Annotated in this window: 68 protein-coding genes; 10 read left to right on the top strand and 58 right to left on the bottom strand. The window is 34.2% G+C overall.

From position 1 onward, the window contains the following. Nucleotides 1–508: 508 nt before the first annotated feature. From ACSULM_RS09775 to ACSULM_RS09750, 6 genes are all read right to left on the bottom strand, one after another. Nucleotides 509–1,573, bottom strand: a complete 1,065-nt coding sequence (locus ACSULM_RS09775) for a P-loop NTPase (protein WP_436862425.1) — start codon at nt 1,571–1,573, stop codon at nt 509–511. Nucleotides 1,574–1,780: 207 nt separating this feature from the next. After that, complete coding sequence (locus ACSULM_RS09770; RefSeq protein WP_436854840.1) at nt 1,781–2,239, bottom strand: SepA family multidrug efflux transporter; 459 nt, start codon at nt 2,237–2,239, stop codon at nt 1,781–1,783. Between the two features lie 163 nt (nt 2,240–2,402). Continuing rightward, the gene (sdrM, locus tag ACSULM_RS09765) at nt 2,403–3,743 is read right to left on the bottom strand and encodes a multidrug efflux MFS transporter SdrM (protein ID WP_436862424.1); all 1,341 of its coding nucleotides are present in this window, start codon (nt 3,741–3,743) and stop codon (nt 2,403–2,405) included. A gap of 175 nt (nt 3,744–3,918) precedes the next feature. Then, on the bottom strand, nt 3,919–4,599 hold the full coding sequence (trhA, locus tag ACSULM_RS09760) for a PAQR family membrane homeostasis protein TrhA (protein WP_436862423.1): 681 nt from the start codon (nt 4,597–4,599) through the stop codon (nt 3,919–3,921). 15 nt (nt 4,600–4,614) lie between these two features. Then, on the bottom strand, nt 4,615–5,802 hold the full coding sequence (locus tag ACSULM_RS09755; RefSeq protein ID WP_436862422.1) for a UTP--glucose-1-phosphate uridylyltransferase: 1,188 nt from the start codon (nt 5,800–5,802) through the stop codon (nt 4,615–4,617). Between the two features lie 84 nt (nt 5,803–5,886). Continuing rightward, nucleotides 5,887–6,423 carry a metal-dependent hydrolase gene (locus tag ACSULM_RS09750; protein ID WP_436862421.1) on the bottom strand — a complete coding sequence of 179 codons (537 nt, stop codon included), beginning with the start codon at nt 6,421–6,423 and terminating at the stop codon, nt 5,887–5,889. 178 nt (nt 6,424–6,601) lie between these two features. Here ACSULM_RS09750 and ACSULM_RS09745 point away from each other — a divergent pair, with 178 nt between their 5' ends. Together ACSULM_RS09745 and ACSULM_RS09740 are read left to right on the top strand one after the other, a co-directional pair. Next, nucleotides 6,602–6,862: a SunI/YnzG family protein gene (locus ACSULM_RS09745; RefSeq protein ID WP_436862420.1), complete on the top strand. Its 261-nt coding sequence runs from the start codon at nt 6,602–6,604 to the stop codon at nt 6,860–6,862. Nucleotides 6,863–7,045: 183 nt separating this feature from the next. After that, nucleotides 7,046–7,363 carry a heme oxygenase gene (locus ACSULM_RS09740; protein WP_436862419.1) on the top strand — a complete coding sequence of 106 codons (318 nt, stop codon included), beginning with the start codon at nt 7,046–7,048 and terminating at the stop codon, nt 7,361–7,363. A gap of 150 nt (nt 7,364–7,513) precedes the next feature. Here ACSULM_RS09740 and ACSULM_RS09735 read toward each other — a convergent pair whose 3' ends face one another. From ACSULM_RS09735 to ACSULM_RS09705, 7 genes are all read right to left on the bottom strand, one after another. After that, nucleotides 7,514–8,887, bottom strand: a complete 1,374-nt coding sequence (locus ACSULM_RS09735) for a YjiH family protein (protein WP_436862418.1) — start codon at nt 8,885–8,887, stop codon at nt 7,514–7,516. Between the two features lie 227 nt (nt 8,888–9,114). Next, entirely contained in the window at nt 9,115–10,059 is a 945-nt protein-coding gene (locus ACSULM_RS09730) for a FecCD family ABC transporter permease (RefSeq protein ID WP_436862426.1), read from the bottom strand. 14 nt (nt 10,060–10,073) lie between these two features. Next, nucleotides 10,074–11,108, bottom strand: a complete 1,035-nt coding sequence (locus tag ACSULM_RS09725; protein ID WP_436862417.1) for a FecCD family ABC transporter permease — start codon at nt 11,106–11,108, stop codon at nt 10,074–10,076. 12 nt (nt 11,109–11,120) lie between these two features. After that, on the bottom strand, nt 11,121–12,131 hold the full coding sequence (locus tag ACSULM_RS09720) for an ABC transporter substrate-binding protein (RefSeq protein ID WP_436862416.1): 1,011 nt from the start codon (nt 12,129–12,131) through the stop codon (nt 11,121–11,123). A gap of 93 nt (nt 12,132–12,224) precedes the next feature. After that, nucleotides 12,225–13,286: an alanine/ornithine racemase family PLP-dependent enzyme gene (locus tag ACSULM_RS09715; RefSeq protein ID WP_436862415.1), complete on the bottom strand. Its 1,062-nt coding sequence runs from the start codon at nt 13,284–13,286 to the stop codon at nt 12,225–12,227. A gap of 3 nt (nt 13,287–13,289) precedes the next feature. Continuing rightward, entirely contained in the window at nt 13,290–15,047 is a 1,758-nt protein-coding gene (locus tag ACSULM_RS09710) for an IucA/IucC family protein (RefSeq protein WP_436862414.1), read from the bottom strand. Beyond that, nucleotides 15,044–16,219, bottom strand: a complete 1,176-nt coding sequence (locus tag ACSULM_RS09705; RefSeq protein WP_436862413.1) for an MFS transporter — start codon at nt 16,217–16,219, stop codon at nt 15,044–15,046. Before ACSULM_RS09705 ends, ACSULM_RS09710 begins: the two co-directional genes overlap by 4 nt. A gap of 102 nt (nt 16,220–16,321) precedes the next feature. Between ACSULM_RS09705 and ACSULM_RS09700 the strand changes: the two genes are divergently transcribed. Continuing rightward, entirely contained in the window at nt 16,322–18,280 is a 1,959-nt protein-coding gene (locus ACSULM_RS09700; protein WP_436862412.1) for an IucA/IucC family protein, read from the top strand. Nucleotides 18,281–18,474: 194 nt separating this feature from the next. On the opposite strand, the gene ACSULM_RS09695 is transcribed toward ACSULM_RS09700, so the two are convergent. The 6 genes from ACSULM_RS09695 to ACSULM_RS09670 form a co-directional block, all read right to left on the bottom strand. After that, nucleotides 18,475–18,975: an Asp23/Gls24 family envelope stress response protein gene (locus tag ACSULM_RS09695; protein WP_436862411.1), complete on the bottom strand. Its 501-nt coding sequence runs from the start codon at nt 18,973–18,975 to the stop codon at nt 18,475–18,477. 72 nt (nt 18,976–19,047) lie between these two features. After that, on the bottom strand, nt 19,048–19,287 hold the full coding sequence (locus tag ACSULM_RS09690; protein WP_436854810.1) for a DUF2273 domain-containing protein: 240 nt from the start codon (nt 19,285–19,287) through the stop codon (nt 19,048–19,050). Between the two features lie 12 nt (nt 19,288–19,299). Then, complete coding sequence (amaP, locus tag ACSULM_RS09685) at nt 19,300–19,836, bottom strand: alkaline shock response membrane anchor protein AmaP (protein WP_436862410.1); 537 nt, start codon at nt 19,834–19,836, stop codon at nt 19,300–19,302. 131 nt (nt 19,837–19,967) lie between these two features. Then, nucleotides 19,968–21,551: a BCCT family transporter gene (locus tag ACSULM_RS09680; RefSeq protein WP_436862409.1), complete on the bottom strand. Its 1,584-nt coding sequence runs from the start codon at nt 21,549–21,551 to the stop codon at nt 19,968–19,970. Between the two features lie 194 nt (nt 21,552–21,745). Next, a complete protein-coding gene (locus ACSULM_RS09675) occupies nt 21,746–22,753 on the bottom strand; it encodes a zinc-binding alcohol dehydrogenase family protein (RefSeq protein WP_436862408.1) in 1,008 nt (335 codons plus the stop codon). A gap of 21 nt (nt 22,754–22,774) precedes the next feature. Beyond that, nucleotides 22,775–23,782 carry an NADP-dependent oxidoreductase gene (locus ACSULM_RS09670; protein ID WP_436862407.1) on the bottom strand — a complete coding sequence of 336 codons (1,008 nt, stop codon included), beginning with the start codon at nt 23,780–23,782 and terminating at the stop codon, nt 22,775–22,777. 145 nt (nt 23,783–23,927) lie between these two features. Between ACSULM_RS09670 and ACSULM_RS09665 the strand changes: the two genes are divergently transcribed. After that, nucleotides 23,928–24,920 carry an LLM class flavin-dependent oxidoreductase gene (locus tag ACSULM_RS09665; RefSeq protein ID WP_436862405.1) on the top strand — a complete coding sequence of 331 codons (993 nt, stop codon included), beginning with the start codon at nt 23,928–23,930 and terminating at the stop codon, nt 24,918–24,920. Between the two features lie 70 nt (nt 24,921–24,990). On the opposite strand, the gene ACSULM_RS09660 is transcribed toward ACSULM_RS09665, so the two are convergent. From ACSULM_RS09660 to rpsJ, 36 genes are all read right to left on the bottom strand, one after another. Next, a complete protein-coding gene (locus tag ACSULM_RS09660) occupies nt 24,991–25,857 on the bottom strand; it encodes an alpha/beta hydrolase (protein WP_436862404.1) in 867 nt (288 codons plus the stop codon). Between the two features lie 202 nt (nt 25,858–26,059). Then, a complete protein-coding gene (gene rpsI, locus ACSULM_RS09655) occupies nt 26,060–26,452 on the bottom strand; it encodes a 30S ribosomal protein S9 (protein ID WP_069995266.1) in 393 nt (130 codons plus the stop codon). A gap of 19 nt (nt 26,453–26,471) precedes the next feature. Further along, nucleotides 26,472–26,909 (bottom strand): 50S ribosomal protein L13, encoded by a 438-nt coding sequence (rplM, locus tag ACSULM_RS09650; protein WP_069995265.1) that lies wholly within the window; start codon nt 26,907–26,909, stop codon nt 26,472–26,474. 205 nt (nt 26,910–27,114) lie between these two features. Next, nucleotides 27,115–27,918, bottom strand: a complete 804-nt coding sequence (gene truA, locus ACSULM_RS09645; RefSeq protein ID WP_436862403.1) for a tRNA pseudouridine(38-40) synthase TruA — start codon at nt 27,916–27,918, stop codon at nt 27,115–27,117. Nucleotides 27,919–27,923: 5 nt separating this feature from the next. Continuing rightward, nucleotides 27,924–28,730 (bottom strand): energy-coupling factor transporter transmembrane component T family protein, encoded by an 807-nt coding sequence (locus tag ACSULM_RS09640; protein ID WP_436862401.1) that lies wholly within the window; start codon nt 28,728–28,730, stop codon nt 27,924–27,926. Then, nucleotides 28,720–29,583: an energy-coupling factor transporter ATPase gene (locus ACSULM_RS09635; RefSeq protein ID WP_436862400.1), complete on the bottom strand. Its 864-nt coding sequence runs from the start codon at nt 29,581–29,583 to the stop codon at nt 28,720–28,722. The genes ACSULM_RS09640 and ACSULM_RS09635 overlap by 11 nt, the downstream gene beginning before the upstream one ends. Beyond that, nucleotides 29,580–30,389 carry an energy-coupling factor transporter ATPase gene (locus ACSULM_RS09630; protein ID WP_436862399.1) on the bottom strand — a complete coding sequence of 270 codons (810 nt, stop codon included), beginning with the start codon at nt 30,387–30,389 and terminating at the stop codon, nt 29,580–29,582. Before ACSULM_RS09630 ends, ACSULM_RS09635 begins: the two co-directional genes overlap by 4 nt. 704 nt (nt 30,390–31,093) lie before the next feature. Beyond that, entirely contained in the window at nt 31,094–31,462 is a 369-nt protein-coding gene (gene rplQ / locus ACSULM_RS09625) for a 50S ribosomal protein L17 (protein ID WP_069995260.1), read from the bottom strand. 18 nt (nt 31,463–31,480) lie between these two features. Then, complete coding sequence (locus ACSULM_RS09620; protein ID WP_436862397.1) at nt 31,481–32,425, bottom strand: DNA-directed RNA polymerase subunit alpha; 945 nt, start codon at nt 32,423–32,425, stop codon at nt 31,481–31,483. Between the two features lie 76 nt (nt 32,426–32,501). Next, nucleotides 32,502–32,891: a 30S ribosomal protein S11 gene (gene rpsK, locus ACSULM_RS09615; protein ID WP_436862395.1), complete on the bottom strand. Its 390-nt coding sequence runs from the start codon at nt 32,889–32,891 to the stop codon at nt 32,502–32,504. A gap of 23 nt (nt 32,892–32,914) precedes the next feature. After that, nucleotides 32,915–33,280: a 30S ribosomal protein S13 gene (gene rpsM, locus ACSULM_RS09610; protein ID WP_069995258.1), complete on the bottom strand. Its 366-nt coding sequence runs from the start codon at nt 33,278–33,280 to the stop codon at nt 32,915–32,917. A gap of 21 nt (nt 33,281–33,301) precedes the next feature. Continuing rightward, nucleotides 33,302–33,415: a 50S ribosomal protein L36 gene (gene rpmJ / locus ACSULM_RS09605; RefSeq protein ID WP_002482634.1), complete on the bottom strand. Its 114-nt coding sequence runs from the start codon at nt 33,413–33,415 to the stop codon at nt 33,302–33,304. Nucleotides 33,416–33,446: 31 nt separating this feature from the next. Continuing rightward, nucleotides 33,447–33,665, bottom strand: coding sequence for a translation initiation factor IF-1 (gene infA, locus ACSULM_RS09600; protein WP_001118443.1), 219 nt, complete (start codon nt 33,663–33,665; stop codon nt 33,447–33,449). Between the two features lie 171 nt (nt 33,666–33,836). Next, a complete protein-coding gene (locus tag ACSULM_RS09595; protein ID WP_436862393.1) occupies nt 33,837–34,487 on the bottom strand; it encodes an adenylate kinase in 651 nt (216 codons plus the stop codon). A 17-nt stretch (nt 34,488–34,504) separates the two neighbouring features. Then, complete coding sequence (gene secY, locus ACSULM_RS09590; RefSeq protein ID WP_436862391.1) at nt 34,505–35,797, bottom strand: preprotein translocase subunit SecY; 1,293 nt, start codon at nt 35,795–35,797, stop codon at nt 34,505–34,507. Beyond that, the gene (rplO, locus tag ACSULM_RS09585; protein WP_436854789.1) at nt 35,797–36,237 is read right to left on the bottom strand and encodes a 50S ribosomal protein L15; all 441 of its coding nucleotides are present in this window, start codon (nt 36,235–36,237) and stop codon (nt 35,797–35,799) included. The genes secY and rplO overlap by 1 nt, the downstream gene beginning before the upstream one ends. A gap of 18 nt (nt 36,238–36,255) precedes the next feature. Then, nucleotides 36,256–36,435, bottom strand: coding sequence for a 50S ribosomal protein L30 (gene rpmD / locus ACSULM_RS09580; RefSeq protein WP_002482630.1), 180 nt, complete (start codon nt 36,433–36,435; stop codon nt 36,256–36,258). 19 nt (nt 36,436–36,454) lie between these two features. Next, nucleotides 36,455–36,952: a 30S ribosomal protein S5 gene (gene rpsE / locus ACSULM_RS09575; RefSeq protein WP_011302602.1), complete on the bottom strand. Its 498-nt coding sequence runs from the start codon at nt 36,950–36,952 to the stop codon at nt 36,455–36,457. A 20-nt stretch (nt 36,953–36,972) separates the two neighbouring features. Then, the gene (rplR, locus tag ACSULM_RS09570; protein WP_436854788.1) at nt 36,973–37,335 is read right to left on the bottom strand and encodes a 50S ribosomal protein L18; all 363 of its coding nucleotides are present in this window, start codon (nt 37,333–37,335) and stop codon (nt 36,973–36,975) included. Nucleotides 37,336–37,366: 31 nt separating this feature from the next. Then, a complete protein-coding gene (gene rplF, locus ACSULM_RS09565; protein WP_069995253.1) occupies nt 37,367–37,903 on the bottom strand; it encodes a 50S ribosomal protein L6 in 537 nt (178 codons plus the stop codon). Between the two features lie 27 nt (nt 37,904–37,930). Beyond that, the gene (rpsH, locus tag ACSULM_RS09560) at nt 37,931–38,329 is read right to left on the bottom strand and encodes a 30S ribosomal protein S8 (protein WP_002482626.1); all 399 of its coding nucleotides are present in this window, start codon (nt 38,327–38,329) and stop codon (nt 37,931–37,933) included. Nucleotides 38,330–38,360: 31 nt separating this feature from the next. Continuing rightward, on the bottom strand, nt 38,361–38,546 hold the full coding sequence (locus tag ACSULM_RS09555) for a type Z 30S ribosomal protein S14 (RefSeq protein ID WP_002482625.1): 186 nt from the start codon (nt 38,544–38,546) through the stop codon (nt 38,361–38,363). A 21-nt stretch (nt 38,547–38,567) separates the two neighbouring features. Continuing rightward, nucleotides 38,568–39,107 (bottom strand): 50S ribosomal protein L5, encoded by a 540-nt coding sequence (rplE, locus tag ACSULM_RS09550; RefSeq protein WP_069995252.1) that lies wholly within the window; start codon nt 39,105–39,107, stop codon nt 38,568–38,570. A gap of 25 nt (nt 39,108–39,132) precedes the next feature. Continuing rightward, on the bottom strand, nt 39,133–39,450 hold the full coding sequence (gene rplX / locus ACSULM_RS09545; protein WP_436854787.1) for a 50S ribosomal protein L24: 318 nt from the start codon (nt 39,448–39,450) through the stop codon (nt 39,133–39,135). A gap of 41 nt (nt 39,451–39,491) precedes the next feature. After that, nucleotides 39,492–39,860 carry a 50S ribosomal protein L14 gene (gene rplN, locus ACSULM_RS09540; protein WP_002482622.1) on the bottom strand — a complete coding sequence of 123 codons (369 nt, stop codon included), beginning with the start codon at nt 39,858–39,860 and terminating at the stop codon, nt 39,492–39,494. Nucleotides 39,861–39,891: 31 nt separating this feature from the next. Beyond that, on the bottom strand, nt 39,892–40,155 hold the full coding sequence (rpsQ, locus tag ACSULM_RS09535; RefSeq protein ID WP_002482621.1) for a 30S ribosomal protein S17: 264 nt from the start codon (nt 40,153–40,155) through the stop codon (nt 39,892–39,894). 26 nt (nt 40,156–40,181) lie between these two features. Next, entirely contained in the window at nt 40,182–40,391 is a 210-nt protein-coding gene (rpmC, locus tag ACSULM_RS09530) for a 50S ribosomal protein L29 (RefSeq protein ID WP_002482620.1), read from the bottom strand. After that, the gene (gene rplP, locus ACSULM_RS09525) at nt 40,381–40,815 is read right to left on the bottom strand and encodes a 50S ribosomal protein L16 (RefSeq protein ID WP_069995251.1); all 435 of its coding nucleotides are present in this window, start codon (nt 40,813–40,815) and stop codon (nt 40,381–40,383) included. The genes rpmC and rplP overlap by 11 nt, the downstream gene beginning before the upstream one ends. A 2-nt stretch (nt 40,816–40,817) precedes the next feature. After that, nucleotides 40,818–41,471 (bottom strand): 30S ribosomal protein S3, encoded by a 654-nt coding sequence (rpsC, locus tag ACSULM_RS09520; RefSeq protein WP_069995250.1) that lies wholly within the window; start codon nt 41,469–41,471, stop codon nt 40,818–40,820. 24 nt (nt 41,472–41,495) lie between these two features. Next, complete coding sequence (rplV, locus tag ACSULM_RS09515) at nt 41,496–41,849, bottom strand: 50S ribosomal protein L22 (protein ID WP_002482617.1); 354 nt, start codon at nt 41,847–41,849, stop codon at nt 41,496–41,498. A gap of 28 nt (nt 41,850–41,877) precedes the next feature. Then, on the bottom strand, nt 41,878–42,156 hold the full coding sequence (gene rpsS / locus ACSULM_RS09510; RefSeq protein WP_069995249.1) for a 30S ribosomal protein S19: 279 nt from the start codon (nt 42,154–42,156) through the stop codon (nt 41,878–41,880). Between the two features lie 64 nt (nt 42,157–42,220). Then, nucleotides 42,221–43,054: a 50S ribosomal protein L2 gene (rplB, locus tag ACSULM_RS09505; RefSeq protein WP_069995248.1), complete on the bottom strand. Its 834-nt coding sequence runs from the start codon at nt 43,052–43,054 to the stop codon at nt 42,221–42,223. Nucleotides 43,055–43,085: 31 nt separating this feature from the next. Beyond that, on the bottom strand, nt 43,086–43,361 hold the full coding sequence (gene rplW / locus ACSULM_RS09500; protein WP_002506966.1) for a 50S ribosomal protein L23: 276 nt from the start codon (nt 43,359–43,361) through the stop codon (nt 43,086–43,088). Further along, on the bottom strand, nt 43,361–43,984 hold the full coding sequence (gene rplD / locus ACSULM_RS09495; RefSeq protein ID WP_436854783.1) for a 50S ribosomal protein L4: 624 nt from the start codon (nt 43,982–43,984) through the stop codon (nt 43,361–43,363). Before rplD ends, rplW begins: the two co-directional genes overlap by 1 nt. A 26-nt stretch (nt 43,985–44,010) precedes the next feature. Further along, the gene (gene rplC, locus ACSULM_RS09490) at nt 44,011–44,670 is read right to left on the bottom strand and encodes a 50S ribosomal protein L3 (protein WP_436862389.1); all 660 of its coding nucleotides are present in this window, start codon (nt 44,668–44,670) and stop codon (nt 44,011–44,013) included. Nucleotides 44,671–44,697: 27 nt separating this feature from the next. Continuing rightward, entirely contained in the window at nt 44,698–45,006 is a 309-nt protein-coding gene (gene rpsJ / locus ACSULM_RS09485; protein ID WP_436862387.1) for a 30S ribosomal protein S10, read from the bottom strand. Between the two features lie 359 nt (nt 45,007–45,365). On the opposite strand from rpsJ, the gene ACSULM_RS09480 reads away from it, so the two are divergent. Then, nucleotides 45,366–45,752: a hypothetical protein gene (locus ACSULM_RS09480; protein ID WP_436862385.1), complete on the top strand. Its 387-nt coding sequence runs from the start codon at nt 45,366–45,368 to the stop codon at nt 45,750–45,752. Between the two features lie 192 nt (nt 45,753–45,944). On the opposite strand, the gene ACSULM_RS09475 is transcribed toward ACSULM_RS09480, so the two are convergent. Together ACSULM_RS09475 and ACSULM_RS09470 are read right to left on the bottom strand one after the other, a co-directional pair. Continuing rightward, nucleotides 45,945–47,279: an NCS2 family permease gene (locus ACSULM_RS09475; protein WP_436862383.1), complete on the bottom strand. Its 1,335-nt coding sequence runs from the start codon at nt 47,277–47,279 to the stop codon at nt 45,945–45,947. A 109-nt stretch (nt 47,280–47,388) separates the two neighbouring features. Further along, nucleotides 47,389–49,527 carry a DNA topoisomerase III gene (locus ACSULM_RS09470; protein WP_436862382.1) on the bottom strand — a complete coding sequence of 713 codons (2,139 nt, stop codon included), beginning with the start codon at nt 49,525–49,527 and terminating at the stop codon, nt 47,389–47,391. Nucleotides 49,528–49,651: 124 nt separating this feature from the next. Here ACSULM_RS09470 and ACSULM_RS09465 point away from each other — a divergent pair, with 124 nt between their 5' ends. From ACSULM_RS09465 to ACSULM_RS09455, 3 genes are all read left to right on the top strand, one after another. Next, a complete protein-coding gene (locus ACSULM_RS09465; protein ID WP_436862380.1) occupies nt 49,652–50,521 on the top strand; it encodes a GNAT family N-acetyltransferase in 870 nt (289 codons plus the stop codon). 178 nt (nt 50,522–50,699) lie between these two features. Further along, a complete protein-coding gene (locus ACSULM_RS09460; protein ID WP_436862378.1) occupies nt 50,700–51,557 on the top strand; it encodes a RhaT/GlcU family sugar-proton symporter in 858 nt (285 codons plus the stop codon). 133 nt (nt 51,558–51,690) lie between these two features. Further along, a complete protein-coding gene (locus tag ACSULM_RS09455) occupies nt 51,691–52,482 on the top strand; it encodes a glucose 1-dehydrogenase (protein ID WP_436862377.1) in 792 nt (263 codons plus the stop codon). Between the two features lie 106 nt (nt 52,483–52,588). On the opposite strand, the gene ACSULM_RS09450 is transcribed toward ACSULM_RS09455, so the two are convergent. Further along, the gene (locus tag ACSULM_RS09450) at nt 52,589–53,500 is read right to left on the bottom strand and encodes an AEC family transporter (RefSeq protein WP_436862375.1); all 912 of its coding nucleotides are present in this window, start codon (nt 53,498–53,500) and stop codon (nt 52,589–52,591) included. A 148-nt stretch (nt 53,501–53,648) separates the two neighbouring features. Here ACSULM_RS09450 and ACSULM_RS09445 point away from each other — a divergent pair, with 148 nt between their 5' ends. Both ACSULM_RS09445 and mspA read left to right on the top strand, forming a co-directional pair. Beyond that, a complete protein-coding gene (locus ACSULM_RS09445; protein ID WP_436862374.1) occupies nt 53,649–53,825 on the top strand; it encodes an SE1832 family protein in 177 nt (58 codons plus the stop codon). Nucleotides 53,826–53,889: 64 nt separating this feature from the next. Further along, a complete protein-coding gene (gene mspA / locus ACSULM_RS09440) occupies nt 53,890–54,207 on the top strand; it encodes a membrane stabilizing protein MspA (RefSeq protein WP_436862372.1) in 318 nt (105 codons plus the stop codon). Nucleotides 54,208–54,370: the final 163 nt, after the last annotated feature.

Raw genomic sequence — 54,370 nt, 5'->3', positions numbered from 1 at the left:
TCAAACTCTCCATAAATGAATTATGATGTTTGATTAGCTCATAAAATACTAATTTGTGTTATCTCTAACACTTGTTTTGAACCAACAATTTTAATGTTGCGTTCGGAATTAACGTTGACATATTGCAATTCAGTTTTCAATGTTCATTTTTTCAGTTGCTTTAATATATTATCATTTTGTTAATAACTTGTCAACAAAAACTTAATATATTTAACTAGCAATTAATACTACCTTAATAATATTAAATTATTATTTATATTATTTCAAGTATATTTTTTACACTTTTCAAAATTTCTTTTGACTTGTGATATCGCCGTTTTTGACGACTTTTATATATTATCAATTATATAAATGAATGTCAATATTTAATTACTATTTTTATTTCCCTTTGCAACAAACACAATTTCAAATGTTTGCCACAAGAAATTATTCTACCATCATTCTAGAAAATTGCAATAAAAAAGTGGATAGAAATTAAATTAATTTCTATCCACTAAATTCAAAAATCCTATTTCGTCGTTTTCGTAATGATTTGTTGTGCCATATTCTGATATATTTCTCCTAATCGATCATCTGCTTGATAAATTGAAGGTGCAAAATCTTTTGGATTCCATGATGGTTGTTCAAGTGGTAATTTACCTAATAAATCAGTTTGGAGTTCCTCGGCAAGCTTTTCGCCTCCACCTGTGCCAAATACATATTCTTTATTTCCAGTTTCTTTACTTTGGAAATAAGACATATTTTCTATAACACCTAAGATCGTGTGTTCCGTATGTTTAGCCATTGCACCAGCACGTGCTGCGACAAATGCTGCTGTCGGATGCGGTGTCGTAACTATTATCTCTTTACTTGAAGGTAACATGGTATGAACATCTAGCGCAATGTCACCTGTACCTGGTGGTAAGTCTAAGATTAAATAGTCTAAATCTCCCCATCTCACTTCTACAAAGAAATTCGTTAACATTTTTCCTAGCATAGGGCCTCTCCATATAACTGGTGCATTTTCTTCTACAAAGAATGCCATTGAGATGACTTTAACGCCATGTCGCTCTACTGGTATAATTTCCTTACCTTGTACACCCGGTTTTTCATCTATACCCATCATATCTGGAACACTAAATCCATAAATATCTGCGTCGACGAGTCCAACTTTCTTTCCTTCTCTTGCTAGTGAAACAGCAAGGTTAACTGCTACTGTAGATTTACCTACGCCGCCCTTACCAGAGGCAATTGCAATAAACTCAACTGGATTATCTTTAGATAACAAACCTTCAATTGTTTGGTTCTCATTATTGCTTACACCACGATATTGTTCCACTACTTCACTAGGTAACTCTTCGAATCGAATACCAACAGTGTTTGCCCCATTTTCTTTAAGTACTTCTACTATAGCCATTTGTAAATCTAATTGTGGTTGACCACCTAATTGAGCCATAGCAACTTTGACACTAACATGCTCTTTCTCTTCTTTAATTGAAACTTCAACGATTCCATCCGTTTCTTTTAATGGTACATCTATAATTGGATCTTTTAATTCTCCAACTAGCGCTTTTACTTGCTCTTTCGTTAACACAAAGCGTCCCCCTCTTATTTAAATATCAATTACATTCTAACAAACAAAACTAAAGTTTGCTTTAAATACTTTGTCTCTAGTATAAATATAATTCACATAATAAAAAAGCAGTTAGCTCAATTCATTCTTCTAGTAGAATAAATGATTAACTGCTTTAATTGAAACACAATAATATACATCCTCTATCTATATGTTAAAACTCGATTATTATCTGTTTTTCTGATTTAAATTCTTACTGTCTGGATAAAAGATTTCTTTGCATATAAATAGCAATCCAATAATCAATACGATGACCCAAAAATCAATATTTATATATGCATAATGAACATGTACGATGAAATAAAATAGCAACGTAGTTACTGTAAATGTTATAAGTTGGTACGTTAATCCTTTAAAGTACGGATTTTCAGGTAATTTCTTTCTAAAATAATCCATAAGATTTTCAATTATAAATAAGTTGAAATATCCCAACACAATGTAACTACCATAATAGATAAGATTGTCATAGAAACTTTTGTTGTATCCAAAATAAGCTAGATGAAAATAAATTAATATTCTACTTAAGCCATACAAACCAAATCCCAAAAAAGTTAAAAATATTGCGCCAGAAATAATAAATACTGAAAGTACAATAAGCGTTGTTAATAAATATCTTAAATATTTCATTGCTTACTGTCCTCCCTCTCTTTAGTAATCTATCACTTCACTACTCACAAAAATATTTCTTATTAGTCGATTTTTATTTTACCATTATAACAACTTACTACCAACTACAGACAATTAATAAGTAAAATTTACATAATAGCAATTAAAACTTCACAATATTTAATTAATGCGAATGTTTCATTTTACTTCTATTCACCGAAAACCATAAAACCACTAAGATTAATAGTATGAACAAACTAGTTATAATAACATTATGAATATGCAATGTTGTAAATACGAAATTCATAGCATAAATATATCCCATTATTGTTGCGCCAATAGAATTTCCAAGACTTTTTGTTAAGGTATATAATGACATCATACGTTTCATATTTTTTGGTGAAGTTTCTTCTTGTGTAATCACACTATCTTTTGTATAAACAGTACCAAAGCTCACTCCCGCAAGTAATAAACTAAATGCGATAAAAAGTGGAGAGTGTGTACCTATTAGTACTAAACTTCCGCACAGCATTAATGATGCAAAAGAACTTATGTATAGTACTTTTTGTGAAAGTTTGGCTTCTATTTTATCTAATGAAAAGTTAAGCATAAGCCATGCAATTGATATAGGAAATATCACAAAACCACTTTGTAACGGCGATAAACCGATGTTTTCTTGTAAATATATAGGCATGTATAAATTATAACCCATTAATATGATTGCATATGCAAAGTCAGTAAAGAATATCAGAACAATCGTTTTATTAAATTCTTCTACAGGTATAAATGGTGTCCTCTGTTTTTGTTCATATTTAAATAACATAATACCTAAAACAATGACTACTATGATTGCAATTACATTAAAGTACAAATGAGACTTATTCATAACAGCAAAGATCAAACCAAATACACAAATATAGAATAGTGATAATCCTTTTACATCTAGTTTTTTAGTTGTTGTCGTCTGTTCATGTTCGAAGTGGAATGTAAATATTACGAGAATCATTGCCAAAATTGCAATTGGTATATTTACAAAAAATAACCAATGCCAAGTAGCAATCTCTAAAATACCTCCACCTAATACTGGTCCGATTATACTTGAAATCCCCCAGACACTTCCTACAATCCCCATTATTTTATATCTTAATGGTATTTCAAAAGCTAACTTTGGCACAATTTGACTTAATGCCATCATTACACCGGCACCTAGGCCTTGTATAAACCTTGAAATTACAAGCATAGTAAAGGTACCACTAAGCCCTGAAAACAAACTTCCTAACATAAATAACATTAATCCAAATAGAGTAATATAAATTATTTTTGTACGATCTAACATTTCACCCACTATAGGATTAGCAATCACAATAGCCATAAAATAAACAGCAAAGATTAATGAGATAGACGTAGACACATTCAAATTTTCTTTAATTGTTGGCATTGCTAGTGACACAATTGATGTTTCTATTGCTGACATAAACATAATTAATATCAACGCAACGATAATACCTAATGATTTTAAGTTCATATAACTTTCCTACCTTTGTATCTTTCATGTCGAATTAATAACAACTTAATCATGATTATTCTTTAAGTTCAATAACATTTTTAAAAAATACGACTACTGACCTATTAAAAAGTCATATCAATCTAAAAAATACTGTTAGTAAAGCCAATTGACTTTACTAACAGTATTATCCTAATTACATAAAGTAAATTATTGCTATAAAATGAAATACCGAAGCTATAACAATAAAGAAATGCCATATCATATGAAAGTACGGGCGCTCTTTTTGAGCATAAAACCATGCCCCTACAGTATATGAAATACCACCAAACAATATAAAGAGCATAAATGCTAATGACGAATCGAAAATAATAGTAGGTAAAAACAATACTCCAATCCATCCCATTACTAAATACATGATCAAGCTAAGTTTATGATTCACATTTTTAGCCAATGACTTGTATAAAATCCCCCATATCGTGATGCCCCATAATACAACCATTGCAGTCCATCCCATCCAACCACCGACTAATGTGAGACAAATCGGAGTATAGGTACCTGCAATGGCAACATAAATCATACTATGGTCAATAATTCTCAATATAAATTTATGAGATGAATGATTAGGCATTGCATGATATACAGTGGAAGAAATAAACATTAAAAAGATACTTATAACGTAAATTGAAACACTAAATGCACCTAAGACACCAAAGTTCAAAAAACTATGTATCGCTGCATATGGTAATACACATAATGCGATAAATGCAGCTACACCATGCGATACTGCATTTCCAATCTCTTCACCAAAGGTTAGTGGAATAATATCTTTAAATGCTTTAGTAACTTTATTATCAGCCTGTACTGAATCAGACATTCTGCATCCACCTTCTTATATCATTTTCATTCGTTTTAAATCAGCTGTAGCTGTTTCAACGCTATCTTTGCCTTCTTTGTTCTTAAGTGGAGAAAACTCTTCCTCTCTCGGAACTTGTAATGTCGTAAAACTATGTGCATATTGGAAGATATCAAAATAGAATAGTTCAAATTTTAGTGTTGGCTGTTCTATTACACCAAAATCATCATCCAATTGTTTCAATTTTTTAATTGCTAAATGATATGGTAATGCATTATCGACTACGTCATTAATAAATGAAAGCTTAAATGAATGTACGCCAATATTAGCATTGTTAAATTCATTAGCAATTTCCGGTTCTAATTCTGAGTATTCTAATACAGTGTCTTTATGATTCGTATTAACTAATCTTCCAACACTTTCTCCATGCTTAGGTTGTATTGATTTCGTAGTAACATCCATATCATTGTGATATGTATATCCAGCAAACAATGGATCTAAAACTTTAACAAGCACGTTGTCTATATTATTTAAAAACACATATGATACACCACTGTCTGTCATTTCTTTTAAATAGCCTGCTTTTTCAAGTGATTTAAATACACCACCATTTCCGTTTGGGGTTTCTAAAATATTTCCATCTGTATCTAAAACCAATTTACCTTCTTCTGATAATGCAACTATATTATCTTGTATAAAGAAATGCACATGCTCTTTATCGTAGCCAAAGTAATTTTTAGATTCAAAGAAAAGTTGTGTCTCTTTATCATTGATTTTACTAGTCATGATGTACCAATCGACAAATTGTCCAGTTTGTTCTTTTAGTGCTAACAACTGTTTCGCTTGAATTTCAAATAAACTTACATCTTCAATTTCAAATGAACCTTTTGGTCCTTTATAACCTAACCTTGTCCCTTGTCCACCTGCCATTAATAGTACAGCAAATTTTCCTTGTCTAATTGCGTCTAGTCCAATTGATTCATATTTCTCGATATCTTCGTCTGACAATGAGGCTTTCACATCATATTTCACTTCATTTACAGAAGAAACATCATCAATCATTTTCTTATTTACGTATAAATCATTATATAATTTTTCAATTTCAGCTAAATTCAATGTATCTATTTTCTCAGATAACTGCTCTTTTTCATTAGTACTCATTAATTTTTCAAATTCAACAAGATGTTCTTGATTAAATTTTTCTAAAGTTTTCTTATCTAACATAAACTCTCTCCTCAATATCCCGAATGATTAAATAAAAATTATATCTTATTCGAACCCCGGATATATAATTTCACTATATGTACTCTAAATGATTATGAAACATTGTACAACCATGAATGATAACCAATGCGTAAATAATTGATTGAAGTATGGTTGAAATAAGACATAAATAGCACCTATAGTCAGTGCACTAGCCAATGAAATATCCACAAGGCCACCAGTTTTAAAAGTCACAGGAAATTTAACACTTATTGGTATTGGATAAAACAATTTAACTCCTTTTGGCGTTAACATGTCTAGTATAACATGTGAAAGCAATCCAAGAATAATTGTTATTAAATAATGGTATGGAGTCTGAATCAAATGCAGTAAACAAGCAATAATACAAACAAATAACAAAGAATGCGTAAACGTCCTATGTCCAAAAAGTAATCTTATAAAAAAACTGATGACTTTAAACTTTCTACCAATTTTACTATGAGTATGACAAATATCTGGAAATAAACTAGATATGACTGCAAGCGTAAGCATTGTGGTTGATGTGAATAAATCAGTTTTGAAATATTCAATCGCAAGTGTACCGACTAATAAGCCGCACGATGAATGAGTTTTTCCTGTCATTTTTATTTCTCCTTAATTATAGCAATATTTTAGCATATTCCCCCTCATCATGCGAACATACTTTCGTTAAATTTTTGAGTATGTCACATTTTCCCAAAAGTATCACATAATTACTTGAAAACGGTTGCAACATGTTGTATGATAAAGCTACAAATTATTTAAAGGATGTGTTCTAGTAATGGTAATGACAGTAAAAAAAGATAACAATCAAGTAAGAATTCAATGGAGAGTAGCAGATATTAAGATTCCAACAGATGAAATCAAAAACATTACACAAGATCAAAATATCCATGAAGTTCCAAAATTAGATAGAGAAAAAGTTTCAAGAATCGGCTCTACTTTTGGTAAAACAAACCGTGTTATCATCGATACTAACGACCATGAATACATTATTTACACGCAAAACGATCAAAAAGTTTATAACGAATTAACTAAATAAATTATCATAAATCTTTGATTTTAAACTATATGAAGCGATGAAGTGCGCACACAGTACTTCATCGCTTTTTTATATTAACTGTCTAATTAATCAAAAACATCCGTAATCAATAATGGTTATCAATTACATTTCTTCAATTTCGGTGCTATACTAAAGCCATAATATAGAAAGAAGGTGTTCACCATGTACGTAGTGACGAATAGAATTGATGTCAAAAAAGGATTTGCAGAGAAAATGGCGCCTAAATTTACACAAGGTGGCAAAATTCAAGAATTACAAGGATTTCATAAGATTGAGGTTTGGCTCATAGACGATGAAGCAGACTATGATCAAATGTATATAAATACTTGGTGGCAAACAGAAGAAGATTTCAATCATTGGTTGAATAGCGATGCATTCAAAGAAGCATATGCAGGTCGCTCCAACACGAAAAATGAAGAATCACCTGTACTGGGTAACAAAGTAGTAAAAGCGACTATTTTGTCAGAACTTACAAATTAAAAAATATAAAATAATATACTAACTATTAATATATATAATGCATAACAATAACAAACCAGAGGTAATGTGTAATCACACACTACCTCTGATTTTAATTTCATTCAAAATAATTAGGCAACCTATTCAAAATTCAACCTCTAATTGTACTTATTAATTAAAATAAAGATGCGCCATTAAAGCAATAATTGGTAACGCGATAACTGTTCTAATTAAGAATATGGCAAAGAGTCTAAAAATACTAACTGGTATTTTGGACCCTAAGATCACGCCACCTACTTCAGATAAGTATATTAATTGCGTAATACTTAACGCTCCAACAACAAATAATGTAATGTTGTTACCCACACCTTCTATCAAAATAGACGGTAAGAACATATCAGCAAAACCAATTAATATTGTTTCAGATGCTTGTGCTGCTTCTGGGATTTGTAATAATTCTAAATATGGAACAAACGGTTTACCTATGATTGCAAAAAGTGGTGTATATGTAGCAATAATTGTCGCAAGTGTCCCCACACTCATGACTACCGGTAAAATAACAAACCACATATCTATAACTGTCTTGAATCCAGCCCCAAAAAATGATTTAAATCCAGGTGCTTTGATACCTGTTTCAGTTGCCATATCAAAACCATGAGCTAAAGCTGTTTTATTTTCTGGCAGTTTCTCAGTTCTCATTTCTTCTGAAACTTCTTTTGAATATTCATCTTTAATTGACTTTAACGGCCAAATTCTCGGTAAAATAAACGCACAAACTAAACATGCAACAATAACCGTTAAGTAAAAATAGAAGAAATGTTTTTGCATATGAACAGTATCTGCAACTACTATCGCAAACGTCAATGAAACAACACTAAATGTTGTTGCTATAACTGTCGCTTCACGTCTAGAATAAAATCCTTCCTCATATTGTCTACTAGTAATTAATACCCCTACCGTTCCATCACCAATAAATGATGCAAGGTTATCTACTGTAGAACGACCTGGCAATGTAAACAATGGTCTCATTATCGGCCTAAATATTGGCCCCAATAATTCCAATAACCCATATTCCATTAGTAGCGGTAAAAATAATGCAGCAAAGAAAAATACTGTCACTAGAGTTGGTAATAGACTTTCAAAGACAAGCCCACCAGTATCTTCAGAATAAATAACTTCTGTTCCCATTTTCAAATACGTCATCCATACAAAAACAACTGCAAGAATTCTTAAAATCAACCATACCAATTTCACATTAAATGCGTTGTACATTAAACCATTAGGTTTCAACTTATTTTTGAAAACGGTAGAACATAAAACAGATAAAATACCTGATATTGTGATAATTAAAACGATAATTAACGGCATTGCATTTCCAATTAAGTCTTTTAATAAACCAGCCAAATATGCTACGGGTAAAGACGTTTGTTTCTCACCGTCTTCTGTCACAGTTATAGGCACTAAAAATAGAATAATACCAATTAAAGACATAATTATAAATTTGAGACGTCCGCGCAAAATTTGTGATTTGCTATATTTGTTCACTATATTCCCCCCTTAGGTACCAAGTTCATTTAGTAATGTAAAAACAACAGATATAATTATACCTTAAAGTGTATAATTATGTAAATAAATAAATCACAATTTCCCCCTATGTTTTATAGTAAAAAAAGTAGAATCAATTCCCTTTGCATAGAATTAATTCTACTTTATATGAAAGCGTTTACTTTTGCAATTTTTTTCTGAATTTTCTTTACTTTAATTAAAATAATTTAAATTTTCCGCAATAAGAATAAGAAATATGGTACACCAATTATGGCTACAATAACACCTACAGGTATATCTATAGGTGGATGAATCCCTCGAGCTAAAGCATCACTAATCGAAAGTATAAGTGCACCTATTAAACCAGACATCATCGTAATGTGAATATGTTTATGTCCAACAATTCTTCTAGCTATATGAGGAGCAATCAAACCAAGAAAGCTTAACCCACCTACGACAGAAATTGATGCACCAGCCAAAATAACTGCCAATAATAATAAAATCATCTTAATTTGCTTTACTTTGGTACCAAGTGCAGTAGCAATATCATCACCCAGCGTTAATATATCTAACTGATGACAATAATAATATATGATAGGTAAAGCGATAATGAACCATGGTAAAATAATCCAAACGTGTGACATATTGTGACCGTATAAACTACCAGTCAACCATACAAGCGCAGTATTTGCATCCATTGGGTTACGAATAAGCAAATATTGAACAATTGCTGTACAAATTGCACCAATCGCTAAACCTATTAAAGCTAATTTGGAACCTTTCACGTTAAATTTCGAGATAAGTATGCTTAAAATTATACTTATAGACAATGCCCCAACGAACGACCCGAAAGGCAAGACGAATAATGGCGCTGAAGGGAATAGCATGATAATCGTTACTGCTGACAAACTGGCACCTTTCGTAATACCAATGACATCTGGAGATGCAAGTGCATTGCGAACAACACCTTGTATGAGCGCACCTGAAATAGCTAGACTGCTGCCGACAATAATAGCTAATATCATTCTTGGAATACGGTATTCATTTAATATAAAGTTGTCTTGAAGTATTAGACCCTTAACCGCTTCAACAGGATTTAACCATACTGCTCCGACAGATAGTGAAGCAATTGCAGAAGCGATCAATAATAGTACGACAATACCATATCGCATTGCTAGTCGACTATTCACAGTCTATCAACTCCTCTCGTTGTAATGAATAAGAAGTACAATGCACCTATAAATGATGTGACAATCCCTACTGGAGATTCAAACGGAAATGCGATTAATCGACTCATAACATCGGATAATAATAATAAATCTGCACCTATAATCATTGTTAATGGAACCATTAATTTATAGTCTGCACGAATATGATGTTTGACAATATGTGGCACGATTAATCCAACAAAACCTATAGGCCCTGCAATAGATACAGATGTACCCGCCAACACAATAACTAATAATCCCGTTAAAATTCTAACCAGTTTAACGTTTTGACCTAATGATGTTGCTAAATCTTCTCCTAATTCCATGATTGTCAATTGTTTAGCTATCATGATTACACCTATAAAGGCTAGAACAAGCCAAGGTATAATGCCTATGACTTGTGGCCATGTAATTGTAGATAATGAGCCTACCAGCCAGAACATTACTGTAGTCGTAGCATCTTCATTGAGAAGAATAATACCTTGGGTCATACTTGAGAAAAATAAATGAATTGCCATACCTGCTAATGCTAATTTAACTGGCGTCATCCCTTTTGTTGATCCCGATAAGGTATAAACGGTTAGACCACCAATAAATGCACCTATAAAAGCTAGGATAGTTGAATATTCGGTGAGCACTGGGGCTAGCATTGTGATAAATACAATAACAAATGATGCACCAGCGTTCACACCAAATATTTGTGGTGAAGCCAACGGGTTACGTGTCATTGCTTGCATTAACAGACCTGCAACACCTAAAGCTGCACCTATAAATAAACCTACCAACATTCTTGGCATTCTGACATTATGTATTAAAAATGTTTGCTTTGTTTGTTCATGAAACCATGCATAATCTAGAAAATCTTTAAACTTGATGTGGGATGCACCCACACTTAAATTAAAGTATATAATGACAAAAAGCGCACACACACTCACAATAAATGTGAGTGCTGTGCGTTTTTGTATTTGTTTTTCTACTAATTTGGTTTGGTTAATGCTATTTGATTTAGTCATTTACCTGTCACCCTACTTTTGTTGTTGGTCGTTTTTCTCTTTTTTAGAAATTTCTACTAGTTCTTTTGCAATTTCTTCAGAAGAAATGATACCACGTGCGCGTGCCCAAGTATTTCTATCTACTACAGATACATTATCTTTTTTCACTGCATCTAAATCTTTCCATACTGGGTTGCTTTCTTCTTTTTTGAGATTAGGATCATTCTCACCTTTGTCTGCCATAATAATCATTCGACCAGGATTAATATCTGATAGTACTTCCGAATTCAATTGTAAGTAAGGTCCTTTCAAATATTTAGAAAGATGATCAGTTTTCGTTTTATTTAATGCATTATTAAATCCTAACTCTTTTAATAACTCGCCGACATATGTATTTTCTGGGTGAGCTAATAAACCTGACTTAGATACTACAGCTGGTAAGACTTCTTGAGATTTATCAAGTGTAATTTCTTTACTGTATTTGTCCATCAATGCATCATGTTCTTTCAATCGTTCTTTACCTTTGTCTTCTTTACCGACTGCTTTCGCAATTGTTTTAAACGCTTCGATATTATCTTTATAATCACTATCAAAACTTGGTAACATGATTGTTGGTGCAATCTTTTCTAAATCTTTTTGAATGCCTTTATGTCTATTACTATCAGCAATGATAAGGTCTGGCTTCTGGTTACTAATTTCTTCTAAGTTCGGTTGTTTACGTGCACCGACTGATTTATAGTCACCGATTTCTTTACGAATTGGCTCTAAAATTCTATTCTTATCACCATCGTCAGCTACGCCTACTGGTTTCACATTTAAAGCAGCCAATGCATCCACAAATGAGAATTCTAACGCAACGACACGTTTTGGATCTTTAGCCACTTTAGTGGTACCACCGTCATGTTTAATTGATACACCATCTTTAGCATCACTATCTTTATTTGATTTACTTGACTCTGTATCACTGACACTACCACAAGCTGCCAATAATATCATTGTTAAAGTTAAAAACAGGATACCCATAATTTTATAACTATGTTTCATCGTTTTCACTCCTTAGATATGTATAAGTTCATATCTAATTTTATTGATAATGATTCTCAATGTCAATATTATTTTTAATTATTTTATTAAAATTTATATGCGCTTTGTTTTCTGTGTATTTATATTGTGGGAAAGTTGATCAATTGCTTTATCATACACATAGTATTTCTCTAAGTTATTCATATACATACTTTGTGCTAACGCTTTATAACCTAAGCTAAATTGAATCTTATCTCCACTTTGATAATGCTCTTGGTTCCATAAGTCAATCATGACATGATCACTTGTAGCACCAATAATTTTAATATGATGATGTAAAGGTACTATATTTTCAACATCAGTATCTAAATTACCTATGTCTACGATTGCTTGCAAATATGGTCGACCAATAGCAAGATCCATACGTGGTTTTATTTCAACTATTTCAGCTTCTAGCGTTATTGCATTTTGATAAAGTGAGGCAATCGGTTGGTTTGTCGTTGTTTCTACACCTCTAAACAATGTTTCTCCCACTCTTAATTCATTTATTTTTCCAAAATCGCGATATAACATTTGTGGTAACATACTAGAATTCCCACCAGAAATAATTTGAAAACGCATATTTGTTTCCTGTTCGACTGAATCTACGAATTGATTAATCATAGCGACATCTTCTTCAGTAGGAATGATGGATTGAAAGCACATAAAGTTAAATGCTAAACCAACAATGTGTATGTGATGCATATATAAAATTTCATTAATATTATGAATGACATCATATGTAAGTATACCTTCCCTACCATCTTTCCAATCGACCATTAACATTACTGAATGTTTAACACCCAGTTGTCCAGCTATATCATTTAATTCGCGAATTGTTTCTAATTCTGTTTGAATACTTATTTCAGTATGTCTTACCACCGATTCAAGTTCTTTTTTGCTAGTATTTCTAATCATCATAAACGATAAATCTTCGTCGCTACTTTTCGTAATATTTTCAATACGTGCATCTGCAAAATGTGTAAGTCCTATGTCTTTTAATATTTCAACAATACGCCGGTCGCCACCGACACATTTAATAACAGGCGTAAAGCGCATTTGATGTTGTTGAAATAATAATGACAGTACTTGCGCATTATATTTAATTTTAGATAAATTGATTTGTACTTGAGCCATAGCTTACACCTCTTTATATAATGGATTGTTCAAATCAATCGTGACATACTGCTTTACTTTACCTTCCATTCTCATTCGCAATAGTGCCTTAACAGTCAGTTTCGGTCCAAAAAGGACTTGCCTTAATATATCCGCATGTGCTTTTTCTGAATCGATTGCACGTTCTGTAATTTCACGAATCACGTTAAACAATTCATCCTCCGTAACAAATTCATATTGCGTAAAATGATGAATGAGTTCTGCAATTTGATTTTGTATCACTGCATGTTGGAATTTCGCGATGACCGCTTCGATATTTTCGGCAATTAAACTGGTATTCGTTATTTTTAAATTTGGTCGTTGATGTTGTAATGTCTGTAAATCGATTCTCGAGCCACCTAAGTCTCTAACGATAAAGCGCATTTGATAATTTGGACCTAAATTAACGATAGTATTCTGCATATGTGCTTCCAATGCCACACCATAATCTTGTATATAAGCGATTAATGGTTTTATCAATGTTTGTGCATAAATACTCAAAAATCTTAAAATACTATCTTTTGATACACCATCACTCACCCAATTCAAATAACTATCTACAGTTACCTGGTTATCTACAGGATTCTTATTAACTAAACTAGCTGTTACTAATGTAATACCATTATCCGCAATGTATGGTTGATGCCTTACAATACATGCTAAATGACGCGCATCATCTGCATTTGTATTAGCATGTATACCAAAAGGTTCCATCGCTACTTGTAATTCTGGATAAATATCTAACATATCTTGCAACTCATAACTTAACGTAGGACCATCGACTGTCGTAACAGTTGATACTGTTCTAATAGCACTTGTTGCTTGAACATTGACTGGTAATTTAATATGAAATGGTTTGTCGATTAACTGCATCGTTCTAAACGATAATGTTGCTTTAGATTCCACTTCAAATGGTGTTGGAATTAATCGTTTCTCCTCTATCCATTGTGCATATTTAGTTGAAATGACGTGTTCATATTGCCAAGGATGTACAAGTATTACACGATAGTCATTCAATTCCAGTTCATGTGGTGCCAAATAAGCTTTTAATTTATATCTGTATTCTGGTAATACAGTATCTAACATATAGGCATCATCACCTTCCATAGATGTCACTACACAATCATTTTTGTGAATGAGCATCAATTGAAGGCTTATAATTTTTTCAAATTCTGGGGCATAGCGCTTCACTTCATCTGTCGTTAAAGGCAATTTCGTTTTTGACAACGGATGCGTTGGGTGACCTTCGACCACAAGACTTTCAGAATAGCTTAAATCATTAATATGGTCACTATCTTCCATATGTTGAAGCCATGAGAAGAAATTGATTGTATCTGGCATTTTTGAAAATTTCAATGTGGCGTGAATTAGTGCTTGTCTATGTTTAAAATGATCGTACGTCAAGGCAAATCCTTCTCTACTCGAACACAATTCATCTGTTAAACGCTGACTAATTGCAATCGCAAATTGCGTATCCAATAACTTAAGCAACAATTCTAATGACGTAATCTCTTCATAGTAAGTACCTTTGATATAAGTAATCGGACCATTAAATGTATAACGCTCCATGGCACTTTTTTTCACTTTATTAATTGACAGTACTTGCCCTTGATATTGCAATTCAACAGAATGATCATTTTCATTAAAGTGCATATTTTCAGGAAAAATTTGTTCTTTGATGATTGCGTTAATGATTCGATATTGTATATTTCTGTCTGCCAATTGCCAAATTGTTTGATTCATATTGTACTGCCTCCACTTTTTCTTTGTTTCAAAATTACACTAAATACTAATGCAATCATCAATGTACTTAAACCTATTATAATAAATGTCTCAACAATACCTATCCATTCTGTCAGAAAGCTCATAAGTATGGCACCTAATGGAATCATACCTCTATCCATCATGACTACACTCAATATTTTCCCTCTATGTGCTTCATCTACTCGATGTTGAAAGTATATCCGATTTGCCGTACGCGCCCATTGACTAAATAAACCGATAAAGAACAGCGAGATGAAGAAAATAATCGTATTACTCACAATTGAAAATAAGAGTGAAACACCAAATAGTACAGAACTTAAATAATACATTTGCACTGTTGATATTTTCTCTAAAATATTAGGTAAAATTAATGTAGCTATGATGCCACCAATAGCGCAACAAGTCATAGCACTACCAAATATTGCAACTTGGTTTGGAAATGTTTTGTCTGTTAGTACTGGTAATAATGTCGTATATGTAAAACCTGTTGCCATAATGAGTAGTGACGTCAAAAATATTCTGCCACCCGTTTGGTTTTCTTTAAAATAATTAATGACATATTTTAAACTTAACTCTGAACTTTCTTTTGTCATTATATTCCTGTGAAAGTCTAATGGTAAACATAGTAGCAGTGCCATTAAGTAACAAAGAGCTTGTGCTGCAAAGCCCACTTCCGCATGATAAACTGCCATGATTAATCCAGCGATAGCTGGTCCTATCGAACGGCAGATATTTATAATAAATGAATGATAGGACACTGCTTGCGTTGTCGTAAACCTATCGGAAATATCTGGTAATACAGCCTGACGTACAGGTGTTTCCACTGCACTCAATATCCCTCGACCGAGCGCATAACAAAGAAACACAATTATAGGTAACTTTGTACTTTGGAATGTTAGAATACATAGTAGTGTTGTTAAAATAAACGAACTAAAGACTGTTATTCTTAATAGTTTTCCCTTTTCACAACGATCTGCCAAATTCCCTGCCCAGACACTTATGAGTAGAATAGGTACGAGTCGGAAAAAATTTATCAACCCAAGATAAATTGCGTTATGATAGAGACTAAATACATACCAATTTAACGTAATATGTCCAATCCAATTTCCTAAAAACAGTAGGAATGAGCTAGGAAAAAAATACTTTGCCATGAAATTCCTCCTGTATTTTAATTGATAATAATTATCATTATCGATATTATGGATTATACAAATAACTTATACGTTTGTAAAATAATTTTTTAGAGGTGCATTATGAATTCTATAAAAAAAGATAAAGATTTAATTTATAATCTTACAGATGATGAAGCACAAGCTTTGTCGTATTTAAATACGCTCAATCCTGAGTGGGCGAATCATTTTAAATCCATATTACTCCTAAGTCGTGACAAGATTACACAACGCCTTGTCTCTTCTTTACATAGAGAAAATTTAGTGAATAGTCGTGAATATAGTGCAGTTATTAATGCACAAACACTAAAATTTACTATAGAAACAGATCACACTGAAATTTTAAAAATAACTTTTCCACATTCACAAAAAATCCTATATGCACCAATTTCTGGTCACCATGCTTTCGATAGAATTGATGTTGAAGGACCATTTTATTTTGAAAATCACAGTAAAATACAACGTGTATTACATCCAAATGAAGTGTTAGATTGCATTCTTACTGAAGCACCCCACCTTGATAATGCGGCAAGTTATCAATTTAAAGAAGATATTAATAATAGCTCCGCAAACATGGCAATTGCATTAAGTTATCAATCTCTGACTCTCGACGGCTATAATAATCCTATTTTTGATTTAATTGCCAATGCATCCGACAGTTATTTAGCTTCAGAACAAAGTGTGATTGAAGGTCATCCGCTTCACCCAGGTGCAAAATTGCGCAAAGGTATGACTCCAGAAACAGCCATTGCTTATTCTTCTGAGTTTGCAAATACTATTAAAATGCAATTTATACTTATTCATCAAAGTATTGCTAAAGTTGAGTCATTAGATAAAAATTATAATGCATTAGTATATGATCAATTCGAAGGATTATATGATATTGCACAACAGACAGTTGGACATGAACAAATCGAAAACTATTATGTAATGGCAGTACATCCTTGGCAGTATCAAGCAGTTTTATATCAGGACTATGCAACTGAACTTGAAATCAATCAAATCGTTCCTCTAAATTATGAAATAGATTATTTTGCTGGACTGTCATTCAGAACATTAATGCCTAAGTATCCAAAGTGCTTACCGCATATTAAATTATCTACCAATGTTCATATTACTGGTGAAATTCGAACTTTATCTGAACAAACAACAATTAATGGGCCACAAGTCACTCAAATTTTAAATGATATCCAAGCTAATGATGCGCTTTTTAAAAACATTAACGCAGCAACAATAGATGAAATGGCAGGTATTCATTTTTACAATCCCAAAGATGATGAGACACTTCAACCTAAAAAAAGTGCCCAATTAGGCACACTGTTCAGAGAAAATATTTATAATTTGATTGCACCACATACAGTACCAATGATTCCATCAAGCCTGGTATCGCAATATGCCAATAATCTTGAAGCACCTATTGTGACATTAATTAAAAATTATACAGCGTCGCAACAAATAGATTGTTATGAAACGGCAGCCTTAACGTGGATCAAAACTTATAGCCAAGCTTTAATTGATTTAGCACTACCACTTTATGTCAAATACGGTATAGCTTTAGAAGCACATTTGCAAAATTCTATTGCCACATTTAGCAGTAATGGTTTAATCCATACATTGTATATTCGTGATTTTGAAGGCTTACGTATTGATGAAGCTTATTTAAATACAATGGGCTACCAAACGACGACGTTTCACGAAAAATCGCTTATTCTGACAGATAGTGCTCAAACTGTTTTTAACAAAGTATTCTATTCCAGTATCCAAAATCATTTAGGTGAACTCATTGCAACCATTGCACAATCATCTGAAGATATTTCTTTAGAAACTCAGATTTGGACGATTGTACGAGCAAAATTGGTTGAAAAGCTAGATGATATCGCTGCTACAATGGATGACAACGATAGGATTCAGCAGATTGCAGCCACACTCTTTGCTCCTAAAATTGATTATAAATGTGTTACTACTATGCGTTTAGAAGATGAAGCTGATTATTATACTTATATTCAAGTTGATAATCCTTTATATCTAGAAACACATCATTAAACACAAAAAAAGAGTCCGGGACATAAATAAACGTACCGGACTCTTTTCAATTAGGCAGTAGATGACTGAATTGAAAATGCGCTTATATCAAGCTTTTTTCAACTCTAGTCATCTTTGCCGGGGTGGGACTACGAAATCTTTATTAGAAAATTAGCTTTCTGTCCCACTCCCATTTTTAATTGGTCAATTAATGATTATTGTAAACCTTTGTTCTCGTTACCTGAGTTTTGGCTTTTTTCATTTTTTTGTGACCATTCTTTTTTAGTCATTACGTCTTCAACGCGCATGTTAACTTCTACTACATCAAGACCAGTGATATATTTCACTTGTTCTTTAACTAAGTCAGTAACTTTACGGAAGATTTTTGGTGCAGATTCACCATATTCTAAAACAACTTTCAAATCAACAGCTGCTTGTTTTTCTCCAACTTCAACGCTAACACCTTGTGTTACATTGTTGCTGCTTCCGAATGAGTTAGAAATGTTATCAACAAATCCGCCTTTCATTTCTAAGATACCACTTACTTCGCGAGCTGCGATACCAGCGATTTTTTCAATAACTTCATCTGAAAATGATAATTTGTTAGAAAATTGAGGTTCTTGGTTTTGTTGTTCTTGTCTTCTTTCTTGCTCTTTCTCATTCACACCTGTTTGGTTGTCATAAGCTTGTTTCGCTTTGTTGTTATCTACTGCCATAATACATTCTCCTTTACTGTATAAAATTTATATTTTTTATTATTTTAATCAAAAATCTTGTTTCCTAATCAATTAACTCCATCGATTAAGGAAATTTAAAAAGTCTTGCTTACGGTCTTTAGTATACCCAATTCCAACTCCAATGAAACATAATACTAAAATTAAAATTGTGCTCCAAAAACCTAATGTTAAGAACAATATTGCAATGATTAAGAATGCTAAGAAACCGATAATTCTCCATTTAAATGTCTTGAAAAATTCAACCACTTCTTGCGTAGAATCTTGTCCATTTTGGTTATTATTGTTAGCCATGATAACCCTCCCTTACAACACACGTTTGCCTGAGGTTTTTTGATCTCTAACATTAACCTCTAATTTAGATACAGGCAATTCTGTAAAATGTTCTACATTCTGCTTGATGTCATTTCTAATTTCTTCCGTTAAAGATTTAACTTGAACATCTCCAGGAACAAAGAAATCTGCTTTTAATGCGATATGTGATTTCTTCTTCTTGTTATAAAGTTTTGCAATAACGTTCGGTTGACGTATTTGATCATATTTTGTCAATGTATCGTAAGCTGATTTTTCAACCGCTTTTCTCGAAACATAAATGTGACCATCTTCAAAATCTTTATAAAGTCCAGGTTTTCTATACGTAGGTTTAAACAAGCTGAATACTAATATGAGACCTATTACAATGAGTAATGCTGCCAAACCAATTAGAGTTGGTTCGAACCAATTAAATTGCATAAAATAATCTTGGTATTGGCTAATTCTTGAATCTTGTATATACATAAAGAGTAAAAAGCCAACGATTACTACAATTAAAAGGCCAAGGATAAAATTCTTAAGTCGTTTCACCTCGTATGACACCTCCTATGCTTAAATAATATGTACTTGTCATATAGCCTTAATACCCCCAAAAAAATTCTTAGAAACATTTTTATTGAATTTTATTTTTAACTTTTTGGAAATGTAGAGGACAAGTACTTTTATTTTGATAAATCCTTATCATTCGTGTGAGCGTCTTCTTGATGCGATTTACGATATTGTAAAAATTTATCATCAGAAACAAACAATTTATTACTTGGTCTTGGCTTCTCTATCGCTAATGATTTAAAGAGCGACCAAATCATTAAAATAATGACCACAGAAAATGGTAATGCCGCAATGATTAATAAGTTCTGAATCGATTGAGTTCCGCCAGTATAAATCATAATCATTGCAAATAATGCCAAGATAATGCCCCAACTTACTTTTACAAAACCAGATGGGTTAATGCTTCCTTTTGAACTTAGCATGCCAAGTACATACGTTGCTGAGTCTGCAGATGTAACAAAGAAAATCATAATTACCACTAGCGTAATAATACTTAATAGGAATCCTAATGGAAAATGTTCTAATGTTGCAAATGTGGCTGTTTCTGTTGCCTGTTTTGCAATATTTGCAATTCCGTTTTGCTGTAAGTAAATAGCTGAAGCACCAAATACTGCAAAGAATAAGAAACAAACAACTGCTGGCACAAACAATACGCCAAGAATGAATTCTTTAATCGTTCTACCTCTCGACACACGAGCAATAAAGATACCTACAAATGGCGCCCACGAAATCCACCAAGCCCAATAGAATATCGTCCATTGCTGTAGCCATTGGAATTTTTCGCCACCAGATTGTGGAATACGTAAACTCATATTAAAGAAATTAGCAATATAATCACCAAATGAGTTTGTAAATGTATTTAAAATATTCAAAGTCGGTCCAACGCAAAATAGCACTATTAATACTACAAAGGCTAAAATCATATTAATATTACTTAAATTTTTAATACCTTTGTCGATACCTGACCATGCCGACCATGTAAATAATATCGTTGCGATCACGATAATAATCACTTGCGTTCCAAAGTTTGAAGGTACATTAAATAGGAAATTCAAACCTTCGTTTATTTGAAGTGCACCGAATCCAAGTGTTGCTGCAACTCCAGTCACAGTGGCTATAATGGCTAATACATCGATTGAACCACCTATTGGTCCACGCATCATTTTAGCTCCAAGAATTGGCGTTAATGTTGCACTGACTAAACCTGGATAACCTTTATGGAAATTGAAATAGGCAAATACAAGTCCAACAATGCCGTAGACTGCCCAAGCATGAACACCCCAATGGAAAAATGAAAACTGCATCGCTTCATTAATCGCCGTCTGCGTCCCTGCTTTATGTAATGGCGTTAATGTAAATGCATGACTTATCGGTTCAGCAGTTGTCCAAAATACTAAACCAATACCCATACCTGCACTAAATAACATTGCAAACCATGATTTTAATGAGAATTCAGGATCTTCTCCCTCTTCACCTAACGTGATTGATGCGTATCTTGAGAATAATAGATACACACACACAATTAAAATAAATAGTACAAGTAATAAATAATACCAGCCAAAATTGACTGCAATAAAATTAGTTATATTTTGAGTTACAGTTTCTAGCTGTTTAGGCAAAATCGCTCCATATATTACAAACAATGTACAGATTGATAATGCTACCCAAAATACGACCGTTAACTTATTTAATCGCATAACAAATATACACTCTCCCTTAGTTTATATAACACTCATACCCTATCTTATTGTGTTTAAGCGTATCACCAGTATATGCGCTCAATCTGTTATATTTTAAACAACCTATTAAAATCTCATACAAACAAAAACACCTTCTAACTAGCTTGGATACTCCAAAGATTAGAAGATGTTTTTACTATTATGCTATTTATTTATAATTTAATCACTAGTTTGCCAATCATACTTTGATTTTCTAATTTAACATGCGCCTCATATAAATGGTGCACAGTAAGTCCATTGACAACTTCAGTGACCGTTGGTTTATAAATGCCCGCTTCGACCTTTTCAGTCATATCCATTAAATAGTCTCTGTGAACGTACATATCTTCCGTTTCGTGCAATGGACGTGCCGACATAAACTCATGTGTAAAGGTGATACTTTTTTGTTTTAATAAATTGAGGTCCTGTTTATCTTTAAAAGCGACAATCGTAGCAATCGTACCTCTAGGTTTAACAAGCTCAATCATTTTTTTATAATACATATCCGTATCAAATGTACAAAATACATAATCGACTTCACTTATTTCATATTTTTTGAATTCCTCTGCTAAATCATTTTTATGATTAAGTACAATTTCTGCACCCATTGTTTTAGACCATTCTATTGTTTCTTCACGCCCAGCAGTTGTAATCACATGTAATCCATAATACTTAGCAATTTGTGTCGCAATACTGCCAACGCCACCTGCACCATTGATAATTAATATAGATTTACCACTGTTCTCTTTTGGATTTTTTGAAATTTTGAAAACATCAAATAGTGTTTCATAAGCAGTCAATCCAGTTAACGGCAAGCTTACCGCTTCAACATCCGTCAAATTTTGAGGTTTTTTAGCAACTAATCGTTCGTCAACGACTTGCACTTCTTGATTAGAACCTTGATATTTGGGAGAGCCAGAATAATAGACTTCATCACCAATGTTAAAGTGACTCACGTCTGGGCCAACAGCTTCGACGACACCCACACCGTCATAACCAAGTACACGTGGCGCTTGTTCGACAGGTGTTTTTCTTATTTTTGTATCAACTGGATTAACGCTAACTGCATGTACTCGAACGCGTAACTCATGCGCTTTCGGCTCTTGTTCAGCTGTTTCATATTCATAAAATAAATTTCCTTCATCTAAATTAAAATTGCTATCTGCACCAATCGCTTTCATGGTATGCATCTCCTTTAATTATCACGCATTATCTGACACTTTTACAACTTGTTTTCCAAAATTATCACCAGTAAATAAATTTCTAAATGCTTCTGGCAATCGTTCAAAACCGTCCTCAATAGACGTTTTAGTCTTAATCTTATCTTCTTGAACCCATTGAGCCAATGCTTGACTTGCATTCGCAAAATCATCGGCATAATTTGCCACAATAAATCCTTGCATCAAGGCTTGCGCTTTTATAATAATAGGTTGGATACGTGGGCCATATTCAATTTCAGTATCATTATAGTTAGAAATCGTGCCACATACCGGAATACGTGCAAATTGATTTAAGTGTTGCATCACTTCATCCGCAATATCTCCGCCTACATTTTCAAAATAAACATCTACCCCATTAGGTACAGCTTCAGCTAATTGTGCTGAAAAATCTTCGGCTTTATAATCAACACCTGCATCAAATCCAAGCGTTTCTGTTAAATATTGCGTCTTCGTTTGTCCACCAGCAATACCAACAACATATGCACCTTTTAATTTTGCGATTTGTCCTACTACTGATCCTACTGCACCTGAGGCAGCAGATACGACAACTGTTTCACCAGCTTGAGGTTGACCAATTTTCAATAAACCATGATAGGCTGTTTGCCCTGTCATGCCTAATACACTGAGATATAGATATAGTGAAATATCCGTTTGAGTCACTTTAAGTGCTTGTTTCGCTTCAATATTCACTGTTTTTTGCCATGGAAACATTCCAGTGACAATGTCGCCTTGTTCAAATCCCTGTGCTTTAGATTCTGTCACACGAGCAACTACATGCCCTACGAGTGGTTCGTCAATTTGGAATGGCGTAACATACGATTTGGAGTCACTCATACGTCCGCGCATATATGGATCGACCGAAATATATAATGCCTCTACTTGAATTTCATCATCTACTGGATGTGCCACCTCTACATCTTCATATCTGAAAATCTCTGAATTCGGCATGCCTTCAGGTCTCTTTGCTAATACGACACGTTCTGTTTTCATTATATTACCTCCATTCACTCTTTGATATCATTCTATATCTATACAAATGTGCAAGCAATCAAATCGCTTATGCAATGATAAATCACCATGTTATGCTATATTTATAAATTTGGAAAATGTTTACCGTCAGATTGGGGATAGTTAATTGAAATTAAGTATATTAGATTATGTGCCTATATTTGAGGGTCGTGATGCAACACAGGCCATAAACCACACAGTAGAATTAGCCCAAATAGCTGAGCGTTTAAACTATCATCGCTATTGGGTCGCAGAACACCATCAAGTATTTTCTGTGGCATCTAGTGCTCCAGAAATGGTTATGATGTCACTTTTAGAAAATACCACTAATATACAAATTGGTAGTGGTGGTGTCATGTTACCGCACTATAGTGCTTATAAAGTGGCCGAAATATTTAAAATTATGGAAGCACGCCACCCACATCGTGTTAATCTTGGCACAGGTCACTCACCTAGTTTTAAAAATGTGAATCAAGCTCTGAACGAATATAAAACCGAAAAAGTAGATTATCTTACGCAAATTAAAGATTTAATACATTACTTTAATGATCATGCGCATATGAATCACCGACACAAAGACTTGTACGCTACGCCACGCATCAATACCAAGCCAGGGATGTTTATTTTAGGGACAAGCAAATCCAGTGCTACACTTGCCGCACAACAAGGGTTACCATTTGTTATTGCAAATATGGGTCAAAACAAATCTCACCTACAATCGGTTATCTCACATTATCGCAATACATTTAGCCAACAACATCCTGAGTTACAATCATATGTGATAATGAGTACGTTTGTTATTACAGCGGATAATGATGCGCAACTAGAAGGTTTATCCCGTGCCTTTCATTTATGGCTATTGCGCATTGGCTACTTAGATCAACCTAAATACTATCCATCCATTGATTACGCAACACACAGAGACTATTCAAAACGAGAATTAGAAAAAATAAATCAACAACAGAACCGTGTCATAGTTGGTTCACCAAATTCTGTAATAAAAGATTTGAAATCAATGGTGACAATGTATGAAGTCGATGAAATTATGATTCAACCACACGTCTATGGTGAAGACAATCGGGAACAATTACTAAAATTAGTTGCACAAGCAAATTCATAAATGACAAATTAAAGGCCAGTGTCACTCATTCTAATAGAACGGTAACCACTGGCTTATTTGTTGTATTTAATTATTTTTCAGTTCCCCATAAAAATGAATTAATTTTATTTATAACAACTGAATTATCATGCAGTTCGCTATGCTCCGCCTTTGGACCTGTCACCTTATATGTTTCGTAACTCGCAATATTCCCACCTAATAAATACTCTAATGCTCTAGATGAGACATTCGTCACACGACCATCTGAATATGTACCATCTTTTAAATCACCGTATATATTCAAGACTTGTGCAGTATTCGGATAATGCGATTTCATGTCTAGTAATCCACGATATTCTTTTAACATTTCATTGGGTTTACCTTCACTGTCTAACGTAATATCCAAATCGAGACCATTTATACTTACTTCCCCATTGAAATTCCCTGCCAGACTTACTTGCTTATTTAACTGTGGTAAATGCGAATCGGAACCATACTTTAGCATATAATAACTAAATGATTGATTTCCCATTGAATGCGCAACAAAATTAAACTTATCGAAATGATACTCCGCCATTGTAGCAACAATGACATTTTCAATCCATTGTGCATTTTTTTCTAAATCTTTATTTGAATTGTCTTCAAGTATAATATCGATAACAGGATGCTTAGATCGCGTCTTTAATTTGCCATCAAATGTCACCATTCCATTTTTAGAAACATTAGCCTTCACTACTTGATCTGCCGATTTCGTATCGATCGCAGATTCTACCAAATATTTCATAGAATTTTCCGTACCTACATAACCATGTAGGTAAAAAGTCGGAATCGTAGCATCATTCGTTTGTTTTAATTTTGCTTTATTATTTGCGATTAAAAATGTAAAGGTGACAGTCAGGATTACTATCGCAATCATTAGTGCCAGAGTTATATAACGTTTCCCAATTTTCCGTTTCATAATCACATTCCCCAAATTTAATAATTACGTATACTTATTATATGTTAAATGTGTAAGATTGCCACCTTTAAGTACTTTTTAAATTAGCTGTGGTTTTAAATAAATACAAAAAAACGCCCCAGCCAATGCTGGAGCGTTGAAACGTTGATTCTATATAAACACAAATCTGAATGCGAAAGAATTTCGCAACAGTTTGGCAATATTAACGTTTTGAGAACTGTGGAGAACGACGAGCTTTTTTAAGACCTGGTTTTTTACGTTCTTTCATACGTGGGTCACGAGTAAGTAATCCAGCACGTTTTAAAGAACCTCTGTATTCAGGATCTGCTTCTAATAATGCACGAGAGATACCGTGACGAATTGCTTGCGCTTGTCCAGTGAATCCTCCGCCATGAACGTTAACTAATACATCGTAGTTACCTTTAGTTTCTGTAACATCAAATGCTTGGTTAATGTCTAAAATTAATGATTCGAATGGTAAGTAGCTACGTACATCACGTCCGTTAACTGTGATGTTACCTTCACCTGGTACTAAACGTACACGTGCTACTGAGTTTTTACGACGGCCTGTGCCTCTATATTCAACTTGTGCCAATGTAATTTCCTCCTTTTAATTAACCACGTAACTCGTAGTTTTCTGGTTGTTGTGCAGCGTGTGGATGTTCAGCGCCACCATATACAAATAATTTTTTACCTTGTTTTTCGCCTAAACGAGTGCTTGGTAGCATTCCTTTAATTGAGTTTTCAAGTAAACGTTCTGGGTTTGTTGCTTTTAACTCACCAGCAGAAATTGATTTGATTCCGCCTGGGTGGTTTGAGTGACGATAGTACATTTTATCGCGCTCTTTGTTACCAGTGAAATGGATTTTTGAAGCGTTGATGACGATTACGTAATCACCTGTATCAACGTGTGGTGTGTAAGTTACTTTATTTTTACCGCGTAAAATAGCTGCTACTTCTGATGATAAACGACCAAGTGTTTTACCTTCAGCATCAATAACATACCATTTGCGCTCAATGTTTGATTCATTAGCCATAAATGTTTGACGCATATAATTGTCCTCCTAGAATAAATAAATGTTTCTCGTTTAATAGTTGTATACTGTTTAAAGCATAGATTTCATTTATTTTGTTAATTGTTTGTTTCTACGTGCTTCTATATCGTGTTACACAATAAGATTCCGGGGCTTATCGTGGGTGATATAAAACAATACCGTTAGTTATCGTATAATTTTTCTGTCGTTTTGTCAATGTAATTTAGTGATTTTGTGATGATTTTTTTTGATGTATTTTTATATCTTTACCAAACTCTTGTATTAGCTCAGATGGTGTTAAATAAATCTTCTCTAAATACAGTCCTTCTGCTGGTGCAGTAAAGGGTACTTGATTACGATCTTTCGCTTCTAATAGTGTTGGTACCTCGTTTGGTAGACGCTTCCCTTTTCCAACTTCTATTAAAAATGCAATCAGTACACGCACCATATTATATAAAAAACCTGAACCTGTAACGATATAATCAAAACCTGCTTCTGTACGTTCAATACGACTTTCATAGAGCGTTCGCACTTTACTTTCAACTTCAGTTTTTTGCGAACAAAACCCTGTGAAATCATGTGTACCAATAAAATGTTGCGCTGCCTCATTCATTGCTTCCAAATCTAATTCATCACTCATAAAAGTCTTCAAACCACTTAAAAATGGATCTTTATGCGCAGCTTGATATATTTTATAGCGGTAAGATTTACCTACGCAATCATAGCGACAGTGAAAATCTTCTTCTACAAAGCGAACATCATTCACATACACATCGTCAGGTAAAGCACGATTCATAGCATATTGCCATTGTTGTGCAGGAATGTTGAGGTCTGTATCAAAATGAAAATACTGTTCTAGTGCATGTACACCCCTATCGGTTCTGCTGCTTGGGTGTATACGAACATCTCGTTTATGCATACGCTTCAGTATTTTTTCAAATTGTTGTTGGACGGTCCTACCATTTTGCTGTATTTGAAAGCCAAGAAACTGGCTCCCTTGATATGAAATATTTACTAAGACACGCATGCTTATTACACTCCTATATATTTTAAGCCAAATAATATGATTGCGATTGGAATTAATAATAACAATATTAAGCTATCTTGCCATTTCCACTGCAACCTCCGATAACTTGTTCGTTCATGTTTTGTATCATAACCTCTTACTTCCATCGCAATGGCTAAATCTTCAGCTCTCTGAAAAGCAGAAATAAATAGCGGTATAAAAAGCGGTATAAATGCTTTAAATCTATTGATTAGTCCACCAGAGCTAATCTCAGAGCCACGAGACTTCTGAGCAAGTATTATCTTATCTAATTCGTTCATAAGCGTTGGAATGAACCGTAACGCAATGGACATCATCATACTCAACTGATGCACTGGAATTTTCACAATTTTAAGTGGTGAAAGCAGTTTTTCGAACGCATCAGTTAAATCAATGGGGCTTGTGCTCAATGTCATAATAGTCGAAACCATTATAATAAACATTAATCTTAACACAATATAGATTCCTTCTAGCACGCCATTCATATCAATAGTGATAAAACTCAATTCGAATAGCGTAGTTCCTCCTTTGGTGAAAAACAAATGCATGAGAAACGTAAACACTAAGAAAATCCATATAGGTGTGAGTCCTTTGACTAAAAACCACAATTTAATATGGGCAAGTTTCATAAACGCAAGAATTAATACCAATAGCCATAAATATGTACCAAATGAATGCGCAAAAAATATTAAAATAATAAAAATAAAGACAAATATTAACTTTGCCCTAGGATCGAGTCGATGTATTTTAGAATCTAATGGCAAGTAGCGGCCAATGATAAATTTATCTTTCATCTTTTTGCCACTCCTTATACATTTCAATAAATTCAGCTTCGGTCAACGCAACCTTATCAAACTCATATTGATGTTTATGTTCAATGTCACGTTGCAGTTTAACAATATCTGGTACATCTAAATGTAAATGACTTACATATTGTGTATCACTAAACAATGTTCTAGGATCACATGTTTCCACAAGCTGCCCTTGATTCATTATTTTAATTTCATCCACATAAGTTGCAACATCATTCATTTCATGGGTAACCAAAATAATTGTTTTGTTCTGTTCTAGTTGTAATTTTTTAATAATTTCCATGATTTGTTTTCTACTCTTTGGATCAAGACCTGCCGTAGGTTCATCTAATATTACGATGTCAGGGTCCATCGCTAAAATTGATGTAATTGCAATCTTTCTCATTTGTCCACCTGACATTTGAAAAGGTGATTGCTGAAATATATCTCTATTGAAACCAAAATCCATCAATAATTGAAATGCCCTTTCCTTTACTTCTTCTATAGGCATTCCAAAATTTTTAGGTCCAAATAAAATTTCTCGTTCTACAGAATCCTCAAATAATTGAGATTCTGGAAATTGAAATACCATCCCTATTCGTTTACGTACTTCTTTTAATACTTTGTCTTTAGTTTTATGTGTGATTGTAATATCATCTATTTTCAAATTACCTTCCGAAGGTTTCAGCAGTCCATTCAGATGTTGGATAAGTGTTGATTTACCAGAACCTGTTTGCCCAATAATGGCATAATATTTTCCTTGTTCAAAAGATGTGATTATATTTTGAATCGCTAAATGTTCAAAGGGTGTGCCTTTTTGGTAAGTATAGCTTACTTGGCTAAATTTAACTGTCATAGTTTATTTACCAACCCTTCATACGTTATGTAATCTGCGCACCCTACTAATGCTCTATGCATTCTTATTGAAAAAGGCAAATCTAGTCCAATTTGTGCTAATTGATCACCATCATTAAAAATTTCATGAGGTAATCCTGTTTGATATACTTGTCCTTCATTTAATACGACTAAGTAATCGGCTTCTGCTGCTTCTGTAAGATCATGCGTTATGGAAATAATTGTAACTTCTTTTTCATCTTTTAAACGATGTATTAACGCTATAAGTTCTTTTCTACCTTCAGGATCTAACATTGAAGTTGCTTCATCTAAAATGATAATGTCAGTTTCAAGAGCAAGCACACCTGCAATTGCAACTCGTTGCTTTTGGCCACCTGAGAGCGATTGTGGCTCATAATCCAATCTGTCTAACATTTCTACATCTTCAAGTGCTTGAGGCACTAATTCATGCATATCTTCATATGAGACACTATTATTTTCTAATCCGAATGCCACATCAAATTCAACAGTCGAACCTACGAATTGATTTTCAGGATTTTGAAAAACAATACCTATATGTTTTCGTAGTTTGTTTTTGTTTTCCTCAGTAATAGTCTGTTCATTTAAATTAACCGATCCTTCTAACGGTGATTCAATACCTACCATTAACTTTGCAATTGTAGACTTACCAGAACCATTATGACCAACGATAGATGTCCACTTGCCTTTGGGAATGTCAAATGACACATCTTTTAGTGCAAGAGATTCATCACTATTATATTTAAAAGAAACATGTTTAAATGTAATAATATTTTCTTGCACATCCATATCATTTGCCTCCAAAATTTTATCAATTTTAATAATACACCTTATCTATTTTACATGAAATCGCGAAGTTTAGAAACACTTCTAAACAAAGTTTAGTTAGTGTTTCTTATGCATTCGCTTTAGCGAAGGTGATCCTCTATTCACTTCTAAACAAAGTTTAGTTAGTGTTTCTTATGGGAGTGGGACAGAAATCATTTTTCTAATAAAGATTTCGTTGTCCCACCCCGGCAAGGTTGACTAGGATTGAAAAGTTTACCTTAGCTGTAGCTCAGGTATGAGTCTCACTAAATTAATGAATTAAGCAGTGAGACTTTATATTTTCAATTCAGTCAACTACTGCCTAATTAAACATGAACCTAGAACATTTATTTTATCTCAGTCTTAATCCTCTATTCACTTCTAAACAAAGTTTAATATATGTCATAAGGGTTATTATTGCTTCGCAATTGCATAAGACCCCCTAAATTCTAAAGAATTAACGTCTGAAGGATTACTATTGCTTCGCAATTGCATAAGACCCCCTAAATTCTAAAGAATTAAGGGGGTCTTATAATATAAAAAAGCGCGCACCCCATCATATTTTGAGTTCACGCTTTAAATTTTATTAAGTTGTGATGGGGTACTCTGAGCTAGACAATATTTGTATGTGGCAAACATTATCGTTGCACTCATTTGCTTTATATATAGTAGTACGCATATTTAAATTAAACTAATTCAATAATTACTGATTCAGCACCGTCTCCGCGACGAGGACCGACTTTAAGAATACGAGTGTAACCGCCTTGACGTTCTGTATAACGTTCAGCAACTTCACCGAATAATTTTTGTAATGCAGTTTGAATAGTTTCATCTTCGTTTAAGATTTCAACGTTACGTAACGTTTTAGCAGCTTGACGACGAGAAGCTAAATCTCCCTTTTTACCTAAAGTGATTAATTTTTCAACAACACTACGTAATTCTTTTGCACGCGCTTCTGTTGTTTCAACACGTTCACTAACGATAAGTGAAGTAGCTAAATCACGTAACATTGCTTTACGTTGATCAGAAGTACGACCTAATTTTCTGTAACCCATGAGTTAACCTCCTTTATATTAATCTTCTTTTCTTAAACCTAAACCTAAGTCTTCAAGTTTATATTTAACTTCTTCTAAAGATTTACGGCCTAAATTACGTACTTTCATCATATCTGCTTCAGATTTATCAGCTAATTCTTGAACAGAATTAATGCCTGCACGTTTTAAACAGTTATAAGAACGTACTGATAAGTCTAATTCTTCGATAGACATTTCAAGCACTTTTTCTTTTTGATCTTCTTCTTTTTCAATCATGATTTCAGCATTTTGTGCTTCATCAGTTAATCCAACGAAGATATTTAAATGTTCAGTTAAGATTTTTGCAGCTAATGATACAGACTCTTGCGGAGTGATTGAACCATTAGTCCATACATCCAAAGTCAATTTATCAAATTCACTACTTTGACCCACACGTGTATTTTCTACAGTGTAGTTTACACGTTCAACAGGTGAATAAAGTGAGTCCACTGGAATTACACCAATTGGTAAATCACTAGTTTTATTTTGTTCTGCTAATGCGTAACCTCTACCCTTATTAGCAACTAGACGGATTTTTAAGTGTCCACCTTTTGAAACTGTTGCAATTTTAATCTCAGGATTTAAAATCTCAACATCACTATCATGAGTAATGTCACTTGCAGTTACACCGCCTTCATCTTTCACATCAATTTCCAAAGTTTTGTCTTCTTCAGAATAGATTTTTAATGCTAATTTTTTGATGTTCATAATAATAGTAGAAACATCTTCAACAACATTATCTATAGCTGAGAATTCATGTAATACACCTTCGATTTCAATGTACTTAACGGCTGCACCTGGTAATGAAGATAGTAGGATACGACGTAAGGAGTTTCCTAGTGTAGTACCGTAGCCACGTTCTAGTGGTTCAACAACGAACTTACCGAATTTAGCATCATCACTAATTTCAATTGTTTCAATTCTAGGTTTTTCGATTTCAATCATTTACAAATATCCTCCTTGATTACGTCGACTTGATTTGTACTGTATTTCTCAGTGACCTGCGACAATAACAATAAAATTATACGCGACGACGTTTTGGTGGACGACAACCATTATGTGGTACTGGAGTAACGTCACGGATTGCAGTTACTTCTAATCCAGCTGATTGTAACGCACGGATAGCTGATTCACGACCTGGACCTGGTCCTTTTACAGTAACTTCAACAGTTTTCAAGCCATGTTCCATAGCTGATTTTGAAGCAGTTTCTGATGCCATTTGTGCTGCAAATGGTGTAGATTTTTTAGATCCTTTGAATCCTAGTGCACCTGCTGATGACCATGATAACGCATTACCAAATTCATCAGTAATAGTTACGATTGTATTATTGAATGTTGAACGGATTTGAGCCACACCATTTTCAATATTCTTTTTCACTCTACGTTTACGAGATACTTGTTTACGTGCCATTTAAATTTTGCCTCCTTTACCTATTATTTTTTCTTGTTAGCTACAGTTTTAACTGGGCCTTTACGAGTACGAGCATTGTTCTTAGTTTTTTGTCCGCGAACTGGTAAGCCACGACGGTGACGGATACCACGGTAAGATGAGATTTCCATTAAACGTTTAATGTTTAAGTTTTGCTCACGACGTAAGTCACCTTCTACTTTATAGCTGTCAACAACTTCACGGATACGACCTAATTCATCATCAGTTAAGTCTTTAACACGAGTTTCTGGTGATACGTTAGCTGCTTCAGCAATTTTGTTAGCTGTAGTAGTACCGATACCATACACATAAGTTAAAGAAATAACAATACGTTTTTCACGTGGAATATCTACTCCTGCAATACGTGCCATAATTATTTACACCTCTCTTTATTAGCCTTGTCTTTGTTTATGTTTTGGGTTGCTACAAATTACCATTACTTTACCTTTACGTTTAATGACTTTACATTTTTCGCAAATTGGTTTTACTGATGGTCTTACTTTCATTTTTAAACCTCCCTATATTATGGAGTGACGATTATTTATAACGATACGTAATTCTTCCGCGTGTTAAATCATACGGAGACATTTCTACTGTTACTTTGTCGCCAGGTAGAATACGAATATAGTTCATTCTAATTTTACCACTAACGTGAGCTAAAATCTCGTGACCATTTTCTAATTCTACTTTAAACATTGCATTTGGTAAAGTATCTAATACAGTACCTTCTAATTCAATTACATCTTGTTTAGCCATTAATTAACTTCCCCCTTTATGAAATAGTTGGTTATCGTCAAAAATCAACTCTAACCATACGTGTCTATAAGTGTTGTTAATCAGTTTAACTAATATAATGAATTACGTAATCGCATTGTCACTCTTATTTAATTATACCTTTGGCATTACATAGACCGTACAAAGTTGATCTTATTTTAAATCTTCTAAAATATCGATGACGTCTTTTGTAACGACTTTAATATCTCTAGAACCATCAATGTTTTTTAACACGTCTTTATTATCATAGAACTCTAAGATAGGTTTAGACTGTTTAACATTGACGTTTAAACGATTTGCAACTGTCTCTGGGTTGTCATCTTCACGTTGATATAATTTACCGCCGTCAAGATCACAAATGCCATCAACTTTTGGAGGATTGAATACAAGATGATAAGTTGTTCCGCACTTTTCACAGATCCTACGACCAGTAAGGCGGTTCATTAATTCTTCTTCAGGTACCTCTATATTGATAACTGCATCAATTTTTCTATCTAATTCTTGCATGATATTATTTAATGCTTCAGCTTGTTCAATAGTACGAGGAAAGCCGTCAAGTAAGAATCCTTTTTTCGCATCGTCTTCAGATATTCTATCTTTAACAATGCCCACAGTAACTTCATCAGGGACTAATTCTCCACGATCCATGTATGATTTAGCTTCTTTGCCTAAACCAGTCTCATCTTTAATCGCTTTTCTGAACATGTCGCCAGTAGATATGTGTGGAATTGGGAATTTCTTAACAATTTCACTCGCTTGAGTTCCTTTACCTGCGCCAGGTAAACCCATTAAAATGATATTCATAAATGCCCTCCTACAATTTATCTACCACCAAAGCCTCTATAATCTTTTTGGCTCACTTGAGCTTCTAGACTTTTCATTGTTTCAATCGCTACACCAATTACAATTAGTAAACTTGTACCACCAACCTGAATAGATTGAGGTAAGCCCATTACTTTAGTTGCAAAAATTGGAAGAATCGCTATTACTGCTAAGAATATTGATCCTACAAAAGTTAAACGATAGAGAACTCTAGTAATATATTTTTTTGTTTGATCACCAGGTCTAATACCTGGGACATAACTTCCTTGTTTTTTTAGGTTTTCTGCCATCTTTTCAGGATTCACTTGGACAAACGCATAGAAATATGCAAATGCTATGATAAGCACTACATATACAATCATACCGATATTATTCGATGGATTTGCCACATCTGAAACTTTTTGCGCCCAACTTGCGTCAGGGAAAAACAATGTCAATGTTCTTGGTAACAAGAAGAATGCCATTGCAAAGATAACAGGAATAACACCTGCAGAGTTAACTTTTAAAGGTAAATAAGTTGCTTGTGAACCTAATCTCTGTGCTGATTGTTTCTTCGCATATTGAATTGGAATTTTACGAATAGCTTGTAATACGTATATCGCACCAACCGTCAATAGTATCATTCCAATAATTAAGCCAATTACTTTCAACCAAGCCATAGAAGTATCATCTTGACCCACAAAGGCCTGTTGATAAAACTGTATCAAGGATGAAGGTAATGAAGACAAAATACCTGCGAAGATAATGATAGAAATACCATTACCAACACCAAATTGAGTGATTTGTTCACCTAACCAAATAAGGAATGCAGTTCCAGCTGTTAATACAACAGCGATTAATAAATAACTTAAAACTGATTGATCCATGATCAATTGACCTTTTAAGTAGTTATTAAATTGGAAAGCCATACCAATTGATTGGACAAACGCAAGTATAATCGCAAAATAACGTGTTACGTTATTAAGTTTCTTTCTACCTGCTTCACCTTGTTTTGCCCACTCTGAAAACTTCGGAACAATATCCATTTGCAATAACTGCATAACGATTGAAGCAGTTATATAAGGCATTATACCCATGGCAAAGATAGAAAAGTTCTTCAAGGCTCCGCCACCAAATGTATTTAACAAATCAGTGACACCTTGAGAACCTTGTTGACTGTCAAAAGCAGCTGGGTTCACACCAGGTGCGGGAATATAAGTACCTATTTTAAAAATTACTAACATTGCGAGAGTAAAAAAGATCTTATTACGAACTTCTTTTGTTTTAAAGAAGCTCACAAGCGTTTCAAACATTAGATCACCTCGTGTGCTCCGCCTTTTGCATCAATAGCTTCTGCTGCAGATGCAGAGAATTTGCTAGCTTTAACTGTTAGTTTTTTATCAAGTGAACCATTACCTAGTATCTTAATACCAGCTTTTTCACTCTTAACTACACCAGATTCTACTAATAAAGCAGGAGTTACTTCAGTACCATCTTCAAATTTATTAAGTTGGTCTAAGTTAACAATAGCATATTCTTTACGGTTAATGTTAGTAAAACCTCGTTTTGGTAAGCGACGGAATAATGGTAATTGACCACCTTCGAAGCCTGGTCTTACACTACCACCTGAACGTGCTTTTTGCCCTTTTTGTCCACGACCACTAGTTTTACCGTTACCAGTAGCAGCACCACGTCCAACGCGGTTACGAACTTTACGAGAACCTTCTGCCGGTTTTAACTCATGTAATTTCATTTCGGCACCTCCTTAAATTTATTTTTCTTCTACTGTCACTAAGTGACTTACTTTGTTGATTTGCCCACGAATAGCAGGGTTATCTTCAACAACTACTGAAGAGTTTGTTTTTTTCAAACCTAAAGCTTCAACAGTTTTACGTTGTGTTTCTGGACGACCTATAACACTACGAGTGAGGGTAATTTGTAATTTAGCCATAACTTATTTTCCCTCCTTCTTAATTGTATAATTCTTCTACTGATTTGCCACGTAATTTCGCAACATCTTCAGCATTTTTAAGGTTTTTTAATCCGTTGATTGTAGCACGAACCATGTTAATTGGTGTATTTGAACCTAAAGATTTACTTAAGATATCAGTGATACCTGCTAATTCTAATACCGCACGAACAGGGCCACCTGCAATAACACCAGTACCAGGTGCAGCTGGTTTCATAAATACGCTACCTGAACTGAAACGTCCAGTAATTGTGTGAGGTGTAGTACCTTCAACACGTGGAACTACAACTAAATCTTTTTTAGCTGCTTCAACTGCTTTTTTGATTGCTTCAGGTACCTCTTGTGCTTTACCAGTACCGAAACCAACGCGACCGTTTTTATCTCCAACTACAACTAATGCAGTGAAACGGAAACGACGACCACCTTTTACAACTTTCGCAACACGGTTAATTGTAACAACGCGTTCTTCAAATTCTTTCGCTTCTTCTCTACGAGCCATGTAAATGTCCCTCCTTTAAATTAAAATTCTAAACCATTTTCACGAGCTGCATCTGCTAAGGCTTTCACACGGCCATGGAATAAGTATCCTCCACGGTCAAATACGATAGTTTTAACGCCTTTTTCGCTAGCTCTTTTAGCTACAGTTTCGCCAACTTTAGCTGACAATTCAACTTTAGAACCAGATTCATTTGCTAATTCTTTTTCTTGAGTTGAAGCTTGTGCTAATGTTTTACCGCTTACGTCATCTATAACTTGTGCATAGATGTGTTTGTTTGAACGGTAGATGTTTAAACGTGGCTTCTCAGCTGTACCAGCTAATTTATTACGTACACGTGCATGTCTTTTAAGACGCACTTTATTTTTATCAATTTTGCTGATCATCTTAATACTCCTTTCTTCTGAAAGTTATTTATTATTTACCAGTTTTACCTTCTTTACGGCGAACGTATTCACCTTGGTAACGAATTCCTTTACCTTTATAAGGTTCTGGAGGTCTTACTGAACGAATGTTAGAAGCGATTGCTCCAACTTGTTCTTTAGAAATACCAGCAACTGTTACTGTTGTGTTTTTCTCAACACCGAAAGTAATACCTTCATCAGCTTTGATTTCTACTGGATGAGAGTAACCAACGTTTAAGATTAAGTCTTTACCTTGCATTTGAGCACGGTAACCTACACCAACAAGTTCAAGTGTTTTTTGGTATCCATCTTTAACACCTAAAATCATATTGTTAATTAAAGCACGAGTTGTACCATGTACTGTTCTATCATCTTTAGAATCAGTTGGTCTTACAACTTCTAAAGTGCCTTCTTCTTGTTTATATGTCATTCTTTCATTCATTGTTCTTGATAATTCACCTTTAGGACCTTTAACAGTGATTGTGTTACCTTCAACACTTACTGTTACGTCGCTAGGGATGTCAATAATTTTTTTACCAACACGACTCATGTTATCGCACCTCCTTATTATTTATTATTACCAAATGTAACCTAAGATTTCTCCACCGATATTACGTTTTCTAGCTTCTTTATCAGTTACTACACCTTCAGAAGTTGAAACTAATGCAATACCTAAACCGTTAAGTACTTTAGGTACTTCGTTAGCTTTTGCATAAACACGTAAACCAGGTTTTGAAATACGTTTTAATCCAGTGATAACACGTTCATTGTTTTGACCATATTTAAGGAATAAACGGATAACCCCTTGTTTATCGTCTTCAACGTATTCTACGTTTTTAATGAAACCTTCACTCTTTAAAATTTCAGCAATTTCTTTTTTAATGTTTGAAGCAGGTAATTCTAATTTATCGTGACGCACCATGTTTGCGTTTCTTACACGAGTTAGCATATCTGCAATTGGATCGTTGATTGTCATTGATTGTTGCCTCCTTTCAGACTATTTTCTATTACCAGCTAGCTTTACGAACGCCAGGGATTTGGCCTTTATAAGCTAATTCACGGAAACAAATACGGCATAATTTAAATTTACGATATACAGAATGTGGACGACCACAGCGTTCACAACGCGTATATTCACGTACTTGGAACTTTTGTTTTTTTTGTTGCTTAGCAACCATTGAAGTTTTAGCCACTTAATTAGCCTCCTTTAGAGATTATTTGTGAAATGGCATACCGAATTGTGATAACAATTCACGAGCTTCCTCGTCAGTGTTAGCAGTCGTTACGATAACGATATCCATTCCTCGTACTTTACTTACTCGGTCATAGTCAATTTCTGGGAAAATTAATTGTTCTTTAACACCTAAAGTGTAGTTACCTCTACCATCGAATGCAGTTTTAGATACACCTTGGAAGTCACGTACACGTGGAAGTGATACAGCAATTAATTTATCTAAAAAGTCATACATTCTTTCACCACGAAGTGTAACTTTCGCACCGATTGGCATACCTTCACGTAAACGGAATGTTGCTACTGATTTTTTAGCTTTTGTAATTAAAGGTTTTTGACCAGTGATTGCTTGTAACTCTTCTACAGCATCATCTAATACTTTAGTATTTTGTACAGCGTCACCGACACCCATATTTACAACGATTTTTTCTATTTTTGGAACTTCCATTACTGAACTATAGTTAAATTGTTTAACTAAGTTTTGAGTAACTTCAGAGTTGAATTTTTCTTTTAAACGGTTCACAGTGGATCCTCCTTTCAATTAGTTATTAATTATTAGATTTAATTTCTTCGCCTGATTTTTTAGCGATACGAACTTTTTTACCATCTTCGACTTTGTAACCAACGCGTGTAGGTTCATTCGTTTTAGGATCTAATAACTGTACGTTAGAAACATGGATTGCTGCCTCTGTTTCTAAGATTCCACCTTCAGGATTAAATTGAGTTGGTTTTTGGTGCTTTTTGATAATATTGACACCTTCCACAACGACACGGTCTTTTTTAGGTTCAGTTGAAACAACTTTACCTTCTTTACCTTTGTCTTTACCTGCGATAACTTTTACGTTGTCACCTTTTTTGATATGCATGTGTGGCACCTCCTTAAATTTATATATTTATAAATGTTTTATTAAAGTACTTCTGGAGCTAATGATACAATTTTCATGAAGTTGCCTTCACGTAGTTCACGAGCGACAGGTCCAAAAATACGAGTACCACGTGGGCCTTTGTCATCACGGATGATGACACATGCATTCTCATCAAATTTGATATATGAACCATCGTTACGACGTACGCCTGATTTAGTACGTACTACAACAGCTTTTACTACTTCACCTTTTTTGACAACGCCACCTGGTGTAGCATTTTTAACACTTACTACGATAACGTCACCGATGTTAGCTGTTTTACGACCAGATCCACCTAATACTTTAATTGTAAGAACTTCACGTGCACCAGAGTTATCTGCTACTTTTAATCGTGTTTCTTGTTGGATCATGAGTTAAACCTCCTTTATCTTCACTATTTAATTAAATAATTACTGATTCTTCAACAATTTCTACCAAACGGAAACGTTTAGTTGCTGATAAAGGACGTGTCTCTTGAATCTTAACTGTGTCCCCTAATTTAGCTGAGTTGTTTTCATCATGAGTTTTGTATTTTTTAGAGTATTTTACTCGTTTACCATATAACTTGTGTGTTTTGTATGTTTCAACAAGTACAGTTATCGTTTTATCCATTTTATCGGAAACGACTCTACCTACATAAACTTTACGATCATTTCTTTCGCTCACTTTAGTAACCTCCTCTTTCAATTGAATTATTGATTCGCTTTACCTTGTTCAATTTCTCTTTCACGAGCAACAGTTTTTAGACGTGCAATCGTTTTTCTTACTGTGCGAATACGTGCAGTTTCCTCTAATTGACCTGTAGCTAACTGAAAGCGTAGGTTAAAAAGCTCTTCTTTTGAAGATTTGATTTGCTCTTCGATTTCTGAAGTGGTTAAGTCTCTAATTTCCTTAGCTTTCATTTTGTTCACCACCCAATTCTTCACGTTTTACAAACTTAGTTTTAACTGGAAGTTTGTGACTTGCTAAACGTAATGCTTCACGCGCAACTTCTTCGTTAACGCCTGCGACTTCAAATAAAATTCTACCTGGTTTTGCTACTGCAATCCAGCCTTCTACTGCACCTTTACCAGCACCCATACGTACTTCTAAAGGTTTTTTAGTGTAAGGTGTGTGTGGGAAGATTTTAATCCAAACTTTCCCGCCACGTTTCATATAACGAGTCATTGCAATACGAGCTGATTCGATTTGACGAGATGTGATCCAAGAAGTTGTAGTTGCTTGTAAACCATACTCACCAAATGTTACATAGTTACCGCCTTTAGAACGACCAGTTGTTTTAGGACGATGTTGACGACGATATTTTACACGTTTTGGTAGTAACATTATTATTTTCCTCCTTCACTAGTGTTCTTAGTAGGAAGAACTTCTCCACGATAAATCCATACTTTGACACCTAATTTACCGTAAGTAGTGTCAGCTTCTGCATGCGCATAACCGATGTCAGCACGTAGTGTATGAAGTGGAACCGTTCCTTCTGAATATTGTTCAGCACGAGCGATGTCAGCTCCGCCTAAACGACCTGAAACTTGAGTTTTGATACCTTTAGCACCAATTTTCATTGCTCTTGTAATAGCTTGTTTTTGTACACGACGGAATGAAGCACGGTTTTCTAACTGGCTTGCAATATTCTCAGCAACTAATTTTGCATCTAAATCAACTTTTTTGATTTCGATTACGTTGATGTGTACTTTTTTGCTTGTTAAAGCGTTTAATTTGTTACGAAGTTTTTCAATTTCTGAACCGCCTTTACCGATTACCATACCTGGCTTACCAGTATGAATAGCGATGTTGATACGATTAGCAGCACGTTCGATTTCTACGTGAGAAACTGATGCTTCTTTTAATGCGTTATCAATAAATTTACGGATTTTTAAATCTTCGTGTAATAATGATGCGAAGTCTTTTTCTGCATACCATTTAGCTTCCCAATCACGGATTACACCAACACGAAGTCCGATTGGATTAATTTTTTGACCCACAGTGTTCCCTCCTTAAAAAATGTATTAAGCTTCTTTAGCTTCTTCTTTACCGTCACTTACGACGATTGTAATGTGGCTTGTACGTTTGTTGATCGCACTTGCACGTCCTTGTGCACGTGGACGGAAACGTTTTAATGTTGGTCCTTCATTAGCATAAGCTTCTTTAACTATTAATTCATCAGTATTCATGTCATAGTTATGTTCAGCATTTGCTAAAGCGGACATTAATAATTTTTCAACTACTGGTGATGAAGCTTTGTTTTTTAATTTTAAAATTGCAATAGCTTCTCCAGCACTCTTGCCTCTAATTAGATCTAATACTAATCTAACTTTACGAGGTGCGATTCTTATTGTTTTAGCAACCGCTTTTGCTTCCATTGGAATTTCCTCCTCTACCTGTTAGAAATTATCTTCTAGTTTTTTTGTCGTCTGCAGCGTGACCTTTGAATGTACGTGTTGGTGCAAATTCTCCTAATTTGTGACCAACCATATCTTCAGTTACGAATACAGGCACATGTTTACGTCCATCATATACAGCGAATGTATGTCCGATAAAATCAGGGAAAATAGTTGAACGACGTGACCAAGTTTTGATTACTTGTTTTTTCTCGCTTCCGCTTTGAGCTTCAACTTTTTTCATAAGATGATCATCAGCGAAAGGTCCTTTTTTAATACTACGAGCCATAGTGGCGCCTCCCTTCTTATTGTATGCGTGCAGCTATTAAGCCGCACACGTAAATAAGTTATTTTTATTTTTTCTTACGTCCACGAACGATAAGTTTGTCTGAAGATTTTTTACCACGACGAGTTTTCTTACCAAGCGTAGGTTTACCCCAAGGTGACATTGGAGATGGTCTACCGATAGGTGCACGACCTTCACCACCACCGTGTGGGTGATCGTTAGGGTTCATTACAGAACCACGAACTGTTGGGCGAATGCCTTTCCATCTAGAACGTCCTGCTTTACCAACGTTTACAAGTTCATGTTGGATGTTACCAACTTGACCAATAGTAGCACGGCAAGTTGAAAGAATCATACGAACTTCACCAGATCTTAATCTAATTAAAACGTATTTACCTTCTTTACCAAGTACTTGTGCACTAGCACCAGCTGAACGAGCGATTTGTCCACCTTTACCAGGTTTCAACTCGATGTTGTGGATTACAGTACCTACTGGAATGAATTGTAATGGTAATGCATTACCTAATTTGATATCTGCATTTTCACCGCTTTCAAGTACTTGACCTACTTTAAGGTTTTTTGGAGCGATGATATAGCGTTTTTCACCATCAGCATAAACTAATAATGCGATGTTTGCTGAACGGTTTGGATCATATTGGATTGAATCAACTTTAGCGTTGATACCATCTTTATTACGTTTGAAGTCAATAACACGGTATTGACGTTTGTGTCCTCCACCGTGATGGCGAACTGTCAATTTACCTTGGTTATTTCGTCCCGCTTTTTTCGGTAGCGGTTGTAATAATGACTTTTCAGGTGTAGTTTTTGTGATTTCAGCGAAATCTAAACTAGTCATATTACGACGACCATTAGTAATTGGCTTATATTTTTTTAGAGCCATTGTCGTTTACCTCCTTATTGGTAATTGTATTTTAGTTGAATAGATCGATTGATCCTTCTTTTAATTTAACGATTGCTACGCGTCTTTTGTTTGTATAGCCTTGGTAACGGCCCATACGTTTTTTCTTTGGTTTGTAGTTAATGATGTTTACATTAGCTACTTTTACATCAAAGATTTCTTCAACGGCAATTTTAACTTGTGTTTTGTTTGCACGAGTATCAACGTCGAATGTGTATTTGTCTTCAGCCATAGCAACTGAAGATTTTTCAGTGATTACGGGGCGCTTAAGAACGTCTCTTGCTTCCATTATCCGAGCACCTCCTCAACTTTTTTAGCAGCTGCTTCTGTGATTACTACACTGTCAGCGCTTGTGATATCTAGAACGTTTAACCCTTGAGCTGTAGTTACTTGAACACCAGGAATGTTACGTGCTGATAAAGCAACGTTTACATCTTCTGATTCTGTTACTACTAATACTTTTTTAGGTTGTTCTAAGTTAGAAAGTACAGTTTTGAATTCTTTTGTTTTAGGAGCATCTAAGTTTAATGCATCTACAACAGTTAAACCTTTCTCTTGTACTTTGAAAGATAATGCTGAACGTAATGCTAAACGACGCATTTTCTTAGGCATTTTGTATGAGTAGCTTCTTGGTGTTGGACCGAATACGATACCACCACCACGCCATTGTGGCGCACGAATTGTACCTTGACGCGCACGTCCTGTACCTTTTTGTCTCCATGGTTTACGTCCACCACCACGTACTGCTGAACGATTCTTAACAGCATGAGTACCTTGGCGTAATGAAGCACGTTGTAAGTTAATTGCTTCAAAAAGAACGCTGTTGTTTGGTTCGATTGCAAATACTGCATCGCTTAGTTCAACTGAACCTGATTTAGTTCCATCTACTTTTAATACATCATAATTAGCCATTATGCAATTCCTCCTTTCGTTGTAAATTATTTATTACCTTTGATTGATGATGTGATTTCTACAAATCCTTTTTTAGGACCTGGTACATTACCTTTTACTAAAATAACATTGTTTTCAGTGTCAACTTGAACTACTTCTAAGTTTTGTACTGTTACAGTGTTACCGCCCATACGTCCAGGCATTTTTTGTCCTTTAAAGACTCTTGAAGCATCTGATGCCATACCTACTGAACCTGGTGCTCTATGGAAATGAGAACCATGTGACATTGGACCACGTGCTTGATTATGACGTTTAATGGCACCTTGGAAACCTTTACCTTTAGATACGCCTGTTACATCAATTACGTCTCCAGCTTCAAATGTATTAACTGAGACTTCTTGACCTACTTCGTATTCATCAACATTAACGTTTCTGAATTCACGAATGAAGCGCTTAGGTGCTGTGCCTGCTTTTTTAGCATGGCCTTCAGCTGGTTTGTTGGCATATTTGCTAGATTTACTATCTTTTTTATAAGCTTTTTTATCTTCATAGCCTACTTGGATAGCGTTGTATCCATCAATCTCTTCAGATTTCTTTTGTAATACAACGTTTTGGCTTGCTTCTACTACTGTTACTGGGATTAAATCACCGTTTTCTCCGAAAACTTGTGTCATCCCGATTTTTCTTCCTAAGATTCCTTTGGTCATCGAAAGTCCACCTCCTAATTTTTTCTATTATAATTTGATTTCGATGTCTACGCCAGATGATAAGTTTAAGCCCATAAGAGCATCAACTGTTTTTGGTGTAGGGTTAACAATATCGATTAAACGTTTATGTGTACGTTGTTCGAATTGCTCACGTGAATCTTTGTACTTATGCACGGCACGAATAATCGTGTAAACTGATCTTTCAGTCGGTAACGGAATTGGTCCAGATACATCTGCACCAGAACGTTTCGCTGTTTCAACAATTTTTTCTGCTGATTGATCAATAACTCTGTGATCATAAGCTTTTAATCTGATTCTGATTTTTTGTTTTGCCATAATTTTCCCTCCTTATTCGTCTACATTTAAGTGATAGACTTCTCCACGAAAACTATCTCACACAGCGCCATGGCAAAGCGGCCGGGTGTGTCAGTAACCTTTCGCTTCATCGCGTGTTCTTAAAGTCCAACATTAGATATGATACATGATAAACAGTGATTTATCAAGCTTTTATACAAAAGTTTTGAAACTTTTTGTCTAACACATACTTTGTTATTGTACTTGATTACGTTATTCACTTCAACCACTTTTGAAAATTTTTTCGTATTACTAGCAATTTTATCTTTCATAGCATTTCAAATTATTATTCTAAACAAGAATTATCCTATATAATGGAATATGTTAGGTGGTGAATTTTTATGAAAAGTGGTATTCGCACTGTATTATTAATTTTAAGCATACTTTTAATTATTAGCGAATTAGTTTATGGCATCCCCTTCTTGGGTGGCAGTATAATTCTTGGATTTGGTTGGCAACCGTTATTAATCAATGCATTTTTATATTTTGTGATGGTAATTATATTAATGGTAGATAAACAAAATTCTATTAAGCCTATGTTATTTATTCCATTAATGGGAATCATCGGCTCCTTCTTGGCTTTTATACCTGTAGTAGGTATGGTTGTCCACTGGGCATTATTTATTTTAATGTTATTTTTTATATTTATTTTATTGTCAGCGCCATTATATGTACCAAATAGAAATGCGAAAGTAATTTATACTGTAGACAGACGTAACAAAAATTAATCATTTGATGTTTCAACTTACAAAGATGATATTTTTATTTAACTGGTATGTACCCTATATAATAGAAGAAACGATTCAATATAGAACGTTTTAATTATATTTCTTCGCTAATTTAAATAAAGTTAAAAAGCAAAAGCACATTGTTAAAGTGTCGATTATCGACATAACAATGTGCTTTTTAATATGGTTTTATTATCCGTGAACAAAAACAAAGTATAATATAAATAGAATCATTAATGCGTACATGATTGGATGTACTTCTTTATGACGTTTTGAAATTAACATCGTTATAGGATAAAAAATGAATCCACATGCAATACCAGTTGCTATTGAATATGATAGCGGCATCATAATAATCGTTACAAATGCCGGTACAGCAACTTCAAATTTCTTCCAATCAATTTCGGCAAAGTTCGCTGCCATTAATACACCAACCACGACTAATGCCGGTGTTGTCACAGCGCTTGTAACAACTTCCATGAGCGGACTAAAGAATATAGCTAATAAGAAACAGAATCCGGTAACAACACTTGCAAATCCTGTTCTCGCTCCGACAGCTACACCTGAACTCGATTCAATATATGAAGTAGTTGTTGTCGTACCAAAAATCGCTCCGACTATTGTCGCTAATGAATCTGAGAATAATGCGCGACCCGCGCGAGGCATTTTATTATCTTTCATAAAACCAGCTTGTGTAGCAACTGCTACAAGCGTACCTGCTGTATCAAAGAAATCAATGAATAAAAACGTGAGAATAACAATTAAAAATTGGACAGTGAGTAATTGACCAGGATCTTTGAATGCTTCAAATGCTGCACCAAAAGTTGGTTCAATACTTGGTATTTGTCCTACAATAGCACTTGGTGTATGTATAAGTCCTGTTAACATACCGACTACCGACGTCAATACCATACCAATAAATATTGCTCCAGGCACTCTAATTGCATACAAAATCACTGTACTTATAATACCAAATATTGCTAATAGTACAGGTCCATCAGTAATATGGCCCAAAGTTACAAGTGTCGAATCATTTTTGACTATAATACCAGAACTTTGTAGTCCAACAAATGTTATAAATAATCCTATACCGGCAGATACGGCCATTTTCATCTGATAAGGTATTGCATTAATGATGGTTTCTCGTAAACCTGTCATTGTTAGTATAGCGAAAACTACCCCCGAAAATAGTACACCTGTTAAACCAACTTGCCATGGTATACCCATCGTTAAAACTACAGTAAATGCGAAAAATGCATTTAAGCCCATACCTGGCGCTAATGCAATTGGATATCTCGCAATTAACCCCATAAATAACGAACCAACAAATGCTGCTAGTGCCGTAGCAACAAAAATAGCACCCTGATCCATTTTCATATTTTCAGAAACACCATCAACACCAGCTAAACTAAGTACTTGAGGGTTAACAGCTAAAATATAAGCCATAGATAAGAAAGTTGTAAGCCCTCCAAGTATCTCCTTCTTATAGTTCGTTCCATGCTTTTCAAACTTGAAATACTTTTTCACGGTTAGTTCTCCTTTTTTTAAAATACTTTCACATTCTAATACCAAATCAACTTTTTTACAATAGCAAACACGAACTTTAGTTATAAATATTCGTTATACGTTCGATTATCTAGAGTTTCAAGCCTTTTAAAGCATCTTGGAATGGATTGTTTTCTAAACCATCATCATTATTCATATATTTTTTGAGATCTTTTTTGTTTACTTTATCTGATTTCTTATTTTTATGGCGTTTGTCCATTTGTGCTTGTGTTTCCGTGTGACCACATACACAACGATACACCGCTTCTTTCCCTCTTCCAAAGAGTGTCATTTTCTTATGACAATTTGGGCAACGTGCATTTGTTTTACGTTGGACATTTTTCTTCGTTTTACATTGAGGATCTTGGCATACAAGCATTTGTCCATTTTTCGTTTTCACTTTAATCATAAACTTCCCACAAGTTGGACATTCTGTAGTAGTTAAATTATCGTGCTTATAGCGTTGTTCACTTGTTTTTATTTCTTCAACAACTTCATTCGTAAACCTCTTCATTTCAGAAATAAACTTGCTGACGTCATATTTCCCTTGTTCAATCAATGACAGTTTTTCTTCCCATTCTGCAGTAAGCAATGGCGATGTTAGTTTCTGTGGTGCTAATTCAAGAATTTGTTTTCCTTTAGAGGTAACTTTTATCTTTCCATCTCGAGATTCTATCGCATTCATATTAAACAGTTTTTCAATAATATCGGCTCTCGTCGCAACTGTACCAATACCACCTGTATCCTTGAGCGTTTTATTGTGTTTTTTATCTTGAAGTTCGAAGAATTTCTGAGGACTTTCCATCGCTTTCAATAATGAACCTTCATTAAAATACGGTGGCGGCGTTGTTTCATGCTGTTCTATTTGTGTTTTAGTTACTTTTAATGTTGTGCCCTTTTGCAGTTGACTTATTTCAGCAGCAACTTTTTCATTATCTTCATATACCGCTTTAAATCCGAGCTTCGTTGTAACTTTATCTTTGAATGAGAATTTATAATTGCCTATTTTTAATTCAATCGCTATCGCTTCATATTCATGAGGCGGCATTAAATTTTCTAAAAATCGTTGTGCAATCATCATGTAAACTTTTGATTCACGTTGACTTAATTGGCTCATATCCGGACGCACTTCTGTTGGGATAATCGCATGGTGATCAGAAACTTTACTGTTATTCACAAACTTCAACTTCGCTGAAAATGAATTCGTCATTTGTTGTTTCGCTAGTGGTTTAAGCGACGTTGCCATAATTGCTTGTAATCTGTCTTTAAGTGTTCCCACCATATCATCCGTTAAATAATTTGAGTCTGTACGAGGATAAGTGACAAGTTTATGGCGTTCATATAATGCTTGTAATGTATTTAAAGTTTCTTTAGGCCCTAAATGGAAACGTTTATATGCATCTTGTTGTAAATCTGTTAAGCTATACAATTGCTGTGGGTATGCTTTTTTGTGTGTTTTGTTAATTGCTTCTATCTGAGCTTGTTGGCCATCAATTTCTTTTTTTATTTGCTCAAGGACTGTTCGATCCATATGAGATTGCGGAGTTTGACATTGGAAAGTCAGACCACCAGCAGTCAATTTCATCATATAGTAAGTTTGAGGCTTAAATTGATTGATTTCATTTTGTCGCATTTGAACTAATTGTATCGTCGGTGTTTGCACCCTGCCAAGTGAAAGCTGTGCGTCATACTTAGTAGTTAATGCACGTGTCGCGTTAATACCCACAATCCAGTCTGCTTCACTACGTGCTAATGCAGCTTGATACAAATGATTAAATTTGCGACCATCCTGAAGTTTGTTAAACCCATCTTTTATTGCTTTATTCGTCACCGAACTAATCCAAAGTCGCTGTATTGGCTTTTTGGTATGCGCTTTATCCAATATCAAACGTGCTACTAATTCGCCTTCACGCCCCGCATCAGTAGCAATGATAATTTTATTGACTTTATCGCTCTTTATTAACGATTGGACTGTAGAAAACTGTTTTCGTGTTTTTCTAATTACGACCGTTTTCATCTTATCAGGTATAATTGGCAGATCAGAAAGTTTCCATTCTTTAAACCTACCATCATATTGTTCAGGTGTTGCATTTGTTACAAGATGACCTAACGCCCATGTAACAATATATTTATTATTTTCAAAATAACCGTTACGCTTTTCATTTATATTTAACGCATTTGCAATATCTCTACCTACTGAAGGTTTTTCAGCAATAATCAGTGATTTCATAGTTTCGCCCTTTCAAATTCTAATATATTCTACATTGTAACATGTATGTAGCACATCATAACTTCCATTTCATGTAAAAAATTCTTATAATTGACTTAACTGAATAACTTACGGAGGTATTGTTATGAAAATTACGCAATTAAATAATTATGAGCAGATTGTTACTTTTATAAATAACGCTGATTACCATTCGGCTTCTTACTTATACAAACTACCACAAGAACATGAAGATGTTGAAGAAACGATAAAACAAGCAATCATTGACCCAGGTGTGTTTGCGCAATTAAATGATCAAAACGATATCGAGATGCTAATCCTTGCATTTAAGTACGAGGACAATAAATATAAAGTTATTGGTCCTTTTGTAAAAAAATCAGTTTCACTAACAAATGATGATTTCAAATCATTATTCGCAGCATTGGTTCAAGGTAAACCCGATACTGCAAATTTCAACTTTTCCTTTGAAGAAAATGAACAAGCTTATACACCATACATGAAAGCAATTGAAGCTTCGTATAGTTTTACTGATTATCATCTCATATCAACACAAGATGTTGGTACAGTAGACCATGCACAAAACATTACTGATTACCGCCCAGCCTATTATCGTTCTTTTAAAAAGCTACATGATTATACTTTTAAGCACGACGTCATGACCGCTGATGAAATCACTGTATCTCTAGATGAACACAACAAGTTATTTGTTTTTATGTCTGAAGGTTTACTCAAAGGGTACCTTTATATTCAAATCTTCCCTTCTACTAGAAAAGCTGAAATCAAATATTTTTCATCACATGCAGATTATAGGTTTATGGGGATAGCATTTGATCTTCTATCACACGCATTACAGTTTGCATTTTCTAATTATGATATTGATAGGGTTTATTTTAAAATTCGAAGTAAAAACAATACACTTGTTGAACGATTCCATGAATTAGGATTCAACATTAATTATGAATATAAAAAATTCAAATATGTTGCTGCTCATCTTTAATAAATAACGATAGTCTAAAAAAATACACTTTTAATTTAATTAGTATCACTAAATACAAAAATTAACCAATTATCATTTATTATTTTTTACTATCTTATTGTTTTGCTTTAAACTAGGTTTCAATAGCAGTCATTACGATTGCTTAAAGGGGAAAACAAAATAGAAAGAGTGAGTCAAAATGGATTTATTAATTGCGTTGTTACCCGCATTATTCTGGGGTAGCGTTGTTTTAATTAACGTACTGGTTGGTGGCGGACCATACAATCAAATCAGAGGGACAACATTAGGTGCACTGATTATTGGTATTATTTTACTTCTTACTGGTAATGCAAAGTTTGATAATTTCACAGTGATTATTGTTGGATTAATCTCCGGTGCATTTTGGGCACTTGGTCAAGGTTATCAACTTAAATCAATTAGTTTAATTGGTGTCTCTAAGACAATGCCAATATCTACTGGCTTACAATTAGTTGGAACGACATTGTTTAGCGCTGTGTTCTTAGGTGAATGGAGTACTAGTACACAAGTCACACTTGGTCTCGTATCAATGGTATTACTTGTAATTGGTATCGCGATGACATCAATCAAAGGTAAACGTGAAGCCTCAGATAGTAATAGTAATTTTGGTAAAGCGATACCTATCTTACTCATTTCGACCGTAGGCTATGTTGTGTATGTTGTAGTCGCACAAATATTTGGTGTAGATGGTATGAGTGCCCTCTTCTTCCAATCAATCGGTATGGCAATCGGTGGCTTGATTCTTTCTTCAAAACATGAAACATCGATTAAAAGTACAATTTGGAATATCATCCCTGGTGTCGTTTGGGGTATCGGTAACTTATTTATGTTCTACTCCCAACCTAAAGTTGGTGTTGCAACAAGTTTTTCATTCTCTCAATTGTTAGTTATTGTATCTACCCTAGGTGGTATTTTCTTATTAGGAGAACGTAAAGACAAACGTCAAATGATTGGTATTTGGGCTGGTATAGTACTTATTATCATCGCTGCATTTATTTTAGGTAATTTAAAAGGTTAATTATAATTTATTCACATACAAACATCATGAAGTTTAGAACATAGGACAATGGTTGGTTGATTCAACAATTTAACTTTCATATCCTACTTGTTCTAAACTTTTTATTTCATTTACTTATAAGGAGGCGTCAATATTGTTTAAAGAATTAGAAAATAAAGTTGTTGTTATCACTGGTGGAAGTAGTGGTATCGGTAAAGCCATGGTCGAACAATTCGGTAAAGAAAAAGCAAACGTAGTCATTAACTATCGCTCAGAAAAAAGCTTAGACGCAGTCGCAGAATCCATAAAGATCATCGAAGACGCAGGTGGTAAGGCAATCAAAGTACAGGCCGATATATCTAAAGAAGAGGATGTAAATCATCTTATAGCATCAGCAGTTTCTGAATTCGGAACATTAGATATCATGATTAACAATGCCGGTTTTGAAAAAGCAATTCCCACACATGAAATGCCTTTATCAGAATGGCAAAAAGTTATAGATATTAATTTAACTGGGGCGTTTATGGGCTCCAAAGCGGCAGTAAATCAATTTTTAAAAGAAGATAAACAAGGTATCATCATCAATACATCAAGCGTTCATGATAAAATTCCTTGGCCGAATTACGTTAACTATGCTGCTAGTAAAGGCGGTTTAAAATTAATGATGGAAACGATGTCCATGGAATATGCGCAATATGGTATTCGTATTAATAACATTTCACCTGGTGCTATTGTTACCGAACATACGAAGGAAAAATTCTCTGATCCAGAAACGCGAGCTGAAACACTTGAAATGATTCCAGCAAAAGTCATTGGCGATGCACAACAAGTGGCAAACGTTGCACGCTTCCTCGCATCTGACTTAGCAGACTATATTCATGGCACGACCATCTATGTTGATGGCGGCATGACAAACTATCCTGCATTTATGGGTGGTAAAGGATAAATAAGAAACTAAAAGGTTGGAAACAGACAAATGAAATCCTTGTCTATTTCCAACCTTTTTTGTTATACATTTGCAGCTACCCAAATATCATAATATCTTATGACCACTATGATACAAATAATGCTTGATAGATATACAGAATTATAATACTAATGACAATCGTTAAATTTGTAACCATTCCAACAAGGGGTAATGTTTTATATTTAAACTGTATAGAATACGGAATTATAGCAACACCTACTGGTAAGAGCCACGCTACTTGTAATGTTGTCTTAATCATTTGATCGTCTACAGGTAAGAAATAATATACACATAAACCTGCAATGATTCCGAGTCCATAATGTGCCGCTATATATTTAAGGGCAATTGGTAAGAACCGTCTATCGATACTAAAATTAAGCATAAGTCCAAGTAATATCATTGATAATGGCATGTTTGCACCTGATAGCACGGTAAAGAAATCGATCATTGGTTTAGGAAAATGGATATCCAACATATTTAAAATAAACATAATGATATAGGTCATTAATGGTACAGATTTTAAAATATTTTTCCCTAAATATTTAAAATCAAAGCTATCCCCAGCGCTACTAAAATAACTGCCTACAAAGTAAGTTACGCCAAACATAATAATAGCTCCACCGATATCCGCCATGCCAAAATAGATCATTCCAGTTTTTGGCCAAATTGCTTCAACTAGTGGGTATGCAAATAGTCCAATGTTAAGTGATGCAATCATCATGCCTGTGGCGCCACGAATTTGATTATCATATTTTATAAAGAACCAAATAACAATGACTTTGGCAACCACTCCATATAGAATCATCATTATAGGTAAGATGGACAGTGATATATCTAATTCAGCTTTATTTAAGTTTACAATTACTAAAGAAGGCAGAGTAACATTCAATACTAACGTAGAGAATACTTGGCTATCGTTAGCTTTAAAATAATTAATTCGTTTAAGTGTGTACCCTAATGCGATGAGTAAAATAATAATGATAAATTGTTGAGTCACGCTAATGCCTTCTTTCACTTCGTTATTTCGTTTTCATGCTACTTTCATACCTTAACATATCAATTGGTTGTTTTAGAAGCTTTCAATTCCATGATATAATACGAATCAATTGATAAAGATAATTTACTATTTAAAGGAGTGCGTATCCATGGACTTAAATGAAAAATTAGCTGAACTTAAATATGATTATGTTAGATTACAAGGTGACTTGGAAAAAAGAGAGTCTGTAAACCAATCAGTAGATCCACTTGTCAAACAGCTAGAAGATATTGAACAGGAAATTGCAGCGGTTCGTTCAGAAATTAGACAAAAAGAACATAAATAACATTCTAGTAAATCTATTTTTAACATGCTAAGATTAATGGCGAACAAAGAAAGGAAGTTAATTCATGCAACTATATCTTATCTTTTTACCGGTATTGTATCTTATTGTTGCTTACATAAGTATATTTAAAATGGATACAATTATCACACGTATATTGCGTTTTATCATGGCATTGCTATTATTATTTGTAGTCGCTTTGACGACAATGTCTTTCCCAGCAATCAATTGGTGGGTATTTGTCATCTTACTACTGTTAGTTGGTAATGTTGAAGTTACTGCCTTTAAGCACATTAAAAAAGATGCAAAGGCAATCCAAATTTTAAACATTATAAGTGTTCTTTTATTTGTTATCTATGCTATTTTAACATTAGTATTATACTAATAAAGCATATTTTGGCAAGATATATACTGACATAAAACGGATTGGCGTGTGAATCATTCATACGCTAATCTTTTTTTATGATGAATTGTCAATTTAACTGCAACAGACTTACAGTGAAAATTTCATAAGGTGTACACCAATTAAGACACTTTCTTGGTCGATG

Origin of the sequence: Staphylococcus caeli (genome assembly GCF_051413795.1) — a bacterium.
Classification (GTDB): domain Bacteria; phylum Bacillota; class Bacilli; order Staphylococcales; family Staphylococcaceae; genus Staphylococcus; species Staphylococcus caeli_A.
The sequence above is the reverse complement of the archived record's forward strand: the minus strand, read 5'-3'. Positions and strand labels throughout refer to the sequence as shown.

Excerpts from the sequence above, each read along its gene's own strand:
- ACSULM_RS09770 (WP_436854840.1), bottom strand. The coding sequence starts at position 2,239 with ATGAAATATTTAAGATATTTATTAACAACGCTTATTGTACTTTCAGTA.
- sdrM (WP_436862424.1), bottom strand. The coding sequence starts at position 3,743 with ATGAACTTAAAATCATTAGGTATTATCGTTGCGTTGATATTAATTATG.
- trhA (WP_436862423.1), bottom strand. The coding sequence starts at position 4,599 with ATGTCTGATTCAGTACAGGCTGATAATAAAGTTACTAAAGCATTTAAA.
- ACSULM_RS09755 (WP_436862422.1), bottom strand. The coding sequence starts at position 5,802 with ATGTTAGATAAGAAAACTTTAGAAAAATTTAATCAAGAACATCTTGTT.
- ACSULM_RS09750 (WP_436862421.1), bottom strand. The coding sequence starts at position 6,423 with ATGACAGGAAAAACTCATTCATCGTGCGGCTTATTAGTCGGTACACTT.
- ACSULM_RS09745 (WP_436862420.1), top strand. The coding sequence starts at position 6,602 with ATGGTAATGACAGTAAAAAAAGATAACAATCAAGTAAGAATTCAATGG.
- ACSULM_RS09740 (WP_436862419.1), top strand. The coding sequence starts at position 7,046 with ATGTACGTAGTGACGAATAGAATTGATGTCAAAAAAGGATTTGCAGAG.
- ACSULM_RS09730 (WP_436862426.1), bottom strand. The coding sequence starts at position 10,059 with ATGCGATATGGTATTGTCGTACTATTATTGATCGCTTCTGCAATTGCT.
- ACSULM_RS09725 (WP_436862417.1), bottom strand. The coding sequence starts at position 11,108 with ATGACTAAATCAAATAGCATTAACCAAACCAAATTAGTAGAAAAACAA.
- ACSULM_RS09720 (WP_436862416.1), bottom strand. The coding sequence starts at position 12,131 with ATGAAACATAGTTATAAAATTATGGGTATCCTGTTTTTAACTTTAACA.
- ACSULM_RS09715 (WP_436862415.1), bottom strand. The coding sequence starts at position 13,286 with ATGGCTCAAGTACAAATCAATTTATCTAAAATTAAATATAATGCGCAA.
- ACSULM_RS09710 (WP_436862414.1), bottom strand. The coding sequence starts at position 15,047 with ATGAATCAAACAATTTGGCAATTGGCAGACAGAAATATACAATATCGA.
- ACSULM_RS09705 (WP_436862413.1), bottom strand. The coding sequence starts at position 16,219 with ATGGCAAAGTATTTTTTTCCTAGCTCATTCCTACTGTTTTTAGGAAAT.
- ACSULM_RS09700 (WP_436862412.1), top strand. The coding sequence starts at position 16,322 with ATGAATTCTATAAAAAAAGATAAAGATTTAATTTATAATCTTACAGAT.
- ACSULM_RS09695 (WP_436862411.1), bottom strand. The coding sequence starts at position 18,975 with ATGGCAGTAGATAACAACAAAGCGAAACAAGCTTATGACAACCAAACA.
- ACSULM_RS09690 (WP_436854810.1), bottom strand. The coding sequence starts at position 19,287 with ATGGCTAACAATAATAACCAAAATGGACAAGATTCTACGCAAGAAGTG.
- ACSULM_RS09680 (WP_436862409.1), bottom strand. The coding sequence starts at position 21,551 with ATGCGATTAAATAAGTTAACGGTCGTATTTTGGGTAGCATTATCAATC.
- ACSULM_RS09675 (WP_436862408.1), bottom strand. The coding sequence starts at position 22,753 with ATGAAAGCGATTGGTGCAGATAGCAATTTTAATTTAGATGAAGGAAAT.
- ACSULM_RS09670 (WP_436862407.1), bottom strand. The coding sequence starts at position 23,782 with ATGAAAACAGAACGTGTCGTATTAGCAAAGAGACCTGAAGGCATGCCG.
- ACSULM_RS09660 (WP_436862404.1), bottom strand. The coding sequence starts at position 25,857 with ATGAAACGGAAAATTGGGAAACGTTATATAACTCTGGCACTAATGATT.
- rplM (WP_069995265.1), bottom strand. The coding sequence starts at position 26,909 with ATGCGTCAAACATTTATGGCTAATGAATCAAACATTGAGCGCAAATGG.
- truA (WP_436862403.1), bottom strand. The coding sequence starts at position 27,918 with ATGCGTGTCTTAGTAAATATTTCATATCAAGGGAGCCAGTTTCTTGGC.
- ACSULM_RS09640 (WP_436862401.1), bottom strand. The coding sequence starts at position 28,730 with ATGAAAGATAAATTTATCATTGGCCGCTACTTGCCATTAGATTCTAAA.
- ACSULM_RS09635 (WP_436862400.1), bottom strand. The coding sequence starts at position 29,583 with ATGACAGTTAAATTTAGCCAAGTAAGCTATACTTACCAAAAAGGCACA.
- ACSULM_RS09630 (WP_436862399.1), bottom strand. The coding sequence starts at position 30,389 with ATGGATGTGCAAGAAAATATTATTACATTTAAACATGTTTCTTTTAAA.
- rplQ (WP_069995260.1), bottom strand. The coding sequence starts at position 31,462 with ATGGGTTACAGAAAATTAGGTCGTACTTCTGATCAACGTAAAGCAATG.
- ACSULM_RS09620 (WP_436862397.1), bottom strand. The coding sequence starts at position 32,425 with ATGATTGAAATCGAAAAACCTAGAATTGAAACAATTGAAATTAGTGAT.
- rpsK (WP_436862395.1), bottom strand. The coding sequence starts at position 32,891 with ATGGCACGTAAACAAGTATCTCGTAAACGTAGAGTGAAAAAGAATATT.
- rpsM (WP_069995258.1), bottom strand. The coding sequence starts at position 33,280 with ATGGCACGTATTGCAGGAGTAGATATTCCACGTGAAAAACGTATTGTT.
- rpmJ (WP_002482634.1), bottom strand. The coding sequence starts at position 33,415 with ATGAAAGTAAGACCATCAGTAAAACCAATTTGCGAAAAATGTAAAGTC.
- infA (WP_001118443.1), bottom strand. The coding sequence starts at position 33,665 with ATGGCTAAACAAGATGTAATTGAATTAGAAGGTACTGTATTAGATACT.
- ACSULM_RS09595 (WP_436862393.1), bottom strand. The coding sequence starts at position 34,487 with ATGAATATCATTTTAATGGGTTTACCTGGCGCAGGTAAAGGAACTCAA.
- secY (WP_436862391.1), bottom strand. The coding sequence starts at position 35,797 with ATGTTTGAAACGCTTGTGAGCTTCTTTAAAACAAAAGAAGTTCGTAAT.
- rplO (WP_436854789.1), bottom strand. The coding sequence starts at position 36,237 with ATGAAATTACATGAGTTAAAACCGGCAGAAGGTTCTCGTAAAGTTCGT.
- rpmD (WP_002482630.1), bottom strand. The coding sequence starts at position 36,435 with ATGGCTAAATTACAAATTACCCTCACTCGTAGTGTTATAGGTCGTCCA.
- rpsE (WP_011302602.1), bottom strand. The coding sequence starts at position 36,952 with ATGGCTCGTAGAGAAGAAGCGAAAGAATTTGAAGAACGCGTTGTTACA.
- rplR (WP_436854788.1), bottom strand. The coding sequence starts at position 37,335 with ATGATCAGCAAAATTGATAAAAATAAAGTGCGTCTTAAAAGACATGCA.
- rplF (WP_069995253.1), bottom strand. The coding sequence starts at position 37,903 with ATGAGTCGTGTTGGTAAAAAAATTATTGACATCCCTAGCGACGTAACA.
- rpsH (WP_002482626.1), bottom strand. The coding sequence starts at position 38,329 with ATGACAATCAACGATCCAATTGCAGATATGCTAACTCGTGTAAGAAAC.
- rplX (WP_436854787.1), bottom strand. The coding sequence starts at position 39,450 with ATGCATATCAAAAAAGGTGACAACGTAAAAGTTATCGCAGGTAAAGAC.
- rplN (WP_002482622.1), bottom strand. The coding sequence starts at position 39,860 with ATGATCCAACAAGAAACACGATTAAAAGTAGCAGATAACTCTGGTGCA.
- rpmC (WP_002482620.1), bottom strand. The coding sequence starts at position 40,391 with ATGAAAGCTAAGGAAATTAGAGACTTAACCACTTCAGAAATCGAAGAG.
- rplP (WP_069995251.1), bottom strand. The coding sequence starts at position 40,815 with ATGTTACTACCAAAACGTGTAAAATATCGTCGTCAACATCGTCCTAAA.
- rplV (WP_002482617.1), bottom strand. The coding sequence starts at position 41,849 with ATGGAAGCAAAAGCGGTTGCTAAAACAATAAGAATCGCACCTCGTAAA.
- rpsS (WP_069995249.1), bottom strand. The coding sequence starts at position 42,156 with ATGGCTCGTAGTATTAAAAAAGGACCTTTCGCTGATGATCATCTTATG.
- rplB (WP_069995248.1), bottom strand. The coding sequence starts at position 43,054 with ATGGCTCTAAAAAAATATAAGCCAATTACTAATGGTCGTCGTAATATG.
- rplW (WP_002506966.1), bottom strand. The coding sequence starts at position 43,361 with ATGGAAGCAAGAGACGTTCTTAAGCGCCCCGTAATCACTGAAAAATCT.
- rplD (WP_436854783.1), bottom strand. The coding sequence starts at position 43,984 with ATGGCTAATTATGATGTATTAAAAGTAGATGGAACTAAATCAGGTTCA.
- rplC (WP_436862389.1), bottom strand. The coding sequence starts at position 44,670 with ATGACCAAAGGAATCTTAGGAAGAAAAATCGGGATGACACAAGTTTTC.
- rpsJ (WP_436862387.1), bottom strand. The coding sequence starts at position 45,006 with ATGGCAAAACAAAAAATCAGAATCAGATTAAAAGCTTATGATCACAGA.
- ACSULM_RS09480 (WP_436862385.1), top strand. The coding sequence starts at position 45,366 with ATGAAAAGTGGTATTCGCACTGTATTATTAATTTTAAGCATACTTTTA.
- ACSULM_RS09470 (WP_436862382.1), bottom strand. The coding sequence starts at position 49,527 with ATGAAATCACTGATTATTGCTGAAAAACCTTCAGTAGGTAGAGATATT.
- ACSULM_RS09465 (WP_436862380.1), top strand. The coding sequence starts at position 49,652 with ATGAAAATTACGCAATTAAATAATTATGAGCAGATTGTTACTTTTATA.
- ACSULM_RS09460 (WP_436862378.1), top strand. The coding sequence starts at position 50,700 with ATGGATTTATTAATTGCGTTGTTACCCGCATTATTCTGGGGTAGCGTT.
- ACSULM_RS09445 (WP_436862374.1), top strand. The coding sequence starts at position 53,649 with ATGGACTTAAATGAAAAATTAGCTGAACTTAAATATGATTATGTTAGA.
- mspA (WP_436862372.1), top strand. The coding sequence starts at position 53,890 with ATGCAACTATATCTTATCTTTTTACCGGTATTGTATCTTATTGTTGCT.